General features: G+C 70.6%; 53 protein-coding genes, 2 pseudogenes and 5 riboswitches (2 of these 60 running past the window's edge). Of the genes and pseudogenes, 27 read left to right on the plus strand and 28 right to left on the minus strand.

Going from position 1 to position 56,596, the window contains the following annotated elements; genetic code table 11:
* The 5 genes from katG to ABT304_RS01085 all read right to left on the minus strand — a co-directional run.
* Positions 1-37, minus strand: partial view of a catalase/peroxidase HPI gene (katG, locus tag ABT304_RS01065; RefSeq protein WP_350712938.1) — the beginning only. 2,114 nt of this gene lie to the left of the window's left edge; the window shows 37 of its 2,151 coding nt (coding positions 1-37); the start codon lies at positions 35-37; its stop codon lies off the left edge, out of view.
* A gap of 96 nt (positions 38-133) precedes the next feature.
* Positions 134-559, minus strand: coding sequence for a Fur family transcriptional regulator (locus ABT304_RS01070; protein WP_350712939.1), 426 nt, complete (start codon positions 557-559; stop codon positions 134-136).
* 63 nt (positions 560-622) lie between these two features.
* The gene (locus ABT304_RS01075; protein WP_350712940.1) at positions 623-1,813 is read right to left on the minus strand and encodes an MFS transporter; all 1,191 of its coding nucleotides are present in this window, start codon (positions 1,811-1,813) and stop codon (positions 623-625) included.
* A 191-nt stretch (positions 1,814-2,004) separates the two neighbouring features.
* The gene (locus tag ABT304_RS01080) at positions 2,005-3,441 is read right to left on the minus strand and encodes a protein kinase domain-containing protein (RefSeq protein WP_350712941.1); all 1,437 of its coding nucleotides are present in this window, start codon (positions 3,439-3,441) and stop codon (positions 2,005-2,007) included.
* An 8-nt stretch (positions 3,442-3,449) separates the two neighbouring features.
* Positions 3,450-4,547: a hypothetical protein gene (locus ABT304_RS01085; protein WP_350712942.1), complete on the minus strand. Its 1,098-nt coding sequence runs from the start codon at positions 4,545-4,547 to the stop codon at positions 3,450-3,452.
* A gap of 76 nt (positions 4,548-4,623) precedes the next feature.
* Between ABT304_RS01085 and ABT304_RS01090 the strand changes: the two genes are divergently transcribed.
* From ABT304_RS01090 to ABT304_RS01100, 3 genes are all read left to right on the plus strand, one after another.
* A complete protein-coding gene (locus ABT304_RS01090; RefSeq protein ID WP_350712943.1) occupies positions 4,624-5,493 on the plus strand; it encodes an oxygenase MpaB family protein in 870 nt (289 codons plus the stop codon).
* Between the two features lie 88 nt (positions 5,494-5,581).
* Positions 5,582-7,216 (plus strand): alkaline phosphatase D family protein, encoded by a 1,635-nt coding sequence (locus ABT304_RS01095; protein ID WP_350712944.1) that lies wholly within the window; start codon positions 5,582-5,584, stop codon positions 7,214-7,216.
* A gap of 45 nt (positions 7,217-7,261) precedes the next feature.
* On the plus strand, positions 7,262-8,722 hold the full coding sequence (locus tag ABT304_RS01100) for a glycosyltransferase family 39 protein (RefSeq protein WP_350712945.1): 1,461 nt from the start codon (positions 7,262-7,264) through the stop codon (positions 8,720-8,722).
* Positions 8,723-8,735: 13 nt separating this feature from the next.
* Here the strand turns inward: ABT304_RS01100 and ABT304_RS01105 are convergent, their stop codons facing one another.
* Complete coding sequence (locus tag ABT304_RS01105) at positions 8,736-9,626, minus strand: hypothetical protein (protein ID WP_350712946.1); 891 nt, start codon at positions 9,624-9,626, stop codon at positions 8,736-8,738.
* Positions 9,627-9,747: 121 nt separating this feature from the next.
* Here ABT304_RS01105 and ABT304_RS01110 point away from each other — a divergent pair, with 121 nt between their 5' ends.
* Entirely contained in the window at positions 9,748-10,311 is a 564-nt protein-coding gene (locus ABT304_RS01110) for a DUF6199 family natural product biosynthesis protein (RefSeq protein ID WP_350712947.1), read from the plus strand.
* Here ABT304_RS01110 and ABT304_RS01115 read toward each other — a convergent pair.
* Positions 10,277-10,849 (minus strand): TetR/AcrR family transcriptional regulator, encoded by a 573-nt coding sequence (locus ABT304_RS01115; RefSeq protein WP_350712948.1) that lies wholly within the window; start codon positions 10,847-10,849, stop codon positions 10,277-10,279. The genes ABT304_RS01110 and ABT304_RS01115 overlap by 35 nt on opposite strands.
* A 72-nt stretch (positions 10,850-10,921) precedes the next feature.
* On the opposite strand from ABT304_RS01115, the gene ABT304_RS01120 reads away from it, so the two are divergent.
* Entirely contained in the window at positions 10,922-11,941 is a 1,020-nt protein-coding gene (locus tag ABT304_RS01120; RefSeq protein ID WP_350712949.1) for an alpha/beta fold hydrolase, read from the plus strand.
* A 15-nt stretch (positions 11,942-11,956) separates the two neighbouring features.
* Here ABT304_RS01120 and ABT304_RS01125 read toward each other — a convergent pair whose 3' ends face one another.
* On the minus strand, positions 11,957-12,433 hold the full coding sequence (locus ABT304_RS01125; RefSeq protein ID WP_350712950.1) for a hypothetical protein: 477 nt from the start codon (positions 12,431-12,433) through the stop codon (positions 11,957-11,959).
* A gap of 232 nt (positions 12,434-12,665) precedes the next feature.
* Here ABT304_RS01125 and ABT304_RS01130 point away from each other — a divergent pair, with 232 nt between their 5' ends.
* The 7 genes from ABT304_RS01130 to ABT304_RS01160 all read left to right on the plus strand — a co-directional run bounded on the left by ABT304_RS01130 (position 12,666) and on the right by ABT304_RS01160 (position 18,293).
* Positions 12,666-12,974 (plus strand): hypothetical protein, encoded by a 309-nt coding sequence (locus ABT304_RS01130; RefSeq protein WP_160028122.1) that lies wholly within the window; start codon positions 12,666-12,668, stop codon positions 12,972-12,974.
* A complete protein-coding gene (locus ABT304_RS01135; RefSeq protein WP_350712951.1) occupies positions 12,974-15,313 on the plus strand; it encodes a hypothetical protein in 2,340 nt (779 codons plus the stop codon). Before ABT304_RS01130 ends, ABT304_RS01135 begins: the two co-directional genes overlap by 1 nt.
* Before the next feature lie 40 nt (positions 15,314-15,353).
* Positions 15,354-15,902, plus strand: coding sequence for a hypothetical protein (locus tag ABT304_RS01140; protein WP_350712952.1), 549 nt, complete (start codon positions 15,354-15,356; stop codon positions 15,900-15,902).
* Between the two features lie 161 nt (positions 15,903-16,063).
* Positions 16,064-16,393, plus strand: a complete 330-nt coding sequence (locus ABT304_RS01145) for a PadR family transcriptional regulator (RefSeq protein WP_350712953.1) — start codon at positions 16,064-16,066, stop codon at positions 16,391-16,393.
* Positions 16,394-16,396: 3 nt separating this feature from the next.
* On the plus strand, positions 16,397-16,768 hold the full coding sequence (locus ABT304_RS01150; protein ID WP_350712954.1) for a DUF1048 domain-containing protein: 372 nt from the start codon (positions 16,397-16,399) through the stop codon (positions 16,766-16,768).
* Positions 16,765-17,535, plus strand: coding sequence for an ABC transporter ATP-binding protein (locus tag ABT304_RS01155; protein ID WP_350712955.1), 771 nt, complete (start codon positions 16,765-16,767; stop codon positions 17,533-17,535). The genes ABT304_RS01150 and ABT304_RS01155 overlap by 4 nt, the downstream gene beginning before the upstream one ends.
* A complete protein-coding gene (locus tag ABT304_RS01160; RefSeq protein ID WP_350712956.1) occupies positions 17,532-18,293 on the plus strand; it encodes an ABC transporter permease in 762 nt (253 codons plus the stop codon). Before ABT304_RS01155 ends, ABT304_RS01160 begins: the two co-directional genes overlap by 4 nt.
* A 33-nt stretch (positions 18,294-18,326) precedes the next feature.
* Here ABT304_RS01160 and ABT304_RS01165 read toward each other — a convergent pair whose 3' ends face one another.
* Complete coding sequence (locus tag ABT304_RS01165) at positions 18,327-19,115, minus strand: metallophosphoesterase family protein (protein WP_350712957.1); 789 nt, start codon at positions 19,113-19,115, stop codon at positions 18,327-18,329.
* Positions 19,116-19,151: 36 nt separating this feature from the next.
* On the opposite strand from ABT304_RS01165, the gene cobU reads away from it, so the two are divergent.
* Positions 19,152-19,691 (plus strand): bifunctional adenosylcobinamide kinase/adenosylcobinamide-phosphate guanylyltransferase, encoded by a 540-nt coding sequence (cobU, locus tag ABT304_RS01170; RefSeq protein ID WP_350712958.1) that lies wholly within the window; start codon positions 19,152-19,154, stop codon positions 19,689-19,691.
* On the opposite strand, the gene ABT304_RS01175 is transcribed toward cobU, so the two are convergent.
* From ABT304_RS01175 to ABT304_RS01185, 3 genes are all read right to left on the minus strand, one after another.
* Complete coding sequence (locus ABT304_RS01175; protein WP_350712959.1) at positions 19,688-20,464, minus strand: adenosylcobinamide-GDP ribazoletransferase; 777 nt, start codon at positions 20,462-20,464, stop codon at positions 19,688-19,690. The genes cobU and ABT304_RS01175 overlap by 4 nt on opposite strands.
* Complete coding sequence (cobT, locus tag ABT304_RS01180) at positions 20,464-21,513, minus strand: nicotinate-nucleotide--dimethylbenzimidazole phosphoribosyltransferase (RefSeq protein ID WP_350712960.1); 1,050 nt, start codon at positions 21,511-21,513, stop codon at positions 20,464-20,466. Before cobT ends, ABT304_RS01175 begins: the two co-directional genes overlap by 1 nt.
* Before the next feature lie 175 nt (positions 21,514-21,688).
* Complete coding sequence (locus ABT304_RS01185) at positions 21,689-22,432, minus strand: IclR family transcriptional regulator (RefSeq protein WP_350712961.1); 744 nt, start codon at positions 22,430-22,432, stop codon at positions 21,689-21,691.
* 70 nt (positions 22,433-22,502) lie between these two features.
* Here ABT304_RS01185 and pcaH point away from each other — a divergent pair, with 70 nt between their 5' ends.
* Genes pcaH through pcaDC form a run of 4 tightly spaced genes read left to right on the plus strand, consistent with a single transcriptional unit; the run spans position 22,503 to position 26,243 of the window.
* Positions 22,503-23,279 (plus strand): protocatechuate 3,4-dioxygenase subunit beta, encoded by a 777-nt coding sequence (gene pcaH / locus ABT304_RS01190; protein WP_350712962.1) that lies wholly within the window; start codon positions 22,503-22,505, stop codon positions 23,277-23,279.
* Positions 23,276-23,827 (plus strand): protocatechuate 3,4-dioxygenase subunit alpha, encoded by a 552-nt coding sequence (pcaG, locus tag ABT304_RS01195; protein ID WP_350712963.1) that lies wholly within the window; start codon positions 23,276-23,278, stop codon positions 23,825-23,827. Before pcaH ends, pcaG begins: the two co-directional genes overlap by 4 nt.
* Before the next feature lie 8 nt (positions 23,828-23,835).
* Positions 23,836-25,095: a lyase family protein gene (locus ABT304_RS01200; RefSeq protein ID WP_350712964.1), complete on the plus strand. Its 1,260-nt coding sequence runs from the start codon at positions 23,836-23,838 to the stop codon at positions 25,093-25,095.
* Entirely contained in the window at positions 25,092-26,243 is a 1,152-nt protein-coding gene (pcaDC, locus tag ABT304_RS01205) for a bifunctional 3-oxoadipate enol-lactonase/4-carboxymuconolactone decarboxylase PcaDC (protein ID WP_350712965.1), read from the plus strand. The genes ABT304_RS01200 and pcaDC overlap by 4 nt, the downstream gene beginning before the upstream one ends.
* 39 nt (positions 26,244-26,282) lie before the next feature.
* Here the strand turns inward: pcaDC and ABT304_RS01210 are convergent, their stop codons facing one another.
* Complete coding sequence (locus tag ABT304_RS01210) at positions 26,283-27,008, minus strand: SRPBCC family protein (RefSeq protein ID WP_350712966.1); 726 nt, start codon at positions 27,006-27,008, stop codon at positions 26,283-26,285.
* On the minus strand, positions 27,001-27,621 hold the full coding sequence (locus ABT304_RS01215; RefSeq protein WP_350712967.1) for an ArsR/SmtB family transcription factor: 621 nt from the start codon (positions 27,619-27,621) through the stop codon (positions 27,001-27,003). The genes ABT304_RS01210 and ABT304_RS01215 overlap by 8 nt, the downstream gene beginning before the upstream one ends.
* 117 nt (positions 27,622-27,738) lie before the next feature.
* Here ABT304_RS01215 and ABT304_RS01220 point away from each other — a divergent pair, with 117 nt between their 5' ends.
* From ABT304_RS01220 to ABT304_RS01245, 6 genes are all read left to right on the plus strand, one after another.
* The gene (locus tag ABT304_RS01220; protein ID WP_350712968.1) at positions 27,739-28,299 is read left to right on the plus strand and encodes a GNAT family N-acetyltransferase; all 561 of its coding nucleotides are present in this window, start codon (positions 27,739-27,741) and stop codon (positions 28,297-28,299) included.
* A riboswitch (cobalamin riboswitch) is annotated at positions 28,295-28,404 on the plus strand. It overlaps the preceding gene by 5 nt.
* Before the next feature lie 51 nt (positions 28,405-28,455).
* A complete protein-coding gene (locus ABT304_RS01225) occupies positions 28,456-32,091 on the plus strand; it encodes a cobaltochelatase subunit CobN (protein ID WP_350712969.1) in 3,636 nt (1,211 codons plus the stop codon).
* A complete protein-coding gene (gene cobF / locus ABT304_RS01230) occupies positions 32,088-32,873 on the plus strand; it encodes a precorrin-6A synthase (deacetylating) (protein ID WP_350712970.1) in 786 nt (261 codons plus the stop codon). Before ABT304_RS01225 ends, cobF begins: the two co-directional genes overlap by 4 nt.
* A complete protein-coding gene (locus ABT304_RS01235) occupies positions 32,870-34,327 on the plus strand; it encodes a cobyric acid synthase (protein WP_350712971.1) in 1,458 nt (485 codons plus the stop codon). The genes cobF and ABT304_RS01235 overlap by 4 nt, the downstream gene beginning before the upstream one ends.
* A complete protein-coding gene (locus ABT304_RS01240; protein WP_350712972.1) occupies positions 34,324-35,049 on the plus strand; it encodes a cobalt-precorrin-6A reductase in 726 nt (241 codons plus the stop codon). The genes ABT304_RS01235 and ABT304_RS01240 overlap by 4 nt, the downstream gene beginning before the upstream one ends.
* Complete coding sequence (locus ABT304_RS01245) at positions 35,046-35,723, plus strand: (2Fe-2S) ferredoxin domain-containing protein (protein ID WP_350712973.1); 678 nt, start codon at positions 35,046-35,048, stop codon at positions 35,721-35,723. Before ABT304_RS01240 ends, ABT304_RS01245 begins: the two co-directional genes overlap by 4 nt.
* Positions 35,724-35,730: 7 nt before the next feature.
* On the opposite strand, the pseudogene ABT304_RS01250 reads toward ABT304_RS01245, so the two are convergent.
* From ABT304_RS01250 to ABT304_RS01270, 5 genes and pseudogenes are all read right to left on the minus strand, one after another.
* A pseudogene (locus tag ABT304_RS01250) lies at positions 35,731-36,492 on the minus strand (CbtA family protein); the annotation flags it as partial.
* Positions 36,493-36,509: 17 nt separating this feature from the next.
* Positions 36,510-36,725: a CbtB domain-containing protein gene (locus ABT304_RS01255; RefSeq protein WP_160028078.1), complete on the minus strand. Its 216-nt coding sequence runs from the start codon at positions 36,723-36,725 to the stop codon at positions 36,510-36,512.
* Between the two features lie 153 nt (positions 36,726-36,878).
* Positions 36,879-37,973 (minus strand): ABC transporter substrate-binding protein, encoded by a 1,095-nt coding sequence (locus tag ABT304_RS01260; protein WP_350712975.1) that lies wholly within the window; start codon positions 37,971-37,973, stop codon positions 36,879-36,881.
* Positions 37,970-38,809 (minus strand): ABC transporter ATP-binding protein, encoded by an 840-nt coding sequence (locus ABT304_RS01265; RefSeq protein WP_350712976.1) that lies wholly within the window; start codon positions 38,807-38,809, stop codon positions 37,970-37,972. Before ABT304_RS01265 ends, ABT304_RS01260 begins: the two co-directional genes overlap by 4 nt.
* A complete protein-coding gene (locus ABT304_RS01270; RefSeq protein WP_350713199.1) occupies positions 38,806-39,825 on the minus strand; it encodes a FecCD family ABC transporter permease in 1,020 nt (339 codons plus the stop codon). The genes ABT304_RS01265 and ABT304_RS01270 overlap by 4 nt, the downstream gene beginning before the upstream one ends.
* 111 nt (positions 39,826-39,936) lie before the next feature.
* Positions 39,937-40,120: riboswitch (cobalamin riboswitch) on the minus strand.
* Positions 40,121-40,208: 88 nt separating this feature from the next.
* A riboswitch (cobalamin riboswitch) is annotated at positions 40,209-40,427 on the plus strand.
* Between the two features lie 132 nt (positions 40,428-40,559).
* On the opposite strand from ABT304_RS01270, the gene ABT304_RS01275 reads away from it, so the two are divergent.
* From ABT304_RS01275 to ABT304_RS01285, 3 genes are all read left to right on the plus strand, one after another.
* Entirely contained in the window at positions 40,560-41,579 is a 1,020-nt protein-coding gene (locus ABT304_RS01275) for a ribonucleotide-diphosphate reductase subunit beta (RefSeq protein WP_350712977.1), read from the plus strand.
* Complete coding sequence (locus ABT304_RS01280) at positions 41,579-43,279, plus strand: ribonucleoside-diphosphate reductase subunit alpha (protein ID WP_350712978.1); 1,701 nt, start codon at positions 41,579-41,581, stop codon at positions 43,277-43,279. Before ABT304_RS01275 ends, ABT304_RS01280 begins: the two co-directional genes overlap by 1 nt.
* Before the next feature lie 138 nt (positions 43,280-43,417).
* Positions 43,418-43,777, plus strand: a complete 360-nt coding sequence (locus ABT304_RS01285; RefSeq protein WP_350712979.1) for a (2Fe-2S) ferredoxin domain-containing protein — start codon at positions 43,418-43,420, stop codon at positions 43,775-43,777.
* Here ABT304_RS01285 and ABT304_RS01290 read toward each other — a convergent pair.
* Genes ABT304_RS01290 through ABT304_RS01305 form a run of 4 tightly spaced genes read right to left on the minus strand, consistent with a single transcriptional unit; the run spans position 43,765 to position 50,088 of the window.
* Positions 43,765-44,691 carry a cobalamin biosynthesis protein gene (locus tag ABT304_RS01290; RefSeq protein ID WP_350712980.1) on the minus strand — a complete coding sequence of 309 codons (927 nt, stop codon included), beginning with the start codon at positions 44,689-44,691 and terminating at the stop codon, positions 43,765-43,767. The two genes, ABT304_RS01285 and ABT304_RS01290, sit on opposite strands and share 13 nt — an antisense overlap.
* Entirely contained in the window at positions 44,688-47,366 is a 2,679-nt protein-coding gene (gene cobBC / locus ABT304_RS01295; protein WP_350712981.1) for a bifunctional hydrogenobyrinic acid a,c-diamide synthase/histidinol phosphate aminotransferase CobBC, read from the minus strand. The genes ABT304_RS01290 and cobBC overlap by 4 nt, the downstream gene beginning before the upstream one ends.
* On the minus strand, positions 47,360-47,974 hold the full coding sequence (gene cobO / locus ABT304_RS01300; RefSeq protein WP_350712982.1) for a cob(I)yrinic acid a,c-diamide adenosyltransferase: 615 nt from the start codon (positions 47,972-47,974) through the stop codon (positions 47,360-47,362). The genes cobBC and cobO overlap by 7 nt, the downstream gene beginning before the upstream one ends.
* Positions 47,974-50,088: a VWA domain-containing protein gene (locus ABT304_RS01305; protein ID WP_350712983.1), complete on the minus strand. Its 2,115-nt coding sequence runs from the start codon at positions 50,086-50,088 to the stop codon at positions 47,974-47,976. The genes cobO and ABT304_RS01305 overlap by 1 nt, the downstream gene beginning before the upstream one ends.
* 25 nt (positions 50,089-50,113) lie before the next feature.
* Positions 50,114-50,254: riboswitch (cobalamin riboswitch) on the minus strand.
* A gap of 16 nt (positions 50,255-50,270) precedes the next feature.
* Here ABT304_RS01305 and cbiE point away from each other — a divergent pair.
* Positions 50,271-51,500, plus strand: coding sequence for a precorrin-6y C5,15-methyltransferase (decarboxylating) subunit CbiE (gene cbiE / locus ABT304_RS01310; protein ID WP_350712984.1), 1,230 nt, complete (start codon positions 50,271-50,273; stop codon positions 51,498-51,500).
* A gap of 501 nt (positions 51,501-52,001) precedes the next feature.
* Here cbiE and bluB read toward each other — a convergent pair.
* From bluB to ABT304_RS01335, 5 genes and pseudogenes are all read right to left on the minus strand, one after another.
* Positions 52,002-52,628 carry a 5,6-dimethylbenzimidazole synthase gene (bluB, locus tag ABT304_RS01315; RefSeq protein WP_350712985.1) on the minus strand — a complete coding sequence of 209 codons (627 nt, stop codon included), beginning with the start codon at positions 52,626-52,628 and terminating at the stop codon, positions 52,002-52,004.
* Positions 52,628-53,413: a precorrin-4 C(11)-methyltransferase gene (gene cobM / locus ABT304_RS01320; RefSeq protein WP_350712986.1), complete on the minus strand. Its 786-nt coding sequence runs from the start codon at positions 53,411-53,413 to the stop codon at positions 52,628-52,630. Before cobM ends, bluB begins: the two co-directional genes overlap by 1 nt.
* The gene (cobJ, locus tag ABT304_RS01325; protein ID WP_160028056.1) at positions 53,410-54,969 is read right to left on the minus strand and encodes a precorrin-3B C(17)-methyltransferase; all 1,560 of its coding nucleotides are present in this window, start codon (positions 54,967-54,969) and stop codon (positions 53,410-53,412) included. Before cobJ ends, cobM begins: the two co-directional genes overlap by 4 nt.
* A complete protein-coding gene (locus ABT304_RS01330) occupies positions 54,966-55,574 on the minus strand; it encodes a precorrin-8X methylmutase (RefSeq protein ID WP_502890290.1) in 609 nt (202 codons plus the stop codon). Before ABT304_RS01330 ends, cobJ begins: the two co-directional genes overlap by 4 nt.
* A 690-nt stretch (positions 55,575-56,264) precedes the next feature.
* Positions 56,265-56,453 (minus strand): annotated as a pseudogene (locus ABT304_RS01335) (ferredoxin-like domain-containing protein); the annotation flags it as partial.
* Positions 56,454-56,509: 56 nt separating this feature from the next.
* A riboswitch (cobalamin riboswitch) is annotated at positions 56,510-56,596 on the minus strand (it continues 117 nt past the right edge of the window).

A 56,596-nucleotide genomic window follows, 5' to 3' on the forward strand; every position in this document is an offset into this window, starting at 1 on the left:
TCATCACCGGGCACTTGCTCACGGCCTCTTCAGACATGAGATTCCTATCCGTTTCTGATCGGACTGGCTGCTGCCAGACGCTGTGATTCACATGTGTTGCGCCGGCCGATGACGAGCTCAGCCGGCGCGGGCTCTACCCCTGGGACAGCCTGCAGTCCGCGCAGGTGCCCCAGTAGATGACCTCGGCCTCATCGACCGTGAAGCCGTTGTCATCAGATGCCGTCAGGCAGGGCGCATGGCCGACAGCGCAGTCGACGTCGGCGATCGCCCCGCAGGAGCGGCAGACCACGTGGTGGTGGTTGTCCCCGACCCGGGTCTCATAACGAGCCACCGAGCCGGACGGCTGGATGCGACGTACGATCCCGGCCGCCGAGAGGGCGGCGAGGGAGTCGTAGACGGCTTGATGGGAGACGTCCGGAAGCCGCTCGCGCACCGCTCCGAGGATGGTCTCGGTGTCGGCGTGCGCGTTCTCGGTGACGGCCCCCAGAACGGCCACTCGCGGGCGAGTGACGCGCAGGGAGGCACCTCTCAGCAACTGTTCGTAGTCCGCGTTCCCCACGCCTCAGACACTACGCCAATTCTTGAATGAGTCAAGAAACGGCGAGGAAATTTCTGACGGAAATCAATCCAGTTTCACGGTCTCCGGAGACTCCGGAGCCGGACGGGTCGCGAAGCGGCCGGCCATCACCGGGATCAGCACCGAGATCGCCAGCGGGATGACGAACATCGAGCGCTCCCCGAAGACCTCGGCGACCGCGGCGATCAGGGAGGCGGCGGCGAGATAGCCGGCGTAGTTGGCGAGGTTGACCCGGGCGATCGCGTCCTCGGCGTTGTCCGGGGAGATGTGCGCGGCGGCGACGAAGGACTGCGGCGGGACCATCGCCAGGCTGCCGCCGAGCACGGCGAAGCCGACCGCCGCCACGCTCCAGTGCGGGGCGACGACGATCAGCACCAGCGCACCGACCCCGACGATGCCGCCGGTCCGGATCACCCGCTCGGGACCGAAGCGGGCGACGAGGCGGTCTCCGGGGAGGCGTACGGCCAGGAGCACCAGCTGATAGGCGGCGTAGATCGCCGGTGCGACCGCCGCCGCGGCCCCGAGTCCGTCGACGACATAGATCCCGCCCCAGGCGGAGGCCGCCGAGTCGATGAACCACATCGCGAACGTCGGCACCGCGACCAGGAGGAGGGGCAGCCACGGCAGCTGGACCTTGGGGCGCTGCGTACTGCTGGCTCGATGCTCCGCCGCGTCGACCGCCTCCGGCGGCAGCAGGAGCCGGAACGTGGCGAGGTTGGCGGCCAGGCCGATGGCGGCAATGGGGATCATGTCCAGACCCAGAGGTACGCCGAGGGCGATCGTCGCGGTCGCATAGACGGCGCCGAGGACGGCCGCCGCGCTCCACATCGCGTGGAACCCGTTCATCAGCGGACGTCCGTACGCGTCCTGAGTGGCCGTGCCCTGCATGTTCATGGAGGCGTCGACGCCGCCGAGAAAGAAGCCGTAGACGCCGTTGAGCACCAGCAGCGTCACCATCGTCGGCGCGAAGGCGGGTGCGACCGCGGCCAGTGAGGCCCCGCCGAGCATCAGCGAGAGGGTCGCGGCGCTGCCGATCCTGGTGGCGAGGTGACCCGCGACGACACTGCCGATCGCCCCGACCGCGGTGGTGATGCCGAGCACCACGAACACGTCGCCGGCGCTGAGGTCGAGCTTCGTCGCGATCGACTCGAGCCTGGTGATCAGCGAGGCGAAGGTCAGTCCCTGGATCGCGAAGGCGACGAACACCGCCATCCGGGCCAGCTGGAGTCGGGTCATGGACGCGAAGTCTGCACCTTCACGTCGCGTTGGTCGAGCGTTTCAGGATCGCCCTCGCTGGTTGAGCCGCCGTCGCGAGGAACGAGCGACGGCGTGTCGAAACCAACACAGTCCCCGATGGCGCTCGAAGCGACCGTGTTGGTCTCGACACGCTCGCTGGCGCTCGCGGCTCGACCAGCGGCGCAACAGGGTCAGTTGCCCTTCAGTAGGCCGTCGAGGATCTTCTCGCCGTCCTTGCCGTCACCCTTGCTCAGGCTGTCGAACTCCTCGCGGAGCTGCTCCATCTCGCGCTTGGCGCTCTCGCCCTTCTCGACGAGGTCGCGGATCTGCTGGATCTGGTCCTCCCACTCCTGGGACTGGCCCTCGTCGATGACGTTCCAGCCCTCGAGGTTCTCGCGCCAGCGGTCGAGCCGGTCGAGACGGTTGAGGGTCTTGTTGTCCGACTGGTCGACGGGCTCGTCGGCCGAGTTGTCGGTGTTGTCGGAGCTGTCGGTGTTGTCGTCCGCGGTGTTGGAGTCGTCGGAGCTCTGGGACGGCTGGGCCTCAGCGGGAGAGGGCTCGTAGGCGGCCAGCCAGGAGGCGGCGAAGACGCACGCGATCACGATCGCCACCGCGCCGAGGAGACGGCCGGTCGGGAACTTCCGCAGCGACCTCGGGCGCGGCCCGCGGGCCGGAGGCGGGGTGCCAGGACTGGGCAGGACGCCGGTGCGGGAGTTGGCCAGCGCCATCGGCTCGTCGAGCGGGCGCGGCGCCATCGCCTGGGTCGGCCGCGGCGCCTGCCCGGCGGAGAGCCGGTCAGTGGCGTCGGGGTCGGCACCGCTGAGGACATAGCCGAGCTCGTGACCGACCTGGTCCATCGAGGGCCGGGCGGCCGGGTTCTTGTCGAGCATCCGGGTGGCCAGCCGAGCCAGGGGCGCGGGCACAGCCCGGAAGTCGGTGATCCGCGGCACCGGCTCGCTGAGGTGCATGTGCAGGATCTTGACCGGGTGCGGCGCGGAGTAGGGCACCTTGCCGGTGAGCATCTCGAAGAGCACGCAGCCGAGCGAGTAGACGTCGGCGGGCGGCCCGACCGGGTCGCCGGAGGCCTGCTCGGGCGAGAGGTAGGACGGGCTGCCGATCACATGGCCCGTCTGGGTCAGCCCGGCGTCGACCCCCGTCATGGCGTACGCGATGCCGAAGTCGAGCACGGTCAGCCGGCCGTCACCGTCGAACATGAGGTTGGCCGGCTTGATGTCGCGGTGCACCACACCGGCCCGGTGGGCCGCGCCGAGCGCGCCGGCGACCTGGCGGGTGTATTCGACCGCCATGTCGACCGGCATCGGGCCACGCTGCTGCAGCGGCTCCGCCAAGGTGGGCCCGGGCAGCAGCTCCATCACCAGGAAGACGTCGTTGTCGTCGCTGCCGGCGTCGAAGATCTTGACCACGTCGTCGTGGACGACCCGGGCGGTCGAGAGCGACTCACGGCGGAACCGCTCGGCCATCGTGGGGTCGTCCACGTCCCGCATCAGCTTCACCGCGACATCGCGGTCGAGGACGGTGTCACGCGCCCGCCAGACCTCGCCCATGCCGCCGGCTCCGAGCAAGGTGAGGAGCCGGTAGCGGCCGGCGATCGGGGGAAGCTCGTCCATGCCGGAAATTATGCCGGGGTCACCCAGGAGTCGAAGAGCGGGATGCCCTCCCAGGCTCCCCCGCGTGCGATCGCCACCACCGCGTGCGGCCGGTCGAACCTCAGGTCGATCTGCCGCACCGTCGTCTCGCGCGGTGCCGCGGCGGCGGCGCGGACCATCATCCCGGTCACCGCGGCCGCCTTGAAGCCCTCCCGGTCGTAGGACGCGACCGCCTTCTGCACGCAGACGGCCTCCGTCTCCTCCGCAACCGCGGCCATCACTCCGCGGGCGATCTCGGCGACCCCCGGCGCGGCCGACAGGTCGTGACGGTCCTCCGCGCTCCACTCCGGCACGTGGCTGCGCCAGCGGTCGGACGGAGCGCTGCCGAAGGCGGTGACCTCGCGGACCGTCCGGGCGTGCCCGTCCTCCTGCCCGGCATCGAAGGTGCGATCGTGGACCTCCCCGGCGTCGATCCTCCGGACGACCTCGTCGGCGGCCCGCCACACATCGTCGGCGGAGACGCCCTCCTCGGCGATCACGGAGTAGACCGAGATGCCGTCCTCGCTCGACGGGCAGGCGACGGCGACCGGGCCCGCGGCCGCTGTCGCCACCACCGCCTGAAAGCCGTCCTCGAGCACCAGCAACCCGTCCTCGCCCTCCTCCAGCTGCTCGCTCCAGCGTGGCGTGACCACCAGCGCGGAGGCGAGCACGAGCAGCGTCCGGGCGTCGATCTCGAGCGGGAACTCCTTGATCAGCCCGCGGGTGTGCGCATCGGCCCACGCGTCGAGCCCGGCCTGGTCCGGGAGCGGGTCGAGCACGATCGGCAGGCCCTTGGTCAGCTCGACACCCGACCGCAGCCAGCCGGCGACCGCCGCCCCGATCGTGGGGTGCGGCGCCTCCAGCAGCGTCAGCGCCGCGGCCCGCGCGTCGGCCCTGTTCAGGCCCAGGATCTCGTCGGTCTCGGTCTCCGCCGCGGGTGCCAGCGAGGCGAGGAGCAGCCACAGCCCTGCGTACGAGATCACCGGGGACTCGGCGGACCCGAGAGCGGAGCGGGTGGTGGCGGCGTACGTTCGGACCGCCTCGGCGGCCGCGAGGGACAGGGGCGTCTGCGTTCCCGACTTCTCCATGCAGAAGACATTACGGCGGGAGAAACCACATGTGAGCCAAGTCACGATACAGTTATGTATCGAGCGAGGAGGCATCATGGCCAAGAAGTCGCGTACAGCAGGGCTGGACCCGGAGACCGAGTTCCAGGAGATCTCGAGACGTCTGGGGCTCTACGAGTTCCCCTGGGACACGACTCAGGCGCTCAGCTTCGCACTGTTCCGGACCTACGCGGTGCCCTCGATCGGCCGGCTGCTGGCCGACACGCACCAGTTCACCGAGAACACCCAGAAGCGCTACGACGACACCGCGCTGCTGCTGGAGGACGCGGCGATCGAGGACCTGGACAGTCCTCGCGGCCGGGCCGCGGTGCGGCGGATCAACCAGATGCACAAGATGTACGACATCTCCAACGACGACATGGTCTATGTCCTCTCCACGTTCGTGGTGATCCCCCGGCGCTGGAACCAGGAGTTCGGCTGGCGGCAGTCGACCCCCGACGAGCAGCTCGCAGCCCTGCGCTACTACCAGGCGCTCGGGAAGCGGATGGGGATCAAGGACATCCCGGCGACCTATGAGGAGTTCGAGCAGCTCCTCGACTCCTACGAGGCCGAGCACTTCGGGTACGACGAGGGCGGCCGTGCCGTCGCCGACTCGACCCTCGAGCTGCTGACGACCTTCTACCCGCGGCCGTTGGCGCCGCTCATCCGCATCTTCTCGCTGTCTCTGATGGAGCCGCATCTGCTGGAGGCGTTCGGCTATCCCGAGCCCGGGCGGCTTGCCCGGACGCTGTCGCGTGGGGCGCTGAAGGCGCGGGCGCGCGTCGTCGCGCTGCTGCCGGCACGGCGCAAACCCGCGTACGTCCGGGACATGCCGCGCATCAAGAGCTACCCGCACGGGTTCAACACCGAGGACCTCGGCACCTTCGCGCCGGGCTGCCCGGTGCACCGTACTGCCGAGACCGCTTAGCCCGGTTCTCCCCCGCCCGTCACCACGGCTTCACCGGGCACCGCTTCGCTGTTGTCGATAACCCCATATCGACAGGAGCACGTCGTCCATGCCTGCCCCCAGCAACACTCCTGATCTCCGCCCTGACCTCCGTGGCGCCCTCCGAGGCCTCGACCGCCGCCGCTTCCTGACCGTCTCGGCCGCCGCGACCGCGCTGGCCTTCACGACCGGGTTGCCGCGAACGGGTGCCTTCGCCGCTCCGGCCGGCTCCCCCGCCGACATCACCTCGGACCCGTTCACCCTCGCCGTGGCCTCCGGCGACCCGCTGCCCGACTCGGTGCTGCTGTGGACCCGGCTCGCGCCGCTCCCGCTGGAGCCCACCGGCGGGATGCCGCCGTCGCGCTTCGACGTCGGCTGGGAGGTGGCGCGCGACGCCGCCTTCAGGCGCGTCGTACGCCGCGGCACCGCTGCCGCGCACACCGAGTTCAACCACTCCGTGCACGCCGAGGTCCGCGGCCTGGACTCGGCGACCGAGTACTTCTACCGCTTCCGGGTGGGCCAGTGGATCAGCCCGGTCGGCCGGACCCGGACCGCCCCGGCCGTGGGGGCCGCGGTGTCGTCGCTGACCTTCGCCCTAGCCTCCTGCCAGCGCTACGACCAGGGCTACTACACGGCGTACAAGCATCTCGCCGGCGAGGACGTGGACGCGGTCTTCCACCTGGGCGACTATCTCTACGAGTACGCCGTGAACGCCACCGCCGGGGCGCGCGCCTACACCGAGCCGCTGCCGGCGCACCTCAACCACGAGACCGTCACGCTGGACGACTACCGGGCGCGCTACGGGCTGTACAAGTCCGACCCGGACCAGATCGCCGCCCACCTGGCGCACCCGTTCATCGTCACCTGGGACGACCACGAGACCGAGAACAACTACGCGGCCGACATCCCGGAGAACTCGGTGCCGCCGGAGGAGTTCCTGGTGCGCCGCGCCGCCGCCTACCGCGCCTACTGGGAGAACCAGCCGCTGCGGCTCCCGCAGCAGCCGTCCGGTCCCGACCTGAGGCTCTACCGTCGGCTGCAGTGGGGCCGGCTGGCGCAGTTCGACATCCTCGACACCCGCCAGTACCGCACCAACCAGGCCAACGGCGACGGCTGGAAGGTGCCCTCGGCTGCGTCCGAGGCCGAGTCGATGACGCTTCCGGGGAACGAGCAGGAGCAGTGGCTGATCAACGGCTGGCGACGCTCCTCAGCGCTGTGGAACGTCGTCCCGCAGCAGGTCACCTTCTCGCGCCGCGACAACCCGTCCGGCGACGGCACCCGCTCGATGGACTCCTGGGACGGCTACCCCGCATCCCGCCGCCGGATCCTCGAGGGCTGGAAGGCCTCCGAACAGTCGAACCTGATGGTGCTGACCGGTGACGTGCACGTCCACTACGGCCTCGACATCCACGACGACTTCGACGACCCGTCCTCGCGGGTGCTCGGCACCGAGATCGTCACCAGCTCCATCACCTCCGGTGGCAACGGCGCCGAGCACCCGGCCAACTGGGCGGCCTACCTCGAGCGCAACCCGCACATGAAGTTCTACAACGGCCTCCGCGGCTACACCACGATCTCCCTCGACACCGCCGGCGCCGAGATCACCTACAAGAACGTCGCCCAGGTCAGCACCCCCGGCGCTCCGCTCACCGTCGGCGGGCGCTTCGTCACCGAGTCCGGCCGCCCGGGTCTCGTGGAGGCGTAGGGATTCGTACGTTCTGGCCGCGCCCGCGCCGCTACCCTCAGGGGCGTGACCCGGCCGCGGTACTCCCCTGCCGTCGGGATCGTCGTTGCCGCACAGGCTGCCGTGCTGCTGGCGATGAGCCCCTTCTACGGTCCGCATCGGGACGAGCTCTACTTCGTCTCCGCAGGTCAGCGGCTGTCCTGGGGATATCCCGACCAGCCGGTGCTGACACCGTTCCTGGCGCGGGTCGCGACCGAGATCGCGCCGTACAACCTCGTCGTACTGCGGATGTGGAGTCTGCTGGCGATGGTCGGACTGGTCCTGCTGGCGGCCGAGTTCGCACGGCTGCTCAACGGCGGACGTACGGCGCAGGTGCTGACCGCGGGACTCGTGGCCGTCGGGGTGGTCACGATGACGTTCGGGCACTGGCACTCGACCGCCACGTTCGACGCGCTGGCGTGGACCGCGATCCTGGTGCTGGTGGCCCGGGCGCTGATCGCCGAAAGCGGGCGGCAGCGGGGGCTGTTCTGGCTGGCGGCCGGGATCGTCGCCGGGATCGGGCTGGAGAACAAGCACTCGGTGGTCTTCCTCCTCGGCGCGATCCTGCTCGGCATCGCGCTCGTTCCGGCGACCCGGCGCAACCTGACCACGCCGTGGCCATGGTTGGCCGGGCTCGTCGCGCTGGTCCTGTGGACTCCCAACCTCCTCTGGCAGCTCGAGCACGACTGGCCAGTGCTCGACCTCTCCGAGGACATCCGGGAGGAGTACGGCGGGCTGTCCGGACGGATCGGGTACGTCACCCAGGCGCTGATCCTGCTCAGCCCGGTGATCACGCCGATCTGGATCATCGGTCTGGTCGCGCTCTTCCGGCGACGTGAGTGGGCGCTCTTCCGACCGGTTGCCGTCGCGTTCGTGCTCGTTGCGGGCTTCTTCCTGGTCGCCGGCGGCAAGGGCTACTACCTGGCCGGCCTGTTCCCTCCCCTGGTCGCGGCAGGCTCCGTGGTGGTCGCCGAGCGACTGCGACCGCGCACCGTCGGCCTTCTCGGCGCCGGCCTGGCGCTACTGACCATCCCCGCCTGGCCGATCAACCTCCCGGTGCTCCCGGCGAAGACTTACGCCGGCTCCTTCTACACCGCAGCCGGCGAAGACCAGCTGGAGACGATCGGCTGGCCTCAGTACGCCGCCCAGGTCCGCGCCGTCGTCGACGAGCTGACGCCGGCCCAGCGGCGTACGGCCGTGGTCTTCACGACCAACTACGGGGAAGCCGGGGCCCTGGAGTGGTACGGCGCGGGGGTCCCCGTCCACAGCGGGCACAACGGCTGGCGGTTCTGGGAGCAGCCGCCGAAGGACGCGACACCGATCGTCGTGGTCGGGTTCGAGGCCCCCGACCGCTTCTTCGACGGCTGCCGGCAGGTCGCCTCACTCCACAACCGCGAAGGTGCCGACAACGAGGAGAACGGCGCCCCGATCCATGTCTGCGACACCCCGACGCGGCCGTGGTCACAGCTGTGGCACTACAGCGCCTGATCTGCGTCGGTCGCTACCAGGGAGACCGCCCAAGACGTCCCGTCGTATCCGACAACGGCGAGATCTCGAGGTCGCCGGTCAGGTAGGCCAGGGTCGTGTCGTTGGACAGCACCACCCGGCGACCTTCGTCCGTACGCCGCTGCAGCGACCTCAACGTCGTGAGCACCTGCTCCGGGCGGTCGAGGAGCGGGTAGCCGACCCGGACGACGCCCTTGCGCCAGCGCTTCGGAATCACCCGGATCCGATGACGCCGCGTCACCGCCCATGACGGCGCATCGCCACGCGCCGTGATCTCGAGGAAGCGGTTCGTCACCGTGATCCCGTTCGGGCTCATGACCTGCTCGAACAGGTCGACGCGGAGGTCCGCCCACGCCGCCGAGACCGTCTCGGGGCCGAGCTCAACCCTCAGCGCCTCGGGCGTGATCAGCACTGCTCGTCGCAGTCCCAGCGTCGTCGCATGCTCGGCCACCACGACGGCGAAGAAGACCGCGAGGAGCGAGAACAGCAGCCCGATAAACGGATTGCCGGCCCGAAAGCCGAGCCCTGCCGCCAGGCACAGCATCGCCACGAAGCACACCAGCATCAGCTCTCCGCAGATGCCCGGCGCTCGCCTCAGCCGGATCACGATCCCGTCACCGGCGACCCCACCCAGCCGCCCGATCCTGCGCGTGGCGCTCCCGGCCGGACGTACGCCCTTGGTGAGCAGTCCGTGCACACCCGTCAGGAACAGCAGGATCCCGAAGCCGGTCCCCAGCAGATAGGGCCCGTACTCCCCACCGTCGGCTACCACCGACCCGAGACCGATGGCGAGCCCGGTCATGGCGTTGAACACCCCCGTCACCGTCCACGCAACGCGGCGCACCGTCGCCATCCACGGCGAGCCCAGATCCTCATCCCCGACCACGCCGTCGACCTTAAGGGTCGCCGCTGCGGCCGCGCTCGCAGCTGGCGTCATTCCCGGGCGAACGAATTTTCGTTCGCCGTGTGCACGTGGTGCCTCCGGCTCGGGGTATACGTATCTCGTGATGCTGCTCGCGATCATCCTCGTTCTCGGGGCCGTCTGGTCCTTCTTCATCGCCGCACGGCCGGAGGTCGGCTTCTTCCTCGAGGAGGGCTGGAAGTTCCGCGATGCGGAGCCCTCCGACCTCTACCTCGGCGTGACCCGCTTCAGCTCCGCTGCCGTCGGCGTCGCCTGCCTCGTGTTCGCCGCGATCCTCGCGTTCGGCGGCCCCGGCGGGGGTTCATCGGAGTCGGACGACTCCGCCACAGGTACGGCGAGCTCGGACCCCATCGCTGAAGGCTTTCAGCGAGCGCAGGAGAAGGAGGACGAGGCGGATGCGCGGGCCAAGGAGGAGTGCCAGCGCCTGAAGCCGAAGTTCGAGCAGGCAGTGGAGTGGAACGCCGAGGACAAGGTCGCCAATCCGGATGCCGTGCGATCCCTGGCCGGCACCGAGGGTGCCTCGGTGGAGATCGAGCAGCGCGCGAACGGCGAGGTGGTCACGGTGCGCGGCGGCGAATCAGCGTTCGCGGGCGCTCCCGGGCGAGTCCTCTTCTTCATGACCCCCGAGGGCGCGACCTGCATGCCCTGATCAGAGCCTCAGCCTCCTCGGCGGTGATGTCTCCGATGAGAGCTCGCAGGGTGAGTCCGTCGGAGAGCGCGAGCAGTTCGACGGCGTGTGCTCGTGCCTCGTCCTCATCGAGACCGTCAGCTTCCTGGATGTGGCGGGTGCACTCCTCGACACCGACCCGGGTGGCCTCGGCGAGGATCTCGCGCACGGCGGTGTGGGTCATCGCCTTGGCGACGTACGCGTACCAGACGGTGACGCCGATCCTGCCCGCCTCGGTGGCGGGGATCTGCTGGAGCAGGATGTGGAGGAGGCGGTCCTGCGGCGGCCGCCCTTCGGTTGCCTCGTACTCGATGACGGCCCTCTTGACGAGCAGGTCGATGCCGGCGATCACCAGTGCGTCCTTGGTGCCGAAGTAGTGCTGTACGCGCCCCATCGAGACCCCGGCCCGGGCGGCGACGGTCCGCAGGCTGACGCCCTCGATCCCCTGCTCGGCGACGATCTGCCAGAGACCGGCGACGATCTCGAACCGGCGCTGTTCGTGGTCGACGGCTCTTGGCATGGCGCCCAGGTTAGCAATACAGTCGCATCGCAACAGGGTTTCAATGCGATCGCATCGCTATCGGGGGCGAACATGGACGAGGACATTCAGGATGAGCACATCGAAACGCGCAGGAAGCGCCGGCGCTGGCCGGTGGTGCTCCTCACCGTCATCGCGGTCGTCTCGACCGGGTGCCTGGTGATGGTGCTGGGCACGAGCGGCCCCGGCGTCGGCCACTTCCGCACCCCTGCCGGACGCCAGGCCTACACCGAGGCGTACGACGCGGCCTTCGCCGCACTGCCGAAGCCGACCAAGACGCACGACGTGGAGACCACCTTCGGCACGGTCCGTGCGTACGCCTGGGTCAACCCGGACCCGGTCGACGAGATCCCGGTCGTGCTGGTGCCGGGACGGGCCAGCGGCGTACCGATGTGGGGCGAGAACCTGCGCGACTTCGCCGAGCACCGCACGGTCTACGCCTTCGACGCGATCGGCGACAGCGGGCTCTCCGAGCAGACCCTGCCGCTGCGCGGCATGGACGACAACGCCCGTTGGGTCGAGGAGGCGCTGGCAGGTCTCGGACTCGACCGGATCCACCTGGTCGGGCACTCTCAGGGCGGCGGGCTCGCCGCGGCCGTCGCGGTGCGCTACCCGGATCGGCTGGCCAGCCTCACCCTGCTCGAGCCGATCATGACGTTCGGCATGCTGCCGGCCTGGGCGATCGGCTGGTCGGCGGTAGCCGCTCTCCCGTTCCTCCCCGACTCCTGGCGCGACCATGCGCTGAACCGGATCGGAGGCGTCGAGGACGACGAGGTCGACCCGGATGATCCGATGGCCCGGATGATCGCCGCCGGTACGGCGCACTTCGACTCCGGCAGCCTGCCGACACCATCGCGGCTGACCGACGAGCAGATCCGCTCACTGCGGATGCCGGTCTACGTCGCGATCGCGAGCGACAAGTCGCTGGCCGGCGGCGCGGACGCCGCCGAGAGGGCCGAACTGCTCCCCCGCGCGACCGTCAAGGTGTGGCCGAAGACCACTCACTCCCTGCCGATGCAGGTGGCGTCCGAGCTCGCCGCCGAGCTCGAGAGGTTCTGGACAGACGTACGTTGACGGCGGACGCCGTCCTCAAGCCCAGAGACCGACGTACTCGATGACCATCCTGATTCCGCCGTTGAACTCCGTGGTGTTCGTGATCGCGTTGATGAGCCGTACGACCCAGAAGACCGCCAGTGTGTAGCCGATCCCGAGAGCGATCCCTGCAGCCGCGGCGCTCGTTCCGGTTGCCTTCGCCCGGCTCACGCCGAGATGGCCGAGGACGACCCCAACGGCGATCGGGACGATCGAGGCGATGAGCAGGAGGCCCAGGATGACCCAACCGACCGGGCGGTCCTCCATGTTGTAGAAGGAGTTGTAATAGCCCTGGCTGACCTTCGGGATGCCGACGATCACCCGCACCAGGGCGACGATCACCAGCATTCCCGCCCCGATCCCCAGCCCGGCAAGCCCGAGCCCGACGCCGCTTCGCGGACCGCCAGCAGGTGCCGAAGCGCTCGTCGCGGACCAGGTCGGTCCCGTCCCTGGTGCCTCATTCGGTTGTGACATCGCGCCCTTTTCGTCAAGTTGGACCGCGCCCGCCCTACCGGTGCTGGACGGCCTCGTATGGCCCGAGACGTTATCCCAAAGGCCGGGCCCCCACCGACAGATCCGCGCGGGCGAGCCCGTCGAGATGCGGAAGCTGCGCGGTACAAGATTTCTCGACGATTTGTGTTTGAAACCCGGAATTTGGGGTAGGAGATAGTTACCAATCGCTCCGAACGTCTTGGGGGATCCTCTCGTGAACGTCGAAATCGTGGCGCCGCAGGTGAAGACCGCGGCCAATTCCATCGGGACCGCGGCCGACGCCGTCGCCGGCCTCGATCTCGAAGGCCCGATGGGCAAGGTCGCATCCGCGCTCCCGGGAAGCACGTCGGCGGGCGCCGCGAACGGCCTCAAGACCGAGTGGAAGAGCGACAAGGACAAGTGGGTCAAGGACGCCCGCGATCACAAGACGACCACCGTCGCCGACGCCGACGCGATCGTCGAGGCCGACACCATCACGGCGCAGCAGGCGCGCTACCGCGAAGCAATGATCGGACGAGACTGATGGCCGTCACCTATGAGCAGCTGCAGAGCTGGAAGCCCGAAGACCTCGACACCGCCGCGGACCAGCTCAACACCGCCCGCAAGAGCTTCCAGGACCAACAGGACGAGATGGACGCCGGCAAGGTCCCCGACACCTGGGTCGGCGAAGCGTCTACCCGTGCCGAGAACCGTCATCGCCGACTGATCGCCGACCTCAACGACATCGCAGCTCCGCTGTCTCAGGTCATCAACGCCCTCGACGAGGCCGCCGCCTCCATCAAGAAGGCCAAGGACAGCGCCAAGCACGCCTACGACGACGCCACCGGCCGAGGCTGGAAGGTCTCCTTCTCCGGCGGCGTACAGATCACCGATCCGAGCCCGGACGAGAAGGACCCGGACAAGGACAAGGGCACCATGCAGCAGCTCGCCCAGACCATCCAGGATGCGCTGACCGACGCCGCGTCCGCTGACGCCGACCTGACGGCTGTCCTCAACCACGCGACCAAGGGCGACTACGACGGTGGCGAGGGCACGATCGAGCAGGCCAGCCTCCCGCCCGAGCTGCGCAACCTGCCCGAGGACGAGCTCATCGACAAGATGCTCAGCGATCCGGGCAAGTACGACGGCTATATCGACGCCCTCCCGCCGGATGCTCAGACACGGCTCGGCAAGGAGATCAGCGACCGCCTCGACAGCACGCTCAACGACGACGACTACAAGCTCAGCAAGGAAGAGGCCGACCGTCTCAACTCCATGCTGAGCGCGTACACCGACGACTCGACCGTCGCCGCAGGGCTCTACAAAGACCTCGGGGCGGACGGCACCGTCGCCAGCATGGCGAGGATCGAGGAGTACCTGCGTATGCAGATGCCGGATTCCGGCTCTGTCAACACACTCGCGTCCAACCTTCGAAGTGGTCTCGCATCGGCCTCGAACGACCCCGGTTTCCCGGCCGAACAGTTCGGCCACGACATCGTGAAGTACGCCGGCCCCTCAGGGGTCTACCTCTCCGACGATGAGCAGGATGCCCTCCGTGACCGCTACCCGAACTGGGGCGGCACCGGCGGCGCCTCGGTCCTCACCTATCTGATGAAGGACCACAGCCTCAACGGAGACCTCGTGCTCGGGGCTGCCGAGGAGCTGGACCGCTTCGAGCAGGCGGACGGCCCGATGAACGCTCAGTACTGGTACGGGCACACAGGCCACAGCCCCCTCGATACCGGTAACGACGGCGGCTGGGGCGACGACCCGATGGCCGCGATCATGGGCAACCTCGGCGACCACCCGAAGCAGGGACTCGAGTTCTTCACAGGTGAGCACGGCGCCGAGCGGCAGGAGTTCTACTTCGACAAGCGCACCTGGCAGGCCGACGGCTACGCCGGCATCTCGGAGCTGGCCGAGGGCATCGGCACCAACCAGGAGCTTCTCAAGGAGCACCCGCAGGAGACGACGGGCCTCGTATCGAAGTTCTTCCACGATGTATCTGACAACGAGGGTTTCAACGCCGAGGATGCCAAAGCAGCCTCACCTCATGTTGCGGAGCTGATGAAGTTCTACACCCCCGGCGTAGATGCAGCGCTCAACAACCCCGGAACCGGCGAGCCCGGCACGGAGCCGTTCAAGCTCGATCACTACGGCGCAATGGATCCCTACCCGAAGTTCTACAAGGATGACCTTGAGAACATGATGAAGGTCTCCATGAGCACACAGGACGGCATGACCAGCATCGCCGAGGGTGTGGGCACCTTCCAGCAGACCCAGATCAACAACATCGCCGTCGAGCTGGCCCAGAACCCGGACGACCCGGGCCTGCGCACTGAGCTGCGCGATGTCCTCGAACGTGGCGGCCATCTCCAAGGCTTTGCCGAGCACGCCGTTGGTGAGGTCGAGATCGATGGCGCGAAGGATCGGGACGCTCAGCGTCAGGCGTTCATCGACCTAACGAGCGAAGTGGCCGGGATGGTGCCGCTGCCCGGAGCCGAGCAGGTCGGCGAGCTCGGAAGCAAGGTGATCGAGTACGGAGTCGGCCAGGCGATCGACCTCGGTAAGGATGCGGCCGGCGAGAAGTTCGCGAACGAGGCTGCCGCCGCGACCTCGAACGCCGAGACCCGAGCATCGGAGGGGGTCAACCGCGTCGAGCTCAACGCCCTCTTCGCTCTGGAGCGAGCCGGCGTGATCGACATCCCGAACTCGGACGAGACCTTCGTGAAGGACGGCAAGGTGATCAGTCTGTCGGACGTCCCGGCAGGCGACGTGGATCGCTACGCTCACGAGGCGATGAACTACCTCAACGAGTACGTCACCTCCGCCGACTTCGAAGGGAGTTACAAGAATGCCTTCCTGGCCTACTACCCGAAGTAGGTTCCGTCTGGCTGTCGCACTGGGCACAGCACCGCTCCTGGTGACCGCCTGCGGCACCAACTCGACGCTGCTGGACACCGACGCACTGCCCAAGGTCGAAGAGACCGCGGATGGAACCAGGGGAGCGCCCGGGATCGGCTGGTGTGACGCACTCGGGTATCTGGAGACAGCGAAGCTGTCTACCGCCGAAGACGGGACCACCGGCGACCAGTACGTGCTCGAGAACGGGGATGTCGTCGGTGCCACCGTCTTCGTTCCCGGGGGCGGGAATTACCCCGATGCCGGGTCGATGCTCACTGCCATCAAGGAGGCTGTTGACGAGTGCACTGCCGATGCCGCCAAGGGCGAATACGGCGAGGCGACATCGGAGCCAATCAGCGGGCTTCCCGACGGAGCAGTGGGATTCAAGTTCACGAGTACGTCGTCAAACCCCGTTGAGGTTGGCAGCACCGCATTCGCGGAGGCGGACGACGGACGCCTCGTCGGAGTCGGGGTCACGCACAGCGGGAACGGCGAGGCATCCGTGGACGTGGCGGACCTCCTCACCACGGCACTCGATCGCGTTGCCGAGGTGGACAGCAAGAGCTGAGCCCACCTGAGACTCGACCAGCGGCGCTGGTACGACGGTTGATCCCGTCGTACCAGCGCCGCTGGCATTTCTGCCTGCGATAAGGACTTGACCTTTCGTCACTACTCAGCGCTACTATGTACTGGTAGTCAGCAACACTGAGTAGTGGAAGGAGGTGCCCGATGGGCAAGCAGATGACCGAGATGCTCAAGGGGACGCTGGAGGGGATCGTGTTGGCGTTCCTGACCGGCACCCCGGCGTACGGATACGAGATCACGACCTGGCTGCGGAGCCAGGGGTTCACCGAGATCGCAGAGGGCACGGTCTACGCGCTGCTGGTCCGGATCGAGAAGAACGGACTGGTGGACGTCGAGAAGCGGCCGTCCGAGAAGGGGCCGCCGCGGAAGGTCTACTCGCTCAACGCAGATGGCGAGAAGTACCTCGAAGAGTTCTGGACCACGTGGGGGTTCCTGGCCGAACGGCTGGAGAGCCTCCGGACGGAAGGGAAGTAAGGCATGTCGATCCGATCAATGTTCGAGGCCGTCGTCGGCGAGCTCGAGCTGAAGAAGCGCTGGCGGCAGCTCAAGGCCCGCAAGCAGCAGCTTCCTGAGAACCACCGCAAGGCGCACGACGCGGTCGAGCGCTACCTGATGTACTCCGCCGGCATCGCCGACGGCGCGATCGTGACGGCGATGGCCGAGGACCTCCTCGAGCTCTTCGAGCAGGGCGCCGCCGACGGCACCCCGGTCAGCGCGATCGTCGGTGACGACCCGGTCGAGTTCGCTGAGGAGTTCGCCCGGAACTACTCCGAGGGCGCCTGGATCAAGAAGGAGCGCGCCCGGCTCAACGACGCCATTCAGGACATCACCGAGGAGGACGAGTCATGAGCGCGACAGCTGCCATCTCCGTACGGGGGTTGGAGAATTCCTACAAGGACAACCAGGTCCTGCGAGGGGTCGACTTCGAGGTGGCGCGGGGCACGATCTTCGCGCTGCTCGGTTCCAACGGGGCCGGAAAGACCACGGTCGTACGCATCCTCTCGACCCTCCTGAAACCTGATGGCGGCGAGGCGCTGGTCGAGGGTGCATCGGTGGTCGACGAGGCGCAGCGGGTGCGGGAGGCGATCTCGCTGACCGGCCAGTTCGCGGCGGTCGACGAGATCCTGACCGGGCGGGAGAACCTGATCCTGGTCGCGAAGCTGCGGCATCTCCCCTCCCCCGGCGACGTGGCCGACGGGCTGCTGAAGCGCTTCGACCTGGTCGAGGCGGGCGCCCGGAAGGTCGCGACGTACTCGGGGGGCATGCGGCGGCGGCTGGACATCGCCATGTCGCTGATCGGCTCGCCTTCGGTGATCTTCCTCGATGAGCCGACGACCGGGCTGGACCCGGAGGCACGCCTGGAGGTGTGGCGGGTCGTTCGCGAGCTGACCGCTCAGGGCACGACCGTCCTGCTCACCACGCAGTATCTGGAGGAGGCCGAGCAGCTCGCCGACCGGATCGCCATCCTGCACGGCGGGACGATCATCGCCAACGGCACGCTCGCCGAGCTCAAGGCGATGCTGCCGCCGGCGAAGGTCGAGTACGTCGAGAAGCAGCCGACGCTGGAAGAAATTTTCCTTTCACTCACCGGCTCCACCAAGGGAGGACAGTCATGACCAAGCACGCTTTCGCCGATGCCGGCACCCTGCTGAGCCGCTCGCTGCGGCACATCACCCGCAGCCCGGACACGATCATCACCACCGCACTCACGCCGATCGCGATGATGCTGCTCTTCGTCTACGTGCTGGGCGGCGCGATCCGGACCGGCACCGACAACTACGTCAACTATGTGCTCCCCGGGATCATGGTCATGGCGATCGCCTCGGGCATCGCGTACACCGCGCTTCGGCTCTTCACCGACATGAAGAGCGGGATCTTCGAGCGGTTCCAGTCGATGCCGATCGCCCGCTCGGCGGTGCTCTGGGCGCATGTCGGGACCTCGATGGTGGCCAACATGCTCACCCTCGTGATCATCGTGGGCGTCGCGTTCGTGATGGGGTTCCGCACCTCGGCGGACCTGGGCGCCTGGCTCGCGGTCACCGGGATCCTGGCGCTGCTCACCCTGGCGCTGACCTGGCTCGCGGTCATCCCCGGGCTGGCGGCACAGACCATGGAGGGAGCCACCGGGTTCTCCTACCCGCTGATCTTCCTGCCGTTCATCAGCTCGGCGTTCGCGCCGACCGAGACGATGCCCGGCCCGGTGCGCGCCTTCGCCGAGAACCAGCCGGTCACTTCGATCGTCAACACCATCCAGGCGCTCTTCGCGGGGAAGCCGGTCGGTGACGACATCTGGGTCGCACTGGCCTGGTGCGTGGGCATCCTGATTGCCTCGTACGTCGCTGCCATGGCTGTCTACCGGCGCAAGATCAGTTGACGGCTTCAGGTTCAGGAGCGGTGAAGAGCCGATCTACCCCTTGCGGTGGTAGGTCGGCTGCTCGCCGTCCCTGAGGTTGCCCCGGTAGAAGCCCGTACGCAGCTCGTAGGTGTATTCCTCGAGCTCGGGCATGCCGACCTCGGCGGCGTACGCGATCTCTGCCTCCGCGTCGTAGGGGACCCGGACCCACTGGATGCCGAACGGCGCCTCCTGGTCGCTGCCCATCACACCCTCGAGGATGACGTAGACCGGGGTCGGATCGCTCATGCAGTTGCCGACGCTGCCGGTGTTGAAGACCGTGCGCCGGTGCCGGTCCGTCTCGTAGTAGGGATCATGGGTGTCGGCGTAGCCGACCATGTCCGGCTCCGGGACGTCGAGACCGGTCGCCTCGGTGTTCCGGAACAGGCCCAGGAACTCCTGCTCGTCATGGTCGAACCTGACCCGGCGGTGGACCGTCTCCTCGGAGGCATGGAGGAGCCTGATCCGGCGGCCGCTCATCGTGAAGTCGTAGGAGAACGGGAGCGTACGCAGCCACTCGGCCTGCTCCCACGCCTGCAGCCGCCACCACATCAGCCCCACCGACTCACGGCCGAAGTCGGGCTCGGGGGTGAGCAGGAAGTCTTCCCAGTTGCCGAGGATGTTGACCTCGCACCGCTCTCGGCAGATCTCGGCCACTTCTCGACCTCTCGGGCCCTTGCCGACGTAGTCGCCCAGGTTGAAGATCCGGGTGATTCCTCGTGCTTCGATGTCTGCGAGAACGGCTTCCAGGGCGGTGAGGTTGCCATGTACGTCCGAGATCAGCGCGATGCGCTCTGGGGTCATGGGCGCAGGCTATGCGATGGCTGGGAGACTGGCCCCGTGAGGATTCTGGTCACGGGCGGGGTGCGGTCCGGGAAGTCGCGGCACGCCGAGTCCCTGCTCGCGGCCGCGCCTTCGGTGGCGTACGTCGCGCCGGGGCCGACGGTCGAGGAGGAGCCGGATCCTGACTGGGCTGCGCGGCTGGCGTCGCATCGGGCTCGGCGGCCGGAGGGGTGGCGTACGGTCGAGTCGCGGGATCTCGCGGGGGCGCTGGCCGAGGGGTTGACCAACGGCGACGCGGTGATGGTGGACTGCTTGGGCACCTGGCTCACGGCCGTCATGGATTCCCACCAGCTGTGGGAGGCCACGTCGGAGGAGGCGACCGCGGCGGTCGCGGCGCTGGTCGAGGATGCGGCTGCCGTGCTGGAGCAGCAGAACGGCGATGTCGTGCTGGTGACGAACGAGGTCGGCCTCGGAGTCGTGCCGGCCCATCGCTCGGGCCGCCTCTTCCGCGACCTGCTCGGGCTGGTCAACCAGCGGCTGGCCGCGGCGTGCGACGAGGTGCATCTCGTCATCGCCGGACGGGTCCTGAAGCTCTAGCCGGTGCTCAGGGTGACCAGGATGGTCGCCAGCGCCGCCTCGACGGCCGCACCGAAGACATCGCCGGTCACTCCCCCGAACCGCTTGACGGCTCGGACCAGGATCAGCGCGACGACCAGTGCCGCGATCACGGCGGCCGATGCGCCTCGCCACCAGCCGATGCCGGCCCACCACGCGGCCGCCGCCAGCGCGGCGCCCGATGCCAGCCAGACAACAGCGGCGAGGAGCGGCGAGACGGTCTGGGTGAACGTGCGCCCGAGGCCGTCCTGGCGGGCGGGCCGCACGCCGCGTACGCAGCACAGCGACAGCGCCGCGCGCGACGCACAGACCGCGACAAGAGCGAGAAGAGCCAGGCGTACGCCGCCTTCACCTCCCAGCACGGAGGCCAGCGCCGCCACCTGGAGACCGAGGACCAGGACGATCGCGGTGACGCCGGCGGGGCCCGAGGTGCCGGTCTTCATGACCGCCAGCGAGCGCTCGCGGTCGTAGGACGCCGCCATGCCGTCGACCGTGTCGGCGAGACCGTCGAGGTGGAGGGCCCGGTTGCCGGCGACCACGACGCCGATCGCAAGCAGGGCGGTGACCAGGTGCGGTAGGCCGGTGAGCTGTCCCAGGAGTGCGATAGCGGCGGCCCCCAGTGCGAGCGGCAATGCCGCCAGTGGCGCGACCGCCATCGCCATCGCGGCGCGACGGCGATCGACGTGCTCGGGAGGAGGCACGGGCATCGCGGTCAGCGTGCCGACCGCGAGACGCCAGGCGTCCCGCACAAGCATCAGGCAGGGTCTCCCGGCGCGAGCTCGGAGAGCAGGGCGACGTCGCGCAGCAGGGCGACGGCGCTGCGGACGACCGGCACGGCCGCGACGGCGCCGGACCCCTCACCGAGGCGCAGGTCGAGGTCGAGCAGCGGCTCGAGGCCGAGCTTCTCCAGGGCCATCGACTGGGCGGGCTCGGTGGAGCGGTGGCCGGCGGCGTACCAGGTCGCGGCGCCGGGCTCGATCCGGTCGGCGGTGAGGGCACAGGCGACGCTCATCAGTCCGTCGAGAAGGACCGGGGTGCCGCTGCGGGCGGCCTCGAGGAGGTAGCCGGTCGTCGCGGCCAGGTCTGCGCTGCCGAGTGCGGCGAGGGTCTCGATCGGGTCGCCGGCGCGTTCACCGGCACGGTCGAGGGCGGCGGTGATGACGTCGGTCTTGGTCCGCAGCGCCTCGTCGCCGATGCCGGTCCCACGACCGGTGACCTCGCTCGCGGGCAGCCCGAGCCCGGCGGCCACCATCGCGGCCGCGGGGGTGGTGTTGCCGATGCCCATGTCGCCGCTGATCAGCAGCTGCGCACCGGCGGCGATCTCCTCGCGCGCCACCGCGGCGCCGGCCTCCAGCGCGGCCGTGGTCTCCTCTGCCGTGAGTGCGTCCTCGAGATGGATCGCGCCGCTCCCCCGCCGGATCTTGTGCTGCGTCAGCGCCTCCCGGGTGGCGGCGTCGAGGTCCGGGAACTCCTCGTCGACGCCGAGGTCGAGCACCCGGACCTGGACACCGTGCGCCTTCGCGAGCGCACTGACTCCGGCCCGGCCGCCCAGGAACGTACGCACCATCGCGCCCGTGATCGCCGGCGGGAACGCCGAGACCCCGTGCTGGGCGACGCCGTGGTCGCCGGCGAAGATCACCAGTCGTACGTTCTCGACCGGTCGCGGCGGCACCTCGCCCTGGCACGCGGCCACCCAGACCGCCAGTTCGCCCAGGCGACCCATGGCCCCCGGCGGCGTCGCCAGTGCGCCCAGCCGCTCGGCTGCCTGGTTGCGTACGTTGTCGTCTGGGGTCCGGATCGTCACCAGCGCAAGGTACCCCACGCTGCCGAGGCGTCACGCGCGCTGGTCGAGAAGTCACTGCGGACGGCCGAGACGTCAGGCCCGTCGGCCGAAGCGTCACGCGCTGCCAACTCGGCCGACGTGACTGACGTCTCGGCCGACCTAACTGACGTCTCGGCCGACGTAGCTGACGTCTCGGCTATGGGAGGGCGCGGGAGACGCCTTGGGAGGCGACCTTGAGCGCGGAGACCAGGCGGAGGCGGTTGCGGCGGAGGTCGGAGACGACGATGCCGAGGGAGCCGACGACACCGGAGCCGGTGGTGATCGGGACCGCGACCGAGCAGGCACCGAGGGTCATCTCCTCGGCGGTGGTCGCATAGCCCTCGGTGATCACCCGGTCGAGCTGGCGCCGCAGCAGGCCGGGGGTGGTGATGGTGTGGCGGGTGAACGGCTTGAGCGGGCCGGACAGCACCTGGTTGCGTACGTCCTCGGGCGCGTGGGCCAGAAGCACCTTGCCGACGCCGGTGGAGTACATCGGCAGGCGTGAACCGACCGAGGAGACGATGGGTACGTTGCGGGTGCCGCGGAGCGTCTCGAGGTAGAGCACGTGGTCGTCCTCGCGAACGGCCAGGTGGACCGTCTCCAGGGTCGCGCCGTAGAGGTCGTGGAGGAACGGGGACGCGACCGAGCGCAGGTCCGTGGCCACCGGCGCGAGCAGGCCCGCATCCCACAGCCGGCGGCCGACGGCGTACGTCCCGTCCTCCTCCCGCACCAGCGCACCCCACTCGACCAGCTCGGCGACCAGGCGGTGGGCGGTCGGGAGGGAGAGGTCCGCGCGGGCGGCGAGCTCGCTCAGCGTGAGCCGGCGATGGCCGGCGTCGAAGGCGCCGATGAGACCGAGCACTCGGGAGGCGACGGTCCGGCCTCCGCTGCCTCCTGCCATCTCGCCCAACCTTTCGCTCAGCGGAAGTCCCTGCTTTCATCGTACGCCTCCGCCACCTAGCGTTCGGAGCGTGACAGCGCCCACCAAGAAACCACCAGTCGAGACTCAGGCCGACCTCTCGGCCGAGATCGAGAAGCTCGAGGCCGACTCCGCGGGCCAGAACGTACGTCAGCCGCTGCTGGACTACCCGCCCTACCGGTCCAGCATCCTGCGCCATCCGACCAAGGACCCGCGCCATGCCGACCCCGAGACCATCGAGCTGTGGGCGCCGTGCTTCGGGGACTCCGACGTGGACCCGCTCGAGGCCGACCTGACCATCGCCGGCAGCAACGAGCCGATCGGCGAGCGGATCACGGTCAGCGGCCGGGTGACCGACGGCGAGGGGCGCCCCGTGCGCAACCAGCTGGTCGAGATCTGGCAGGCCAACTCCGCCGGCCGCTACATCCACAAGCGCGAGCAGCACCCGGCGCCGCTCGACCCCAACTTCACCGGCGTCGGCCGCTGCATCACCGACTCCGAGGGGCGCTACCGCTTCCAGACGATCAAGCCCGGCCCCTACCCGTGGGGCAACCACATCAACGCCTGGCGGCCTGCGCACATCCACTTCTCGCTCTTCGGCCGCGCGTTCACGCAGCGGCTGATCACGCAGATGTACTTCCCCAGCGACCCGCTCTTCGCGCTCGACCCGATCTATCAGTCGATCACGGACCCGAAGGCTCGTGAAGCCCTGGTGGCGACGTACGACCACGACCTCTCCACCCCCGAGTACTCGATGGGTTACCACTGGGACATCGTTCTGACCGGCCCGAGCCGCACCTGGACCGAGCCCGAGGAGGGCGACCTGTGAGCAGCCCCGACCGCCCGACTCCGGGCCAGACGATCGGCCCCTTCTTCGGCTACGCGCTCCCCTACGAGGGCGACGCCGACCTGGTCCCGCCCGGCAGCCCCGGCTCGATCCGGCTGCACGGCAAGGTCTACGACGGCGCCGGCAACCCGATCCCCGACGCCCTCCTCGAGATCTGGCAGACCGACGCCGACGGCAACATCCCGCAGGCCGAGGGGTCGCTGCACCGCGACGGCTGGACCTTCACCGGCTGGGGCCGCGCCGACACCGACCTGAACGGCCACTACACGTTCTCGACGGTGCTCCCCGGGGCGTCCGAGGACGGCGCGGCGCCGTTCTTCGCGCTCACCGTCTTCGCCCGCGGTCTGCTCGACAAGCTGCACACCCGGATCTACCTGCCCGAGCACCCCGCCAACGCCGGTGACCCCCTGCTGGTGTCGCTGTCCGAGGACGAGCGTGCGACGCTGGTGGCAACCGCGGACGCAACCGGTTTGCGTTTCGACATCCACCTCCAGGGCGACCGCGAGACCACCTTTCTCACCTACCGCTGAGGAGTCGAATGTCGCTGCTGTGGCCGGGCGAGGAGCGCGCCGGGGACCTCTTCTCCGAGACCGCCTACCTCGCCGCGATGGTGCGGGTCGAGGAGGCCTGGCTGGCCGCTCTCGCTTCCTCGGGGATCGCTCCGGAGGAAGCACGTACGCCGCTGGCCGGTCTGGTCTCCGCTGACGACGTCCCGGCGCTCGCCGAGGGCGCTGAGGCCGGGGGCAACCCGGTCATCGGGCTGGTGAAGCTGCTGCGTGGCCGGCTCGACGGCGAGGCTGCCCGGTGGCTCCACAAGGGCCTGACCAGCCAGGACGTGGTCGACACCGCGCTCGTGCTCTGTCTCGCCGACGTGCTCGACCGGGTCGAGGACGAGCTCGCCGCGCAGGCCGCCTCGCTGGTCGGTCTCGCCCGGGACCACCGCGCCACGGTGATGTCCGGCCGCACCCTGACCCAGCACGCGGTGCCGATCACCTTCGGGCTCAAGGCCGCGACCTGGCTCTCCGGCCTGAGCGATGCCGCCGAGGCCCTCCGGCGGACACGTACGTCACTGCCCGCCCAGATCGGTGGCGCGGCCGGCACCCTGGCGGCGGTCGTCGGCCTGGCCCGGCTCCGCGGTCTCGGCGATCCCGTGGCCGCCGCACAGGAGGCAGCCACGACCGCCGCGACCACGCTCGGGCTGACCCCGCGAACCCCCTGGCACACCAACCGCGCCCCGCTGACGGCGGCCGCCGACGCGCTGGTCACCGCTGCCGACACCTGGGGCCGGATCGCCACCGACATCACCCTGCTGACCCGCCCGGAGATCGGCGAGCTCGCCGAGCCCGCCGGCGAGGGGCGCGGCGGTTCCTCGACCATGCCGCACAAGTCCAACCCGGTGCTCTCGGTCCTCATCCGTCGCCACGCGCTCGCCGCTCCCCCGCTGGCCGCGACGCTCCACACCGCCGCGGCGACGTACGTCGACGAGCGTCCCGACGGCGCCTGGCACGTCGAGTGGGAGACCGTGGCGACCCTCGCCCGCCGCAGCGTCGTCGCGGCCTCGCAGACCACCGAGCTTCTCGCCGGGCTCCGCGTCGACGCGGCCCGGATGCGCGCCACGGCCGAGGCCGCGGGCGCGGACCTGCTGGCCGAGCAGCGGTCGCTGACCGGGTTCGTGGGTGGCGAGATCCTCGCCGGGACCGAGGCCGCCGCAGGGCTCGACGACTATCTCGGCGCCACCGACGCCCTCATCGACACCACCGTCGCCCGCGCCCACGAAATCTGGAAGGACCTACCATGACGCCGAGGATCACCCCTGTCGAGCTGGCCGGAGGCCCGAACAGGCCGCTCCTGGTCGTCGGCCCGTCCCTCGGCACCTCGGTGACCGCGCTCTGGGCCGCCACCGCCGAACTGCTCGCGGACAGCTTCCACGTCATCGGCTGGGAGCTCCCGGGCCACGGCCACGGTGCCCCCACCACCGAGGCGTTCTCCATGGCCGACCTCGCCGCGGGCGTGCTCGCCTGCGTCGACCGGGTCCTCACCGACCGCGGCGAGCGCCACGGCACCTTCGCCTACGCCGGCGACTCGGTCGGCGGGGCCGTCGGCCTCCAGCTCCTGCTCGACGCACCCAACCGGGTGAGCGCCGCGGTGCTCACCAACACCGGCGCCAAGATCGGCGAGCCCGATGGCTGGAACGACCGCGCGGCGACGGTCCGCAAGGCCGGCACCGCCTCACAGATCGCCGGCTCCACCCAGCGCTGGTTCGCCCCCGGCTTCCTCGAGCGCGAGCCCGCCCGAGGCGGAGCCCTGCTCCACTCGCTGCGCGACGCCGACGCGGAGAGCTATGCGCTGGTCTGTGATGCGCTGGCGGCGTACGACGTCCGCGGCCGGCTCGCCGAGATCGCCGCCCCGGTCCTCGCGATCGCGGGTGTCGACGACGCCCCGACCCCGCCGGCCTCGCTCGAGGAGATCGCCGTCGGGGTGCGCAACGGGCGCCTCGTCACCCTCGACGCCGTCGGCCACCTCGCTCCTGCCGAGGCACCCCACGCCGTCTCCAGCCTGGTCACCTCCCACGTGACGGCGTCCGACCCGGCCTACGCGGCCGGGATGAACGTACGCCGCCAGGTGCTCGGCGACGCCCACGTCGACCGGGCCACCGCCGCGATCACCGACGTCAACCGCGACTACCAGGACCTCATCACCCGCTACGCCTGGGGCACGATCTGGACCCGCCCCGGCCTCGCCCGCCGGGACCGCTCGATCGGCGTGCTCACCGCCCTGGTCGCCGGGCGTCACTTCGAGGAGCTCGAGTTCCACCTCCGCGCCGCGCTCACCAACGGCCTGACCCGCGAGGAGATCATCGAGGTGCTCCTGCAGACCTCGATCTACGTCGGGGTGCCGGCCGCCAACACCGCCTTCGCCGTCGCCAACCGGGTCCTGAACGAGTAGTCATCCCGCCGTCGACCGGCGGACCGGAGGGACTGGGGATCACTCCCCCGTCCGGTGATCGGCCCACCAGCCGGACCACCTCGTGTCGAGCTGCGCGAAGTCGGCGTCCTCGAGGCCGTACGTGCTGAGGATGGCCATCGAACCACCGGCCGGGTCGGCGTCCGACGGCGCGGTGTCGGCGATCACCAGCAGGCCCTCGCCCCACGCGTCGACCGTCACGCCCAGCTGGCGTGCCGAGCGGAACCACACCTCGCCGGCCACGTCCTCGCCGGCGAGCGTCGCCGTGTAGCGGCTGCCCCGGGGCTGCCCGGCGACAGCCTCGAGGCCCAGCCGCTCGACGACAGTGCCCGAGTAGGTGCCGCGATCGGCGAAGAACAACGTGCGGCGCGTCAGTCCGGGCCGGCGCTCGAGCGCGAACCGAAGCTGATGCAGGAACGACGTCCAGCCCTCGGTGACGTCGTCGTAGTACGCGTCCCAGTCCGGGTTGCCGGACAACGGCGCGCGAGTCAGCGTGATTCGGACGCCGTCGCCGTCCGGCTGGATCTCGAACCTGTCACCGCCGTTCGCGACCAGCGTGCGCCGGTCGGCCTCCTCGACGATGTCGGTGAAGTAGATCGAGTCGATCTCGGCCTCGATCTCATCCGTGTCCCAGCCGTGCCACTGTCGGATGGCGGCTGGGTCCCGTAATGACTGCCACGCGGCATCGGCCGACGCCGCCACGGTGACCTCGATACGCGGCGTCTCGCCGCTCTGGATGTCATTCATCACTCTGCTCCTGTTCGGACGGGTCGGTCACCGCTGCCGGGGCGGGATGCCCGCCGATGACCACGCGGTACTGCCGACCGGTCGGGCTGTCGAAACCCTCAGCCGTACGCCGCAGCGCTTCGGTCAGCTCCTCGGTGAATCTGTGCACGTCGGCGGCGTCGGCGAAGCGCACGGCGGCCTCGATCGTGAACGTGAGCAGGCGCTTGCCCTGCTCATCCGCCTTGACCTGCATGCGGGCCACGTCCCGCACGGTCGCTGCGGCGACCCCGACGAGGTGGTCGGCTGCGAACTGGTCCTGGATCCGCCCCGCGCTCTCAGCGGTCTCGGGTCCTCGGCCCATCACTGACGGGTCGACCACGAACGCACCCGGCTTCGCCCGGACGATCCGCTCGACGAATCCCCGGCGCGGCCGCTCCTCGACCAGCTCCACCAGCCCGGCCGACTCGAGCGCCCGCAGGTGGTAGTTCACCCGCTGGCGAGGCAGCTCGAGCACGGCGGCGAGCCGGGTGGCCGACGTGGGCTCCTGCAGGTGACCGAGCAGCTGCCGACGAATGGGTGACAGCGCCGCGGCCACCCGGTCCGGCTCGTCGACGTAGTTGATGCCGTTGCTCACAGCTCCAGAATGCAATTGACAAACTTGTTTGTCAATTGAGTCGATGAGGTCCACGCACGCCCGGATCGGCCCAGAAACCAGGTGCCATCGGCGTACGTCCTGACTAACGTCGCACCCATGCCGCAAGCCCGTCTGCGCACCGAGCGCCTCGACCTGGTCCCGCTGTCCGAGGAGCATCTGCCCCTCCTGGTCGAGCTCAACTCCGACCCGGTGGTGCTCCGCCATCTGTTCACCCGCGCGCTCAGGCCGGAGGAGACCGAGGAGCGGATGCACAAGTGGATCCAGGTGGCGAAGGAGGCCGAGGTGCTGGGCAAGTGGATCGGGTTCTCGGCCGGCGAGTTCGTCGGTCTCTACATGTTCGACCCGCCCGACAACCCGCCGCGCACCGATGCGGCCGAGCTCGGCTACCGGCTCCCGCAGCGCCACTGGCGCAAGGGGTTCGCGAAGGAAGGCTCGCTCGAGCTGCTCCGCCACGGGTTCGAGGACCTCGGGATCGATCGGGTGATCGCGCAGACGATGGCCGTCAACGAGGCCTCCCGCGCGACCATGGTCTCTGTCGGGATGAGCTTCGTGCGCGGCTTCCAGCAGGACTGGGACGAGCCGCTCGCCGGTCACGCCGACGGCGAGGTCGAGTACGAGATCACCCGCGAGACCTGGCTCGAGCGCCGCGCGGGGTAGGCTGCGAGCACGCTCGTGGCGCAGGAACCCGGTGAGAGTCCGGGGCGGTTCCGCCACTGTGACGTCCGTACAGCTGCTGGGCACGGACACAGCCAGACACTGGCCGCGGGCTATCCGACCGATCGACGGGGCGAGAACCCCTAGGAGGACCTCGGCATGGCCGACTCTGCACGCGTACGCATCGCCCTTCTGTCCACCTCGGACACCGACCTGCTCTCGGCCCGTGCCAGCGGCGCCGACTACGCCTGGGCGAACCCGTCGCGGGCCACCGACCTCGAGCAGGTCGTCGCCGATGCCGACCTGGTCGTCTTCCGGCTCCTCGGCTCGCCCACCGATCTCTGGGACGGCCTGAGCGCGGTCAAGGAGCGTGGCACTCCCGTCGTCGTCCTCGGCGGCGAGCAGCAGCCGAGTGCCGAGCTGATGGAGCACTCCACCGTCCCGATGGGCGTCGCCGCCGAGGCCCACCGCTATCTCGCCGAGGGTGGTCCGGCCAACCTCGCCCAGCTGCACGCGTTCCTCTCCGACACGGTCCTGCTGACCGGCTTCGGGTTCGAGCCGCCGGCGACGGTGCCGGCCTGGGGCTTCGCGGAGCGTGTTGGTCTCGACACGCCTCCGCCTAGCGGCTCCGGCGGCTCGACCAGCGAAAAGCCGCGGATCGGGGTGCTCTACTACCGCGCCCACGAGACCAGCGGGAACACCGCGTTCGCCCATGCACTGGCCGACGCCATCGACGCGACCGGTGCGGCCACCGGCGTACCCGTCTTCGCGGGCTCGCTGCGCTCGGCCCCCGACGACCTCTATGAGGCGCTCGGCACCCTCGACGCCCTGATCGTGACCGTGCTCGCGGCCGGTGGCTCCGTGCCCGCCTCGGCGAGCGCCGGCGGCGAGGACGAGGCCTGGGACGTGGAGCGGATGGCCGCGCTCGACATCCCGGTGCTCCAGGGGCTCTGCCTGACCAGCTCGCGTGCGGACTGGGAGGCCTCCGACGACGGCGTCACGCCGCTCGACTCGGCCAACCAGATCGCGATCCCCGAGTTCGACGGCCGGATCATCACCGCACCGTTCTCGTTCAAGGAGCTCGACGAGCAGGGTCTCCCCCACTACGTCGCCGACCCCGAGCGCACCGCGCGGGTCGCCCGGATCGCGGTCAACCACGCCCGCCTGCGGCACACGCCCAACCCGGACAAGCGTCTCGCGCTGGTGCTCTCCGCCTACCCGACCAAGCATGCTCGCATCGGCAACGCGGTCGGCCTGGACACCCCGGTCTCCGCGATCCGGATGCTGCGCCGCCTGCGCGAGGAGGGCTATGACCTGGGCCAGGACAACGAGGTCGTACGCATCCTCGACTCCGTCGCCGCCGAGGAGGGCGACACCGCCGCCGGCGACGCGCTGATCCACGCGCTGATCGCGGCCGGCGGCCAGGACGAGGAGTGGCTGACCAACGCCCAGCTCACCGACGCCCATGTCCGCATCTCCAAGGCCGACTACGACCGGTGGACCGCGGATCTCCCCGCTGACCTGCGCGAACAGATGGTCGAGACCTGGGGGCCGACCCCGGGCAAGCTCTTCGTCAACGACAACGACGAGCTCGTCCTGGCCACGCTCCAGGCCGGCAACATCGTCATCCTGATCCAGCCGCCGCGCGGGTTCGGCGAGAACCCGGTCGCGATCTACCACGACCCCGACCTGCCGCCGTCGCACCACTACCTCGGTGCCTATCGCTGGCTCGAGCACGGCTTCGAGGCCGACGCCGTCGTACACCTCGGCAAGCACGGCTCGATGGAGTGGCTGCCCGGCAAGAACGCCGCGCTCTCGGCGTCCTGCGGCCCGGATGCGGCCATCGGCAACATGCCGCTGATCTACCCGTTCCTGGTCAACGACCCGGGCGAGGGTGCTCAGGCGAAGCGCCGTGCGCACGCCACGATCATCGACCACCTGGTGCCGCCGATGGCGCGTGCGGAGTCCTACGGCGACATCGCGCGGCTGGAGTCGCTGATGGAGGAGTACGACCGCATCTCCTCCATGGACCCGGCCAAGCTGCCCGCCATCCGCGGCGAGATCTGGCAGCTGATGAAGGCCGCCGAGCTCCACCGCGACCTCGGCATGGAGGAGCGGCCCGAGGACGACGACTTCGACGACTTCATGCTCCACATCGACGGCTGGCTCTGCGAGATCAAGGACGCCCAGATCCGCGACGGGCTGCACGTGCTCGGTGCCGCGCCGGAGGGTGAGGCACGCGTCAACCTGGTGCTCTCGATCCTGCGCGCCGCGCAGGTGTGGGGCGGCGTCGGCGGTGCCGTGCCCGGGCTGCGGGCGGCGCTCGGGCTCAAGGAGGGCGCCGACACCCGGGCGGTCGACGAGATCGAGAGCCAGGCTCGTGGCCTGGTGGAGCGGATGGACGCGGCCGGCTGGGACCCGGCGGTCGCCGAGACGCTTCACGACGACCCGGCCGTGCGGCAGGTGCTCGTCTTCGCCGCCGAGCAGGTCGTGCCGCGGCTGAACGGGACGACCGACGAGCTGTCCGCGGTCCTGCACGCGCTGGACGGTGGCTTCGTCCCCGCGGGGCCGTCGGGCTCGCCGCTGCGCGGGCTCGTCAACGTACTTCCGACCGGGCGCAACTTCTACACCGTCGACCCGCGCGCGGTGCCGTCGCGGCTGGCCTGGCAGACCGGGCAGGCGATGGCCGACTCGCTGCTGCAGCGCTACCTGGACGAGACCGGCGACTACCCGACCTCGGTCGGGCTCTCCGTCTGGGGGACCTCCGCGATGCGTACGTCCGGCGACGATGTCGCCGAGGTGCTCGCGCTGCTCGGGGTGCGACCGGAGTGGGACGAGGCCTCGCGCCGGATCACGCACCTCGACGTCATCTCGCTCGAGGAGCTGGGCAGGCCCCGGATCGACGTGACCGTACGCATCTCCGGGTTCTTCCGCGACGCGTTCCCGCACGTCGTCTCGATGCTCGACGACGCGGTCAGGATGGTGGCCGACCTCGACGAGCCGGACACCGACAACTTCGTCCGCGCGCACACCCTCGAGGACCTCGCCGACCACGGCGACCAGCGCCGCGCGACGTCCCGGATCTTCGGCTCCAAGCCCGGTTCGTACGGTGCCGGGATCCTGCAGGTGATCGAGGCCGGCAACTGGCGGTCCGACCAGGATCTGGCCGACGTCTACGCGGCGTGGGGCGGTTTCGCCTACGGCCGCGACCTCGACGGCGCCCCGGCGGCCGACGACATGCGCGCCAACTACCGCCGGATCAAGGTCGCCGCCAAGAACGTCGACTCCGCCGAGCACGACATCGCCGACTCCGACGACTACTTCCAGTACCACGGCGGCATGGTCGCGACCGTCCGCGCGCTGACCGGCAGCGAGCCGAAGGCGTACGTCGGCGACTCCACCTCCCCCGACGCCATCAAGACCCGCACGCTGCAGGAGGAGACCAACCGCGTCTTCCGGGCCCGGGTGGTCAACCCGCGCTGGATCTCGGCGATGCAGCGCCACGGCTACAAGGGCGCCTTCGAGCTGGCCGCGACCGTCGACTACCTCTTCGGCTTCGACGCGACCGCCGGCGTGGTGCAGGACTGGATGTACGAGAAGCTCGCCCGCGAGTACGTCCTGGACGAGACCAACCAGGAGTTCATGCGATCCTCGAACCCGTGGGCGCTGCGCGGCATCGTCGAGCGGCTGCACGAGGCTGCCGAGCGCGGGCTGTGGGAGTCGCCCGACCCCGAGCTCGTCGCCGCGATGCAGGAGATCTATCTCGACATCGAAGGTGATCTGGAGGAGGAATGAGTTCTTCTGACAAGCGTCGGATCAAGATCATCGGGGTCGGCCCCGGTGACCCCGACCAGGTCACCCTCGAAGCCGTGGCCGCGATGCGGTCGGTCGACTACTTCCTGGTCACCGACAAGTCGGGCACGGTCAAGCAGGGCATGCCCGACCCGCTGGTCCGGGCCCGCGAAGAGCTGCTCGACCGCCACCTCTCCGCTCCCGCGCGGGTCGTCAAGGTCGACGACGCTCCTCGCGAGCGGCGTGAGGAGTTCACCGGGACCGACGCGGAGTACCGGGCGGCAGTCGCAGCCTGGCACCGGGCCCGGGTCGAGCGATACCTCGCCGTGCTCGCCGAGCACCCTGGCGACGTCGGCTTCCTGGTCTGGGGCGACCCCGCCTTCTACGACTCCACGATCCGCGTCGTCGACCAGATCTCCGAGCAGCTCGACATCGACGTCGATGTCATCCCCGGGATCTCCTCGGTGCAGCTGCTCGCCGCGCGGCACCGGCTCGTCCTCCACGATGTCGGGCGGCCGCTCTACGTCACCACCGGCCGCGCCGTGCTCGAGGCCGTCGAGGCCGGGCACGACAACCTCGTGGTGATGCTCAACCGGGTCGTCGACCTCCCCGGGCTCGAGGACTGGCGGATCTGGTGGGGCGGCAACCTCGGCACCCGTGAGGAGGAGCTGGTCGCAGGCACGGTCGGCGAGGTCCTGCCGGCGATCGAGTCCGCTCGGGCACGGTTGCGCGAGACGTCCGGCTGGGTGATGGACATCTACATGTTGCGAGCCCCGCGCCGATGAGCGGGCTGCTGGTCGCCGGCACCACCTCGGATGCGGGCAAGTCGGTCGTGACGACCGGGCTGTGCCGGGCGTTCGCCCGGCGCGGCGTCAAGGTGGCGCCCTACAAGGCCCAGAACATGTCCAACAACTCGATGGTCTGCGAGGCGCCGGACGGGACAACGGCGGAGATCGGCCGGGCGCAGTGGGTACAGGCCCTGGCGGCACGGGTCACCCCGGAGCCGGCGATGAACCCGGTGCTGCTCAAGCCCGGCTCCGACCGCCGCAGCCACGTGGTCCTGATGGGGCATCCCGCGGGAGAGGTCTCCTCTCATGACTGGGAGGCGGGGCGCCGGCATCTGGCGACCGCGGCCCATGCGGCGTACGACGATCTGGCCTCGCGGTTCGAGGTCATCGTCGCCGAGGGCGCGGGCAGCCCTGCCGAGATCAACCTGCGGGCCGGCGACTACGTCAACATGGGGCTGGCCCGGCACGCCGGGCTGCCGACCGTGGTCGTGGGCGACATCGACCGGGGCGGGGTGTTCGCGGCGATGTACGGCACCCTGGCCCTCCTCGAGCCCGAGGACCAGGCCCTGATCAGCGGGTTCGTGGTCAACAAGTTCCGCGGTGACCTCGGCTTGTTGAGGCCCGGGCTCGCCTCGCTGGAGTCGCTCACTCAGCGCCCGGTCTTCGGCGTGCTCCCCTGGGAGCCGTCGCTGTGGCTCGACTCCGAGGACGCGCTCGACCTCGAAGGGCGCCGTTCGGCGGCAGGTGCCACTCGCAAGGTCGCGGTCGTACGCCTCCCCCGCATCTCCAACTTCACCGACGTCGACGCGCTCGGGCTGGAGCCGGATCTCGACGTCGTCTTCGCCTCCTCGCCGGCCGATGTCGCCGATGCCGACCTGGTCGTCCTGCCCGGCACCCGGTCCACGATCAGCGACCTGGCCTGGCTCCGCTCACGCGGCCTCGACGTGGCCCTGACCGAGCACGTACGCCGCGGCCGCCCGCTCCTCGGGATCTGCGGCGGCTTCCAGATGCTCGGCGGCGTGATCGCCGACCCCGACGGTGTCGAGGGCTCGGTCGCCGAGGTCGAGGGACTGGGCCTGCTCGACGTACGCACCGACTTCTCCCCCGCCAAGAACCTCCGCCTGCCCACCGGGTCGGCGCTCGGGGTCGAGGCGAGCGGCTACGAGATCCACCACGGCCGGATCACCCGCGGCGACGGAGTCACCGAGTTCCTCGGCGGCGCTCGCTCCGGCAACGTCTTCGGGACCATGTGGCACGGCAGCCTGGAGGGAGACGCGCTGCGCGGCGCCTTCCTCGCGGCCACGCTGGGCCGTGAGCCGTCCACGGTCTCCTTCCCTGCCGCCCGCGAGCGACGCCTGGACCTGATCGGCGACCTCGTCGAGGAGCACCTCGACGTCGACACCCTGCTCGACCTCGCCACCTCAACCCCCGTCGGAGGAGCCCAACGATGAGGCTGTTGATCCTGGGCGGGACCGGGGAGGCGCGGGACCTGGCGGCGCGGCTGGTCGACGACGGCGTCGACGTCACCTCCTCGCTGGCCGGACGGGTGGCACGGCCGCGGCTTCCGGTGGGAGCGGTGCGGATCGGTGGGTTCGGTGGGGTCGAGGGGCTGCGGACGGCTCTCGCGGAGTACGACGCGGTCGTGGACGCCACCCATCCGTTCGCCCGCGGGATGTCGGCCAACGCGGCCGAGACCTGCGAGCTGACCGGGCATCCGCTGCTCCGTCTGGAGCGGCCGGGCTGGACGCCCGACCCGTCCTGGGTCTACGCCGACGGCCACGCCCAGGCCGCGGATCTCGCCGCCGGCCTCGGCGCCCGACCGTTCATCACGGTCGGCCGCCAAGAGCTCGGGCGCTTCGTACCCGCACTGGCCGGGCGCGCCGCGCTCGCCCGCGTGGTCGACCCGCCCGAGCTCGAGCTGCCCGAGCCGTGGACGCTGCTGACCAGTCGCGGACCGTACGACCTCGAGGGTGAGCTCGCGCTGATGCGGGAGCACCGCACCGACGTACTCATCACCAAGGACTCCGGCGGCACCTACACCCGGCCGAAGATGGATGCGGCGGCCGAGCTGGGCGTGAAGGTGGTCGTCGTCCGTCGACCGGGCGGACCTGGCGAGGTCCAGACGGTCAACGATGTCGCCGACGCGGTCGCCTGGGTCAAGGGGCTCCGGTGAGCGACCGGGTCGTCGTCGGGATGTCGGTGACCGATGTCGACCGGCGCCGGGAGCTGCTCGACTGGGCCGGTGAGCTCGGCGCGAGCCTCGCGTTCCTGCAGATGGGCGGACCCTCGCTCTCCGCCGAGCTGACCAGGCTCGCCGACTCCGGAGCCGCGACCATCACGCTGGCCGGCGTCAGCCTCGGCCCGCTCGCCCCCGGCCACTCCTGGCTGCGCCGGATCGCGGCCCACTGGTGGCGTGAGCGCCCCGGGGACCGCCCCGAGATCCAGATCGCGACCCGCCTGGCGACCACCCGCGACGAGCTCCCCGACGCGCTCGCCGAGACCCGGCCGGTCACCGGCACCGAGCCCGGGCTGACCTCGCCCGCCTGGGAGCGAGTCCCCGACCACGTACGTCAGGTCCTGATCTGCCGCGGCCCGCGCTGCACCGCGAAGGGCTCGGAGGAGACCGCGAGAGCGGTGATCCTGGGCGCGATGGAGGCCGGTCTCGGCGACGACGATCTTCTGATCACCCACACCGGCTGCCAGTTCCCGTGCAACCAGGCACCGGTGCTCAGCGTCCAGCCCGACGATGTCTGGTACGGAAACGTGGAAGCGGCCGCCGCCCGGGTGATCGTGCGTGATCACCTGGCCGACGGCCGCCCCGTGGAGGCCTACCGCCTCCCCCGCTGACGCATGCTCACAAGCTCGCGGCAAGGGCCTTTCGCTCCGCGACGGCGCGCTCCGCCGCGTGCAGCCTGATCACCAGGCCGGTCAGCGCCACTCCGATCACACCCCACATGGTGGCGAGCGTGATCAGCGAGGCCCGCCGGAAGAACCACAACGTGTCGGCCGGGAAGTCCCCGACCTCGTTGACCGTCGTGAACAGCTCCCCGGCGACGACCATCACGACCAGGTAGGCCGCGATCGCGCCGACCACGGCGAGATAGGTGCCGAACCGTCCGCGCAGCCGCACGGCGGCGTACGTCACCACCACGGCCGCCACGACCGAGAGGGCCTGGAAGGCGAAGTAGACCGCGGTGCGGACGCCGATGGTGTCGCCGCTACCGACCGCCGGCGGGGTCGCCGGATACTTGAGGAACGGCACCAGCGCGACCGCCACGAACCCGATCAGGGTGACGAGCGCCGTCGACTGTCCCGGCGTGAGCCGCCCGATCCGACCGAGAGCGAATGCGGCGACCAGCCCGAGGATGCCCCCGAGCGCGACGCCGACGGCCAGGGTGCCGGTCAGCAGGCCCCAGGTGCTCTGGTTGGTGCGAGAGACCTCGGCGGCCTCCTCCTCACCGGCCTCGGAGCCCTCGGCGGCATGCGAGTGCGAGTGCCCGTCGCCACCGGCTTCCTCGAGCGCGATGGCAGCGCCGACCTGCGGCTCACCGACGGCGTACGCCACCAGGAAGGTGACGACGCCGGCGAGGAGTCCAGCTAGGAGGCCGCGTACGAGAAATGCACGCGGGCTCATCAGTGGCAGGGGTAGCCGAGGAGGTGACGACCGTCGTGGACCCACTCGTGGATGAGCGTGCCGGACGGGATCGAGACGGCGCCCTGGTCGGCGCTGATGAAGAAGAGCACCAGGAGACCGAGCAGACCGAAGAAGAGCGCCCAGGGGGCCAGCTCACGGAGCGGGATGGTGGGAAGGTCGGCGCCGGCGACGGGCGCCACAGCGTGCTGCGACATATGTCCTCCTCAGGGATACCTGCGTCCCTGTTCGTTGGGGTTGGACGGACACTCGGGTCTGACTCCACCGCCGCGAGGCGATGTCACAGTAGCGCGACTGTGCCGGAGTTCCACCGGCTTCCTCATGTCCGTTGCGTGCACTATAGCGGGATCTCAGCGGAGCCACTCGTTGCCGACGAGGTTGGTGAGATCGGCGATGTCGAGCCTCGGTTCGATCCCGGACTCGGGTGCGAGACCGAAGTGCTCCAGCGAGCGCCGGACCCACTCGGCGGCGTCGATGTTGAGCGGACCGGAGACCCACATCGCGTAGGGCAGGTTCACGAACCTGTTCTCCTTGACGGCCGGGAGGTCGCGGGAGGCCGGGTTGGCCTTGAGCACCTTGACCTTCTCCTCGTAGGACTGCCCCGGGTAGTCCACGAAGTAGATGACGTCGGGCTCGGCGGCCGCGAAGCGCTCCCAGCCGACCTCGGTCCAGGTGTCCTCGACGTCGGCGGTCGCGTTGGTCACTCCGGCGGTGTCGAAGATCGCCTGCGGTCCCCCGAAGGATCCGGAGGTGAAGATCGCGTCGGTACCGGAGTCGAAGAGGAACGCGGTCGGCTCCTCGTCGGGCTTCGGCGCGCTCTCCAGGGCCGCGCGGCGCTTCTCGATGTCGGCGACGACCTTCGTCGCGGTCGCGTCGTGGTCGGTCAGCTCGCCGATGTTGAGCAGGTCGGTACGCAGCGCCGTCCAGGCATCCATGGTGCCGCGGTCGCCGTCCTCCTGCCGGCAGGTCTCGCTGAGCAGGTAGGTCTCGATGCCCCGCTCCTGCACCATCTCGGGCACCAGGTTCCGCGACTCGCTGAACCCGTAGCCCCAGCCCGCGAACATCAGCTGCGGGTCGAGGGCAAGGACGGTCTCCAGCGTCGGCTGGTCGTCGCCCACGATCTCGAGCTCGTCGACCCTGTCCTCGGGGTAGGCGAGCTCGAGCAGCTGCTGGTCCCGGGCCAGGCCGGTGACCGCGACCAGCTCCTCGCGGGCACCGACGGCCAGCGCGATGGAGATGATCCCGCCGTCGTAGGCGTACAGCTCGGTGACCGGCTGGTCGACCGTGAGCTTCTCCCCGCAGTTCTCGACGGTGATCGCGTCCTGGCCGGCCTCCTCGGCGGCCTGCTCCGCCGTCCCGCAGGCGGTGAGGATCGTGGTGCCGAGGGCGAGCGCGGCGAGGCAGCCGAGGCCGGGGCGTACGTGACGGGTGAGGCGCTGGTTCATGCGGATCGGTCCTTCCGAGGATGGATGAGCAGGTGAGGCTGGTCGAGGTGTGGGTGCGGCACCTGGACCGAGCCGACGCCGAAGTGGTGCTCGACGCGGATGCTGTCGAGCACCTCGACCGGCGGTCCGTGGGCCACGACGGTGGCCGGGCCGCTGTCGGGGTCGCTCCCTCGGGGCCGGCCGAGGACGGCGAGCCGGTCGAAGGAGCGGAGCGCCAGGTCGAGGTCGTGGATGGTCGCGACGAGGGTCTCGGCCCGCTCGGCGACGCTGTGCAGCAGCCGCAGCTGCCAGGCGACGTCGAGATGGTTGGTCGGCTCGTCCAGGAGCATCACCGGGCTCTCCTGGGCGAGACCCCTGGCCATGACCGCTCGGCGCCGCTCGCCGCCGGAGAGCCGGTCGCACGGGTCGTCGATGCGGTCGGCGAGGCCAACGGCGCCGAGGGCCGCCCGGACGATCTCCCGCTCCTGCCGCCCGCCTCGTGACCAGGGCCGGGTGCGGGGCACCCGGCCGAGCGCGACCATCTCCCCGACGAGCAGCTCGGCGGAGGCGACCTCCTCCTGGGGGACGTACGCCAGCCGCCGGGCGCGTTCGCGCGAGCCGATCCGGGCGGTCTCCTGGAGCTGTCCGGACTCGTCGGCGAGACAGGCCTGGCCGGTGCTGGGCCGCAGCACCCCGGCGAGGATCCGCAGCAGCGTCGACTTCCCCACGCCGTTGACGCCGACGATGCCGAGGCGGGTGCCCACCGGCACGTCCAGGTCGACGTCGCGCAGCACCTCGCGCCGGCCCAGCCGCGCGGAGACCCCGCGCAGCCGGAGCGCGGCCGGCGACCGACTCATCGGTCACCGCCGAACCGATACTGACCGCGACCGAGCAGCAGCAGGAACAGCGGCGCGCCGACGACGCCGGTGACCACCCCCAGCGGGATCTCCTGCGGGCGTGCCACCAGCCGGGCGAGCACGTCGACCCACAGCAGGAACACCCCACCTGCCAGGGCCGCGACCGGGAGCACCACCCGGTGCCGCGCGCCCACGAGCAGCCGGGCCGCGTGCGGCACGATCAGACCGACGAACCCGATCCCACCACTGACCGCGACCAGGATCCCGACGAGCACCGCCAGAGCGACGAAGAGAGTCGTACGCAGCGCCGCGACGTTCACGCCGAGCGCGGCAGCGGTCTCGGGCCCGGCGGCAAGGGCGTCCAGCCAGCGGTGCAGAGCCAGCATCCCGAGACCGAGGACGAGGCTGAGCGCCGCGGGCAGCCACAGCTTCTCCCAGCTGGCACCGCCGACGCTGCCGAGCATCCAGAACATCACCGAGTCCGCCGCGCGCGGATCATCGCTCATGAAGACCAGGAACGAGGCGATGGCGGAGAGCCCCGAGGAGAGCACGACCCCGGAGAGCACCAGCCGGATCGGGGTCAGCCCACCTTGGGCGGTGGCCACCAGCCAGACCAGCAGCGCCGAGCCGACGGCTCCGAGCAGGGCGCCGCCGGAGACGGCGTACGTGCCGAGACCAGCCAGCGCGCCCGTGGTGATCGCGGCCGTCGCGCCCACCGAGGCGCCGGAGCTGATCCCGAGCAGGAACGGGTCGGCGAGCGGGTTGCGGACCAGGGTCTGCATGCCGGCACCGGCCACGGCCAGACCCGCGCCGACGGCGAGCGCCATCAGCGCCCGGGGCACGCGCAGCTCCCACACGATCACGTCCCACTTCCCCGGTGCGTCGCCCTGGAGCCGGTCGACGACGGCCGCGACGACCTCGCCGAGAGGGATCCGCTCGGAGCCGAAGGCCAGGGACGCCACGGCGCTGAACGCCGCGGCGAGCAGCAGCCCGACGACCAGCGGCACGAACGGCAGCCGCCGCCTCCCGGCACCGGCGGGGCTCGGGATCAGGGTGGGGGTCTCGCGGCACGGCGTCTGCACGCAGTTCGGCCTCTCAGGTCCTCTGGACCCTGGTCGCGAGGGCCGTGACGAACGTCTGAGCCGACAGGTTTTCGGACTCGGGTTCAACCGGCGACGCTGCCTTCCCAGGGACCCGTTCCCCAGTGGCTGCCTAGCGTCGCCGTCGCCCTCACCGCTGCGCGCCAGTCCCGGATTCACACCGGAGTTCCCTGGCATCCATCAGGATGCGTTCGACTCGGCGCAGAGGCTAGCACGGGTCGTCGAACCGGTGCCGGGGATGTTTCCGACGACACGGCGAAGCACAAGATCTAGGAAGTTGCATTGGTGTAATTCCCGCATATAGTGGTCCTCGCAGCTGGTTCTCCCACCTCGGCGACGGGGCGGGAGAGGCAAGAGGGAACCCGGTGCGAGTCCGGGACTGCCCCGCAGCGGTGAGTGGGAACGACCGCCGTCACGAAGCACTGGGAGCAAGCCATGCCCCTGGGAAGCGACGGCCACTAGGACCGAGCACGATGACGCCCACGAGTCCGAAGACCTGCCAGTGCCCACCTCATGGTGGGGTCCGCGACCTCGAGGGAAGGTCAGGGGATCGAGCGAGCACCACGTGACCGGGTCCGCCCGGCGCGCTGCCGCCGTCCTCCCTGCCCCGGCACGGATGCACGAGACATCCAGCGGGCCGCGGAGCCCGCGTGAGCAAGGGGGCATGGGGCTTGATCGACACCGAGGGTCTACCGATCCGCACCGAGAAGTCGGCGTACGTCTTCGGCTATCCGATGGCCGAGGACCTGGCCAAGAAGCAGCGGAGCATCTTCTGGACGGCCGAGGAGATCCCGGTCGAGAACGACAAGCAGGACTTCCTGGTCAACATGACCGACGCCGAGCAGGCGGCGGTGAAGACCACGCTGAAGCTGTTCACCATCTACGAGCTGATCCTCGGCGGCGAGGTGTGGGGCGACCGGATCTTCCACGCGTTCCCGCGTCCGGAGGTCCAGATGATGGCCAACGCCTTCTCGTTCGCCGAGCTGAACATGCACGCGCCGTTCTACGCGAAGCTCAACAAGGTCCTCATGATCGACACCGAGGAGTTCTACGACTCCTACAAGAACGACCCGGTGCTGGCCGAGCGGATCCAGTTCGTGTGGGACGCGATCGCCGACGAGGACCTGCTCTACGCGCTGAGCGTCTTCACGCTGATGGAGAACTGCGTCCTCTACTCCAACTTCGCCTTCCTCAAGCACTTCCAGTCCGGCGGGAAGAACCTGCTGCAGAACGTGATCAGCGGCATCAACTTCTCCGCCCGCGACGAGAACCTGCACGCCACCGGCGGTGCCTGGCTGTTCAACACCACCCTGGACGAGTACGCCGCCACCGTCCCGGCCGACAAGTTCGAGGCCGAGCGCGACGACCTCTTCGCGAGGGTCCGCGGCGTCGCCGAGCACCTCTACGCCCACGAGGCCCGGATCGTGGAGATGCTCTTCGACCACGGGCCGATCACCGGCATCGACCAGGCCGACCTGGAGACCTTCGTGAGGTCCCGCATCGACATGACCCTGGAGAACATGCGGATGGAGCCGCTGTTCAACGTCGAGGCCAACCCGATCGCCGAGTGGTTCTACAGCGGCATCAACGGCACCCAGTTCCACGACTTCTTCCAGGTCACCGGCAACGAATACAACCGCAACATCGGCGAGACGGAGTTCAGCTTCTAATGAGCAACAGCAACTGGGAGGCGCTCTCCGCCGAGCGCAAGGCCCTGCAGGCCGACGGCGTCGTGCCCGCCTTCATGACCACGGCGGGCTATGCCATGTTCAAGGCCAAGTACACCGTCGCCGACCAGAGCGTCCGGGAGCGCTACGAGACCATCGCCAGCACCGCCGGCGACCTCGCCGACGAGATGTACCCCCGCGAGGACGGCGTCTCCTGGACGGAGCGGTTCTTCGAGGCGATCTGGAACGGCTGGCTCTCGCCGTCGACGCCGGTGCTGTCCAACCTCGGCACCGACCGGGGTCTGCCCGTCTCGTGCGAGGGCTCGTACGTCGAGGACTCGGTGTGGGGCTTCTACGAGACGCTCAAAGAGGCGGCGATCCTCTCCCAGAACGGGTTCGGGACCTCGGCGTACCTCGGTGACGTCCGGCCCCGCGGCGCGAAGTTCAGCGACAACGGCAAGGCCAACGGCGTGGTCCCGGTCTTCTGCAACTTCGTGGAGATGACCAACCAGATCAGCCAGGGCGCCACCCGCCGCGGTTCCTGGGCGGGCTACCTGCCCGTGGACCACCCGGACTTCTACGAGCTCGCCGACCTGATCTTCCGCGAGCCCGCCAACAAGAACATCGGCTGGATCTTCAGCCAGGCGTTCATCGACCGGATGCTGGCCGGCGATCGCGATGCTCTGGAGCGCTACCAGCGGGTGCTGAAGATCCGGGTGGTGCTCGGCAAGGGCTACATCTGGAAGGTCGACACCGTCAACGCGGCCCAGACCGAGTCCTACAAGGCCAACGGGCTGGAGAACAAGGCCTCCAACCTGTGCTCGGAGATCACCCTCTTCTCCGACGAGGACCACTCCTACACCTGCGTGCTCTCCTCGCTGAACCTCTCGACCTACGACGAGTGGAAGGACCAGGACACGGCGTACGTCGCCACCGTCTTCCTGGACGCGGTCGCCGAGGCGTTCCTGCGCAAGGCCCGCACCATCCGTGGTCTGGAGCGGGCGGTGCGCTACACCGAGAAGGCCCGCAGCCTCGGGCTGGGCGTGATGGGCTACCACGACTACCTGCAGAAGCAGCGGGTGCCGTTCGAGTCGGACAAGGCGGCGGCGCTCAACAAGGACATCTTCGAGCGGATCTCGGCGGATGCCGACGCCGCGTCGCGGTGGATGGGCTCGGTCGCGGGTATCCCGGAGTGGTGCGTCGGACGGCGCAACTCCCACCTGATGGCGATCGCGCCGACGATGAGCACCGCGGTGATCGTCGGCGGCACCAGCCAGGGCATCGAGCCGTACGTCGCCAACGTCTGGAACCAGACCACCTCGGCCGGCGAGATGCCGCGGGCCAACCAGAACCTCGTCGAGGTCATGGAGGAGCGCGGGGTCTACGACCAGGCGCACATCGACGACATCGTCGACCACGGCGGTTCCGTCCAGCACGTCGACTGGCTCGACGAGCACGAGAAGGACGTCTTCAAGACGGGCTACGAGATCGACCAGGAGGTCCTGCTCGCTCGCGCATCAGACCGGCAGGTCCACATCGACCAGGCCCAGTCGCTCAACCTGTTCTTCCAGGCCGACGCGACCCCGCAGTACATCAGCAAGATCCACAAGATGGCCCTGCTCGACCCGAACATCAAGAGCCTGTACTACCTGCGCTCGCGGGCCGGCATCCAGGCCAGCAAGCAGACCCGCACCTCGAACTGACCACCTGCGACCGAGAGGCATGACCATGAACGAGAACCCGACCACCACCGACGCCATCGACGATCTCACCTGGGACGACTGGAGCGACGCCGCGGTCTGTGCCATCGAGAACGGCCCGGACTGCGAGGCCTGCGAAGGATGAGCGACCCCACCACCGGGCGGCCGACGCTGACGGTCTGCCGCGGCTGCTGCTGCGGGACGGAGCGGAAGTCGCCCGGGGTGGACCATGCGGCCGTGCTCACGACGCTGAACACGGCGGCCGGGGAGTCGGCGACCGTACGTGTCGCCGACTGCCTCGGCCCGTGCGAGCGTGCCGACGTCGTGGTGGTCGGTCCCTCACCCGAGGGGCGCCAGCGTGGGGCACGGCCGGTCTGGGTCGCCCGGGCCGGCTCGGTGAGGGTCGCCGACGCCCTGGCCGAGTGGACCCGCGCCGGCGGACCGGGCATCGCCGAGGCACCACCCGCCGTCCTGGCTCGGGCCTTCCGTCACGGGCGCTGAGTGATGACGGCGTACGCCGCCGCGACCAGGGCCGCGCCGATGCCGACCCGGCGCGCCAGCGCGGTGGCGCTGACGACGTCGGCGGGGGCGGCGTCGCGGCCGTCGCCCATCACCGCGCGGTGCTCGACACGATTGCCGTAGTAGCGGTTCGTACCGCCGAGGCGGATGTCGAGGGCACCCGCGAAGGACGCCTCGACGACGCCGGCGTTCGGGCTCGGGTGCCGCGCGGCGTCACGCCGCCAGGCCGCCCAGGCCTGCCTGGCCCGCGACGGCGCGGCGGCCAGCGTGAGCAGCCCGGAGAGGCGTGAGCCGGGCAGGTTGAGCAGGTCGTCGAGGCGGGCGCTGGCCCAGCCGAAGTTCTCGTAGCGGTCGTTGTGGTGCCCGACCATCGCGTCCAGGGTGTTGGCGGCGCGGTAGCCGAGCAGGCCGGGTACGCCCGCGATCGCGCCCCACACCAGCGGTGCGACCACTGCGTCCGAGGTGTTCTCGGCGACGCTCTCGACCACGGCCCGGGAGACCTCGTCGGCGCCCAGCTCGCTGGTGTCGCGGCCCACGAGGTGGGTCAGCCGCTGTCGCGCGGCGGGGAGGTCGCCGCGGTCGAGATGGGCGTGGACGGCCAGCGCCTCCCGCTCCAGCGAGCGGCCGCCGAGGACCGCCCAGGTGGCGGCCGCGGTGACCAGGGTCGTCCCGATCCGGCCGGGGGCGAGTCGCTCCGCGGCGGCGCCCAGGACGACCGCTCCACCGACCAGCGTCACTGTGTGGAGGGCGCCTCGGGCCCGGTCGTCCGCGTACCAGGCGTGCTCCGCCTTCATCGCGACCGTGCCGAAGCCGGCGACCGGATGGTATCGCCGCGGGTCCCCCAGCAGACGGTCCAGTGCGAAGCCGGCCAGGAGCCCGATCGCCCGGGGGCTCACGAGGCTGCCCGGGTCTGGCGCAGCGCGGCCAGAAGCCGGCCGGTCGGGCCCTCGGGGCGTACCGCGATCCGCACCCAGTCCGGGCCGAGGCCGGGGAAGGTGTCGGCGCGGCGTACGGCGATGCCCTGCTCGCGCAAGGCCTCACGGACTCCGGCGCCCGGGCGGGCCAGGACGAACGAGGCGGCCGAGGGGACGTACTCGATCTGCTGGTCCCGCAGGCCGGTCTCGAGATGGTCGCGCCAAGCGGTGATCCGCTCGGCGCGCTCACGGGCCTCGGCGCTCGCCCGCTCGGTCGCGCAGGCGAGCATCGCGGCAGCCGCGGTGGCCGAGACCGACCACGGGGTACGCACCGCCTCCAGGTCGCTGATCGTGGCGGCGTCGCCGACGACGTAGCCGGCGCGTACGCCGGGGATCGACCAGTGCTTCGTCAGGCTCCGGATGACCAGCAGGCCCTCGGTGCACTCGCCGGTCAAGGTCTCCGGCTCGCCGGGGACGGCATCCATGAACGCCTCGTCGACCACGACCAGCCGGCCGGGCCTGAGAAGGGCGCGGAGGGTGGCCCTCGGGTGGAGTACGCCGGTGGGGTTGGTCGGGTTGCCGACGACGACCAGGTCCGCGTTCTCGGGCACCGTGGCCGGGTCGAGGGTGAAGCCGTTCTTGGCCGGCAGGCGTACCTCGGTGACCGTGTGGCCGGCCTGCTCGAGCGCCGCGTGGGGCTCGGTGAACTGCGGGTGCACGACGACGGGCCGTCGCCATGGCCTGGCCCTGGCGACCAGCGTGAACGCCTCTGCCGCTCCCGCCGTCGGGAGCACCTCGGCGCGCTCGCGGCCGTGGTGCTTGGCCAGCGCCGCCCGCGCCGGCTCCTCGTCGGGGTAGGCCGCCGACGCCAGCGACTCGTGCAGCGCCTGGTCCAGCCACTCCGGCCGCTCATCGGGGTAGACGTTCACCGCGAAGTCGAGCAGCCCTTCCCCCACCTCGACGTCCCCGTGGTGCCGCAGCGGATCGGCGACCGCGCCCCCGCTGGTCGAGCCGTCACTCCCGCTGGTCGAGCCGCCGGAGCCGCTAGGCGGAGGCGTGTCGAGACCAACACGGTCAGCCGTCGCGCTCGAGAGGACCGTGTTGGTCTCGACACGACGTCGTTCGTCCCTCACGACGTCGGCTCGACCGACGGAGGCGACGTCGGCTCGACCGACGGGGGCGAAGGCGTGGGCGGCGTCGGCGAAGCGGCGCGCCAGGTGCGGATGGCCGGCCCAGTGAACGTGGAGGTACGAGGCGTGCAGGGTGTCGCTGCTGACGCCCATCTCGGCACCGTCGACGCTCCACGCGGACCGGGCCCCGGCGGCCGGGGTCGTCGTGGTGCGGTGGAACTCGTGGCCGGTGACCTGCTCGCCGGCGCGGGTGAGGAGGGAGTCGGAGGCGGCGGTGGCGACGGGGTAGCGCAGGGTGAGGCGCTCGCTCATGGCGGCGTGGGCTGGGATGGCGCCGGCCATCGGTACGCCGTCGAGGGACTCGGCCAGGTAGAGGAGGCCGGCGCACTCGGCGACGGTCGGCACCCCGGCCTCGACGGCCGCCCGGAGGTCGCGGAGCAGGCTCGTGTTGGCGGCGAGATCGGCGGCGTACATCTCCGGGAAGCCGCCGCCGAGGTAGATCCCGCTGGTGCCCTCGGGCAGCGTCGGGTCACTGAGCGGGTCGAAGGGGCGTAGGTCGCAGCCCGCCGCCTCCAGGAGCTCCTCGGTCTCGGGGTAGCGGAACGTGAACGCGCGTCCGCCGGCCACGGCGATCACGGGAGGAGCCGTGTTGGTCATCTCGACAAGCTCGATACAACGCTCGACACGCCTCCGCCTAGCGGCTCCGGCGGCTCGACCGACGGTGCAACCGTCGGTTGAGCCGGCGTCGTGAGGAACGAGCGACGCCGTGTCGAAACCAACACGGTCGCTCCCGCGCAACGCCGCCACCGGATCCCAAGGATCTCCGTCCAGCGCCGGAGCCGACCGGGCGACGTCCAGCAGGGCGGACAGGTCCAGATGCTCGGCGACCTGCTCCCCCAGCCGCTCGATCAGCGCGACCGACTCGTCGCGCTCCGCGACCGGGACGAGGCCGAGGTGGCGCGACGGGGACGCGAGCGTCTCGTCGCGCGGGAGCATGCCGAGCACCGGCAGCCCGACCTGCTCCAGCGCTCGCCGGATCTCCTCGGCGTTGCGTCCCGGGGAGCAGCGGTTGAGCACGACTCCCCCGATGCGTACCGATGGATCGAAGGCAGCCATCCCGGCGGCGATCGCGGCAGCGGAGCGGGACATCCGGGCGACGTCGAGGACCAGCACGACCGGCGAGGAGGTCAGCGCGGCGACGTGGGCGGTGGAGGCGAAGCCGTCGGTGCCGAGGCGGCCGTCGTAGAGGCCCATGACACCCTCGATGACCGCCACGTCCGCGCCGGCGGCGCCGTGGAGCAGCAGCGGCACGACCCGCGACTCCCCCACCAGGTGAGGGTCGAGATTGCGGCCCGGGCGTCCGGTGGCGAGCGCGTGGTAGCCCGGATCGATGTAGTCCGGGCCCACCTTGTGACCGCTCACGACGCTCCCGGAGGCACGCAGCGCCGCCATCAACCCGGTGGCGATCGTCGTCTTCCCCGAGCCGGTCGAGGGAGCAGCGACCACCATCCGGGGCAGGGTCACCATTCGATGCCCCGCTGGCCCTTCTGGCCGGCGTCCATGGGGTGCTTGATCTTGGTCATCTCGGTGACCAGGTCCGCGACCTCGAGCACGGCAGGGTCGGCGTCACGGCCGGTGATCACCACGTGCTGGCGCCCCGGCCGCGCGGCGAGGACGGAGGCGACCTCGGCGGCGTCGACCCAGCCCCACTTGATCGGGTAGGTGAACTCGTCGAGGACGAGCAGGTCGTACGTCTCCGCGGCCAGGCACCGCTTGATCTCGGCCCAGCCCTCGGCGGCAGCCGCGGCGTGGTCCTCGGCGTCACCCTGCTTGCGGCTCCAGGACCAGCCGGAGCCCATCTTGTGCCAGTCGACCGGCCCGCCCTCGCCGGTCTCATCGTGCAGCTTCCCGAGGCGCTCGAGCACGGTCTGCTCGCCGATGCGCCACTTGGCCGACTTCACGAACTGGAAGACCCCGATCCGCCAGCCCTGGTTCCAGCCGCGCAGCGCGAGCCCGAAGGCGGCGGTCGACTTCCCCTTGCCGGGGCCGGTGTGGACCATCACCAGGGGCCGGTTGCGACGCTGGCGGGTGGTGAGCCCGTCATCGGGTACGTTCAGCGGCTGTCCCTTCGGCATCAGGCAGCGCCCCTTCCCATGGTGGATCCGGTGAACCCGTGGATGGCGGAGGTCAGCGCCTCGGCGCTCACCTCGGCGACCGGCACGTGCTCGGCGCCCAGGTGCTCGGCCAGCCGGCGGGCCAGCCCGAGCCGCATCGGTCCGCTCTCGGAGTCGATGACGACCGTGGTGACGCCGAGTCCGGCGACGTACGCGGCGGCCTGCTGCGAGCGCCGGACGGCGTCCTTGCCGTGGGTCTTGGAGTTCGCGCGACCGTCGGTGACGACCACGAGCAGCGGCCGCAGATCGGGGTCACGCAGGCGCTCGCGCTGGAGCACGCGGGCGGCCTCGAGGAGGCCTTCGGCCAGCGGCGTACGTCCTCCGGCGGGCACCTCGTCCAGGCGGGCCGCGGCGAGATCGACCGACCCGGTCGGCGGCAGCACCAGCTCGGCACCCTCGCCCCGGAAGGTGATCATCCCGACCTTGTCGCGGCGCCGGTAGGCGTCGAGAAGCAGCGAGAGGACGGCGGCCTTGACCTGCGCCATCCGCTTGCGCGCGGCCATCGACCCGGAGGCGTCCACGCAGAAGAGCACCAGGTTGGCCTCGCGGCCTTCGCGGACCGCGGTGCGGAGGTCCTCGATCCTGAGCTCGACCTTCGACGAGGTACGGTCCCGGGCGCTCTGCTTGCCTGCGGCCGCCTTGAGCGTCTCGACGAGGTGGAGCGAGCCGCGGGTGCTGGTTTCCGCGCCGATGCGGCGGCCGCTGCTGCCGATCGCCTTGCTCCGGCCGCCGGAGCGGCCGGTGCCCAGGCCGGTCACGGTCAGCAGGCGGGGGCGGTATGCGGGGGCGGCCGCGGTGACGGACTCGGGTGCGGCACCTGAGGCAGTCTGTGGCTGGTCGGGCGGGTTGTCCGCTGTGTTGGTTTCGACACCGCTCGCTTCGCTCGCGGGCTCAACCAGCGGGGGTTCTCCGCCGTCGGTCGAGCTGTCCCCGTCGGTCGAGCCGCCGGAGCCGCTAGGCGGAGGCCCAGCGGAATCTGGCTCAGTGAGACCAACACGGTCGTCTTCCGGACCCGAGTCGCCCGGTCCCTCCGGCGGCTCGGGCGGCAGCTCTTCGTCGCCGAGGATGCGGTCGAGAAGGTCCTCATCGAGCCCGGGAGCGTCGAAGGGGTTGCGACGGCGGCGGTGCGGGAGGGCCAGCAGCGCGGCCCGGCGGATGTCTTCGCGGGTGACCTCGGAGCGCCCGGCCCAGGCGGCGTGCGCGACCGCGGTGCGCGCGGTGACGATGTCGGCGCGCAGCCCGTCGACCTCGAACGCCGCGCAGACCTCGGCGATCTTGAGCAGACCGGGCGCGGTGAGCCGGACCTTCCCGACGAGGGCGCGGGCGGTGGAGACGCGTGCGGTCAGGTCACGCTCGGCGGCCACATAGCGCTCGACGAACGCGGGCGCGTCCAGGTCGAAGGCCATCCGGCGGCGTACGACCTCGGCGCGCAGCGCCGGATCCCGGGGCGCGGCGACCTCGACGGTGAGCCCGAAGCGGTCGAGGAGCTGCGGGCGCAGCTCGCCCTCCTCGGGGTTCATGGTGCCGATCAGCACGAACCGAGCAGCGTGCTCGACCGAGACGCCGTCGCGCTCGACCGAGACCCGCCCCATCGCCGCCGCGTCCAGCAGCAGGTCGACCAGGTGGTCGTGGAGCAGGTTGACCTCGTCGACGTAGAGCAGGCCGCGGTGTGCCCGGGCCAGCAGTCCCGGCTCGAACTCGACCGCGCCGCGCGAGAGCGCGCTCTCCAGGTGGAGCGAGCCGACGACGCGGTCCTCGGTGGCGCCGACCGGGAGCTCGACCAGCCGCACCGGCCGGCTCTCCACGACGGCGGCGGACCCGAAGGGCCCGTCCGGCGACTCCGCCGAGGGATCGGCCGGGTCGATCGAGAACCGATCCCCGGCGTAGACCGAGATCGAGGGCAGCACGGCCGCCAGGCCGCGTACGGCCGTCGACTTCGCGGTCCCCTTCTCGCCACGGACCAGGACCCCGCCGATCTCCGGGGAGATGGTGGTGAGCACGAGCGCGAGGCCCATGTCGTCGAGGTCGTCCGCCTGGCAGCCGAGGACGGCAGAAAATGGGTAGTGCACCGGCATGAGAGGCTCCCGCTCCCTATCGCGTTGATTGGATGGACGCGAGGCCGGTCTTCGGACTTGCCGAGTCCCCGTGATGGGGCTCGGTTCACCGCAGCGGGCCTGTGCCGGAGTCTCACCGGCTTCCCAGATTCTCCCCAGTCGGGGCACCTCGCGTCTGAGCGGTCACTGTAGCGTCTGGCCTCATGATCGTCGTGGTGGGCATCGGTGCCGGAGGTTGGGACGAGATTCCCGTACGTCACCAGCAGCTGGTCCTGGAGTCCGCCGTCCTCCTCGGCGGCAAGCGTCATCTCGACCTCGTCCCCGACGTCCCCGGCCAGCGGCGCGAGCCCTGGCCGTCCCCGCTGCGCGAGGGCCTTCCGGCCCTCCTCGAGTCCCTGCCGGACGACGCCCCCGTCGTGGTGCTTGCCTCCGGCGACCCGCTGGTCTCCGGCATCGGAACGACCCTGATCTCGCTTCTCGGTCGGAAGAACGTACGCATCGAGCCGGCCGTCTCCTCCGTCGCCCTCGCCCGCGCCCGGATGGGCTGGCCGGCGGAGTCGTGCGCGGTCGTCAGCCTCGTCGGTCGCGACGTGTCGCTGGTCGCCCGCGAGCTCGCCCCCGGTCGCCGGATCCTGGCGCTCTCCGCGGACGGATCGACCCCCGCCGCGATCGCGAACCTCCTGGTCACGGCTGGTTTCGGCGGGTCCATGATGACCGTTCTGGGCGACCTGGGAGCGGAGACCGAGAGCGCGCACACCGGGACCGCCTCGACTGCCTCGACTTGGGCGGGCGAGTCGCCACGGCTCAACATCGTGGCGATCGAGTGCGTCGGCACCACCCTCCTCGGCTGGGCTGCAGGCCTGCCCGACGACGCGTTCGAGAACGACGGTCAGCTCACCAAGCGCGACCTGCGCGCCTCTGCTCTGGCACGCCTGGCCCCCACCCCCGGGGCCCACCTGTGGGACGTCGGCGCCGGTGCCGGCTCGGTCGGGATCGAGTGGATGCGGGCCCACCCCTCCTGCACCTCGACCGCGGTCGAGGCCTCGCCCGAGCGGGCGGCCCGGATCGCCCGCAACGCGACCCGTCTCGGCGTACCCGGCCTCACCGTCGTCCAGGGCCGTGCCCCTGACGCGCTGCGCGATCTCCCGGCGCCCGACGCGATCTTCATCGGCGGCGGCGCCACCCGCCCCGGAGTGCTCGACACCTGTCTGGCCGCCCTCCGCCCCGGCGGCCGGCTCGTCGTCCACGGCGTGACGCTGGAGACCGAGCAACTGCTGGCCACCGCCTACCAGCAGCACGGCGGCGAGCTCACCCGCATCGCCGTCGAGACCTCCGCCCCCATCGGCACCTTCACCGGCTGGACTCCCGCACGGACGGTGACACAGTGGTCCTTCGTCGACCCGACCAGCAGCTCCTCCTCGGCCGGCGTGTAGATCCGCTAAGTGACGCTCGGGGCCACCTCGGGGGAAAGAAAATTCTCTTTCACCGGGTCGCCCCGCCCCAACATGAGACGGATTCGGGCGAACGAAAATTCGTTCGCCCCACCCTCCCGACCAACCCAGGAAAGGAAAATTCCTTCCCTCACTCAACCGTTCCGCTGGTCAGGCCTCCGCGCCGAACGAATTTTCGTTCGCCTCCCGGTCCTCCACCGAGCGACGGTCGCCGCGTGGAAGAAAAATTCCTTCCACCCACCAAACCACCCCGACTACCGGTGCAAGGTCAAACCAGGATTCCCAGGCCCGTGCCCAACTCAAAACTCCGCGCCACACCCCTGCCGCCGACCCGATAGCCAGCCAAAATTCTCGGCGACGTCCGGTGTCAAGGATCGCCGAAGGCGACCGGCGAAGCCGGCGGCCGAAGGCCGTCCTTTACTCCGGACGGCGCCGAGAACACCCTCGAAGAACGGGTCGGCGGCAAACACCAACCACGAAACCTCAGCGCCCCGAGAGATACCTCTCCTCATGAACCACGGAGGACAGCTCCGACCGATGCCTCCACCCAAACCGCTCGAGGTCAGGAACTCCCGGGAGACCTTCGACGTGTCCGACGCAGAGCCAAGCCACCGGACGTACATGCGACGGCAGCCCCACGAGCGACCGCAGGAACTCCTCGCGGTAGAAGCTGACCCACCCAACACCGAGGCCCTCGGCCGTGGCGGCGAGCCAGAGGTTCTGGATCGCGAGGACGGTCGAGTACAGCCCCGCATCGGCGATGGCGTGCCGCCCGAGGACCTGCGACCCGCCGCGAGTCGGGTCGTAGCCGACGACCACCCCGAGCCCGGACTCGCAGATGCCCTCGATCTTGATCCGGGAGAAGGTCTCGGCCCGCTCCCCGGAGAGCGAGGACGCGAACACGTCCCGCTCGGTGGCGACGTGCTCGCGGAAGGCCGCCAGCGTCTCCGGCGAGCGCACCAGCACGAAGTCCCACGGCTGCGTCATCCCGACACTCGGCGCGGCGTGGGCTGCCGAGAGGACCCGCTCGAGCACGGCAGGGTCGACCGGCTCCCCGGTGAACTCCGCACGCGTGTCCCGGCGGCGGTTGATCGCGTCGTAGAGCTCCATCAGGCACCTCTCGCCCTGGTGGTCGAGCTTGTCGAGACCCGCTCCCGAGCCGCGTCGTAGAGGAACGACTCGCCTCCGTCGCGGGCCAGCGCCGGCCCGGCGAGGATGACGGCAGCCTGCGTCAGACCGGCGTCCTCGACCGCGTCGGAGATGGTCGACACCGTCCCGCGAAGCACCAGCTCCTCGGGCTGGCTGGCCCGGTAGACGACCACCACCGGGCACTCCGGGCCGTAGTAGGGCAGCAGCTCGGCCATCAGCTCACGGGTGCGACGGATCGCCAGGTGGAGCACGAGCGTGGCGCCGGTCGCGGCGTACGCGGCGAGAGACTCCCCCTCAGGCATGGCAGTCGACCGGGCCTGCGTCCGGGTGAGGACGACCGACTGCGCCACCAGCGGCACAGTCAGTTCCCGGCCCACGAGCGCCGCTGCCGCGGCGTAGGCGGGCACGCCCGGCGTGACGTCCCAGGGCACCTGGGCGGCATCGAGCCGCCGGGTCTGCTCGGCGACCGCCGAGTAGACCGACGGGTCGCCGGAGACGAGGCGTACGACCTGCTTGCCGTCCCGGTGCGCGGCGACGATCTCGCCGACGATCTGGTCCAGGTCGAGCTTCTGGGTGTCGACCAGCTCGGCCGTGGGACTGCAGTGGGCCAGCACGTCGGGGTCCAGGTAGGTGCCGGGGTAGAGCACCACGTCGGCGGCCTCGAGCAGCCTCGTCGCGCGTACGGTCAGCAGGTCGGCTGCGCCGGGGCCGGCGCCGACGAAGTGGACGGTCCGAGGGGCCTTCACTGCACGTACCTCGGCGTCCAGACCTGGCCGGCGGCAGTCGCCCGGGTCGAGCTCGCCCCCACGATGACCAGGCACTTCATGTCGATGGTCGATGGGTCGAGGTCACCGAGCGTGGTCACCGTCAGCGACTCCTCGGCCCGCCCGACGTCGCGTCCGACGACGACCACGGTGTCCGGCTTGCGCTGCTCCAGGAGTACGTCGCGAGCGCGGCCGATCTGCTCGGTGCGCGAGCGCGAGGCCGGGTTGTAGATGGCCAGCACGAGGTCGGCGGCCGCGACCGCGCGCAGGCGGTCCTCCACGACGGACCACGGCTTGAGCCGGTCGGAGAGGGACATCACCGCGAAGTCGGCCCCGACCGGGGCGCCTGCCCGCGCGGCCACCGCCTGGACGGCGCTGACCCCGGGCAGCACCCGGACGCGTACGCCGGCATAGGCCGGGTCCTCGGCCGCCTCGAAGACGGCTGACGCCATCCCGAAGACACCCGCGTCGCCGCCGGAGACGACGGCGACCCGCTCCCCGGCGAGCGCCAGGTCCAGGGCGTGCCGGGCCCGGTCGACCTCGACGGTGTTGCCCGACGCGTGCCGCCGCAGCCCTTCGCGTTGCGGCACCCTGTTGACGTACGGCGCGTAGCCGACGACATGGCCGACCTCGGCCAGCGCCGAGCTCACCTCGGGCGTCAGCCACCCGTCCGGACCCGGCCCGAGTCCGACGACAAGAACCTCCCCGGTGTCCCCGGAGGCCGAGCCCGTCGAGACGCCCCCGCGCGTCACCTCGACGGACTCGACCGCGGGGAGCTCTTGCCGCAGCCGCGCGGCGGCGGGTCCGGGAGCCGTGTCCCCGGGCACCACGATGAGCGAGAAGTACGGCACGGAGGACGGGTCGACATCGGCCACCGGCAGCCAGCGCTCCTCGGGCTGCGAGGCACGCTCGACGTACCAGGCACCGTCGAGCCGCCCGGCGGCCGCGAGCGCGGAACGGACCGCGGGGAAGGTCCGGCCGAGCTTCATGATGATCGCCGCCTCGGTGTCGGCGAGCCGACGGGCGAGCTCGGGCTCGGGCAGGGTCCCCGGGAGGACCGTGAGCACGTCGGTCTGGCGCACCAGCGGGGTCGAGACCGCGGCGGTGGCCGCCGCGAAGGCGGGGACCCCCGGCACGACGGAGGTCTCGTAGACCTCCTTGAACCGGTCGTGGAGGTACATCGAGGAGCCGTAGAAGAGCGGGTCGCCCTCGGCGAGCAGAACCACGTCGCGGCCGGCGTCGAGATGGGCGGAGAGCCGGACCGCGCAGGACTCGTAGAACTCGGCCATGGCACCGACATAGCCGCCCGGGTGCGAGGTGGTCCCGGTGGTGACCGGGTAGCGCAGCTCCTCCTCCACCGCGTCGGCGGGGATCAGGGACGACGCGATCCGGCGAGCGTGCGACTGCTTGCGCACCCCGGCGTGGTAGGCGATCACAGGAGCCGCGCCGATCAGCCGGGCGGCCTTGAGGGTGATCAGCTCCGGGTCGCCCGGACCGATCCCGACGACGGTGAACCGCCCGCGTACATCGGTGCTCATTCCTGCTCCTGGGCGAGTGCGTTGAGGGCGGAGGAGGTCATCGCGGAGCCGCCGCGGCGGCCCCGGACGGTGACGTAGGGGATGTCGATCCCGTGGTCGTCGGCGAACGAGGCGAGCGCCTCCTTGGACTCGGCGGCGCCGATGAAGCCGACCGGGCAGCCGACGATCGCGGCCGGCCGCGGACCGCCGTCGAGGATCATCTCGAGCAGGTGGAAGAGCGCCGTCGGGGCGTTGCCGATGGCGACCACCGCACCCTCGAGGTAGGGCTCCCACAGCGACAGCGCCGCGGCGGTGCGGGTCGTTCCCCACTCGCGCGCGAGCGCCGGGACCCGGTCGTCACCGAGCATGCAGAGCACCTCGTTGTCGCGCGGAAGCCGGCTGCGGGTGACCCCGGTGGCGACCATCGTCGCGTCGCACAGGATCGGTGCCCCGGTCTCCAGCGCACCCCGCGCGGCCTTCACCAGCCCGGGGTGGATGACCAGGTCGGAGGCGAGGTCGACCTGCCCGCTGCCGTGGATCATCCGCACCGCGAGCCGCTCGGCGTCGGCCGGCACCGCAGAGAGGTCGGCCTCGCGCCGGATGGTCGCGAAGGAGTCGACGTAGATCGCCGGCCCCTGGTCGATGTAGTCGTAGCGCCGAGGCGGCCGCACCTGCGGCGAAGGCACGAGTACGCCACGCCACGGCGTCACCACGACCGCCGGCACCCGCTCCGCCAGCGCCGAGACCGCGGCCCGGTCCAGGGCGCCGTCCGGGGCGGCGACGTGCTCGCCACCGGGCACAGGCCCGTAGCCGAGTTCCTCGGCCGCGGCCGGGACCCGGTCGTCGGCCGCGACCGGCTCGACCATCGGGGCGTCGAGCTCGGAGACGTGCCAGGGCGCCGACGGCCCCTCGCCGCGTACGTCCAGGAAACGTGAGGCGAGCGCGACCAGCCGGGACGCGGCCTCGGCGAGCGGCACGACCGGCCCCCAGGAGCCGCCGACGCGCAACTGTCCCTCCGTGGCGGACAGCGCCACCACGCCCAGGTCGCACTCCCGCGAGACCAGATCGCCGCGGCCGTCGTCGAGCACGAAGAGGAACCGTCCCGGCAGCGCGGCCAGCCGCGGCGAGGCGCACAGCAGCCGGTCCAGGGACGCGGCGACGCCGCGCAGGTCGGCCCGGCCCCCGGCGAGCCCGGTCTGCGGGGAGACCATCACGTTGCGTACGAGCTCGTGGGTCTGCGCCGGCACCAGTCCGGTCGCCTTCAGCGCGGTGAGCACCTCGCCCGGCAGCCCGCCGTCGACACTCGGCAGGCCGCGCACCTGCAGGTTGGCACGACCGGTGAGGTAGATCCGCCCGTCGCCGTAGGTCTCCGCCACGGAGATCAGCGAGAGCAGCGCGGCGGACGAGACCGACCCGCCGATCAGGCGCAGCCGCACCAGCAGGCCGTCCTCGGCCGCCCACGGACGACCGACTCCGGGGCACCGGTCGGTTCGGACTCGCGACATCAGGACACCTGCTCTGCGTCATGTGCCCTTGCGCGGGGCACGTGGTGACCTGGCGGCGGGCGCCGCCAGAGCCAGCAGGTCTTCGGACTCGGAATCGATCGGAGCGGAGCGCCTTCCCGGAGCCAGGCTCCAGTGACTGCTCT

The sequence above is a fragment of the Nocardioides sp. NPDC000445 genome, assembly GCF_040300245.1.
Classification (GTDB): Bacteria; Actinomycetota; Actinomycetes; order Propionibacteriales; family Nocardioidaceae; genus Nocardioides.

Coding starts and splice junctions, on each gene's coding strand:
- ABT304_RS01175 (WP_350712959.1), bottom strand. CDS start 20,464: ATGCTTGTGCGGGACGCCTGGCGTCTCGCGGTCGGCACGCTGACCGCG.
- ABT304_RS01125 (WP_350712950.1), bottom strand. CDS start 12,433: ATGTCACAACCGAATGAGGCACCAGGGACGGGACCGACCTGGTCCGCG.
- ABT304_RS01075 (WP_350712940.1), bottom strand. CDS start 1,813: ATGACCCGACTCCAGCTGGCCCGGATGGCGGTGTTCGTCGCCTTCGCG.
- ABT304_RS01210 (WP_350712966.1), bottom strand. CDS start 27,008: ATGAATGACATCCAGAGCGGCGAGACGCCGCGTATCGAGGTCACCGTG.
- ABT304_RS01260 (WP_350712975.1), bottom strand. CDS start 37,973: ATGAACCAGCGCCTCACCCGTCACGTACGCCCCGGCCTCGGCTGCCTC.
- pcaDC (WP_350712965.1), top strand. CDS start 25,092: ATGACGCCGAGGATCACCCCTGTCGAGCTGGCCGGAGGCCCGAACAGG.
- cobF (WP_350712970.1), top strand. CDS start 32,088: ATGAGTTCTTCTGACAAGCGTCGGATCAAGATCATCGGGGTCGGCCCC.
- ABT304_RS01220 (WP_350712968.1), top strand. CDS start 27,739: ATGCCGCAAGCCCGTCTGCGCACCGAGCGCCTCGACCTGGTCCCGCTG.
- ABT304_RS01255 (WP_160028078.1), bottom strand. CDS start 36,725: ATGTCGCAGCACGCTGTGGCGCCCGTCGCCGGCGCCGACCTTCCCACC.
- cobBC (WP_350712981.1), bottom strand. CDS start 47,366: ATGGTGACCCTGCCCCGGATGGTGGTCGCTGCTCCCTCGACCGGCTCG.
- ABT304_RS01115 (WP_350712948.1), bottom strand. CDS start 10,849: ATGCCAAGAGCCGTCGACCACGAACAGCGCCGGTTCGAGATCGTCGCC.
- ABT304_RS01090 (WP_350712943.1), top strand. CDS start 4,624: ATGGCCAAGAAGTCGCGTACAGCAGGGCTGGACCCGGAGACCGAGTTC.
- ABT304_RS01165 (WP_350712957.1), bottom strand. CDS start 19,115: ATGACCCCAGAGCGCATCGCGCTGATCTCGGACGTACATGGCAACCTC.
- ABT304_RS01240 (WP_350712972.1), top strand. CDS start 34,324: ATGAGGCTGTTGATCCTGGGCGGGACCGGGGAGGCGCGGGACCTGGCG.
- ABT304_RS01110 (WP_350712947.1), top strand. CDS start 9,748: ATGCTGCTCGCGATCATCCTCGTTCTCGGGGCCGTCTGGTCCTTCTTC.
- ABT304_RS01120 (WP_350712949.1), top strand. CDS start 10,922: ATGGACGAGGACATTCAGGATGAGCACATCGAAACGCGCAGGAAGCGC.
- ABT304_RS01150 (WP_350712954.1), top strand. CDS start 16,397: ATGTCGATCCGATCAATGTTCGAGGCCGTCGTCGGCGAGCTCGAGCTG.
- ABT304_RS01280 (WP_350712978.1), top strand. CDS start 41,579: ATGAGCAACAGCAACTGGGAGGCGCTCTCCGCCGAGCGCAAGGCCCTG.
- ABT304_RS01285 (WP_350712979.1), top strand. CDS start 43,418: ATGAGCGACCCCACCACCGGGCGGCCGACGCTGACGGTCTGCCGCGGC.
- ABT304_RS01200 (WP_350712964.1), top strand. CDS start 23,836: ATGTCGCTGCTGTGGCCGGGCGAGGAGCGCGCCGGGGACCTCTTCTCC.
- ABT304_RS01225 (WP_350712969.1), top strand. CDS start 28,456: ATGGCCGACTCTGCACGCGTACGCATCGCCCTTCTGTCCACCTCGGAC.
- cobO (WP_350712982.1), bottom strand. CDS start 47,974: ATGCCGAAGGGACAGCCGCTGAACGTACCCGATGACGGGCTCACCACC.
- ABT304_RS01235 (WP_350712971.1), top strand. CDS start 32,870: ATGAGCGGGCTGCTGGTCGCCGGCACCACCTCGGATGCGGGCAAGTCG.
- cobJ (WP_160028056.1), bottom strand. CDS start 54,969: ATGAGCACCGATGTACGCGGGCGGTTCACCGTCGTCGGGATCGGTCCG.
- ABT304_RS01135 (WP_350712951.1), top strand. CDS start 12,974: ATGGCCGTCACCTATGAGCAGCTGCAGAGCTGGAAGCCCGAAGACCTC.
- ABT304_RS01095 (WP_350712944.1), top strand. CDS start 5,582: ATGCCTGCCCCCAGCAACACTCCTGATCTCCGCCCTGACCTCCGTGGC.
- bluB (WP_350712985.1), bottom strand. CDS start 52,628: ATGGAGCTCTACGACGCGATCAACCGCCGCCGGGACACGCGTGCGGAG.
- ABT304_RS01085 (WP_350712942.1), bottom strand. CDS start 4,547: ATGGAGAAGTCGGGAACGCAGACGCCCCTGTCCCTCGCGGCCGCCGAG.
- ABT304_RS01265 (WP_350712976.1), bottom strand. CDS start 38,809: ATGAGTCGGTCGCCGGCCGCGCTCCGGCTGCGCGGGGTCTCCGCGCGG.
- ABT304_RS01155 (WP_350712955.1), top strand. CDS start 16,765: ATGAGCGCGACAGCTGCCATCTCCGTACGGGGGTTGGAGAATTCCTAC.
- ABT304_RS01185 (WP_350712961.1), bottom strand. CDS start 22,432: ATGGCAGGAGGCAGCGGAGGCCGGACCGTCGCCTCCCGAGTGCTCGGT.
- ABT304_RS01305 (WP_350712983.1), bottom strand. CDS start 50,088: ATGCCGGTGCACTACCCATTTTCTGCCGTCCTCGGCTGCCAGGCGGAC.
- ABT304_RS01160 (WP_350712956.1), top strand. CDS start 17,532: ATGACCAAGCACGCTTTCGCCGATGCCGGCACCCTGCTGAGCCGCTCG.
- ABT304_RS01080 (WP_350712941.1), bottom strand. CDS start 3,441: ATGGACGAGCTTCCCCCGATCGCCGGCCGCTACCGGCTCCTCACCTTG.
- ABT304_RS01145 (WP_350712953.1), top strand. CDS start 16,064: ATGGGCAAGCAGATGACCGAGATGCTCAAGGGGACGCTGGAGGGGATC.
- cbiE (WP_350712984.1), top strand. CDS start 50,271: ATGATCGTCGTGGTGGGCATCGGTGCCGGAGGTTGGGACGAGATTCCC.